The organism is Gracilibacillus saliphilus (assembly GCF_010994085.1).
Lineage (GTDB): Bacteria > Bacillota > Bacilli > Bacillales > Amphibacillaceae > Gracilibacillus > Gracilibacillus lacisalsi.
Map to the genome: position 1 here is coordinate 57,672 of NZ_WJEB01000004.1, position 57,671 is coordinate 115,342.

General features: G+C 36.6%; 45 protein-coding genes and 1 riboswitch (1 of these 46 only partly in view). Of the genes, 18 read left to right on the forward strand and 27 right to left on the reverse strand.

Features of this window, described 5'->3' with window-relative positions; all coding sequences use genetic code 11:
• Nucleotides 1–60: 60 nt before the first annotated feature.
• Genes GHT08_RS06685 through GHT08_RS06700 form a run of 4 tightly spaced genes read right to left on the reverse strand, consistent with a single transcriptional unit; the run spans nucleotide 61 to nucleotide 4,221 of the window.
• Nucleotides 61–837 (reverse strand): PHP-associated domain-containing protein, encoded by a 777-nt coding sequence (locus tag GHT08_RS06685; RefSeq protein WP_163580665.1) that lies wholly within the window; start codon nucleotides 835–837, stop codon nucleotides 61–63.
• Nucleotides 838–849: 12 nt separating this feature from the next.
• A complete protein-coding gene (locus GHT08_RS06690) occupies nucleotides 850–1,659 on the reverse strand; it encodes an energy-coupling factor transporter transmembrane component T family protein (RefSeq protein WP_163580666.1) in 810 nt (269 codons plus the stop codon).
• The gene (locus tag GHT08_RS06695) at nucleotides 1,643–3,340 is read right to left on the reverse strand and encodes an ABC transporter ATP-binding protein (RefSeq protein WP_163580667.1); all 1,698 of its coding nucleotides are present in this window, start codon (nucleotides 3,338–3,340) and stop codon (nucleotides 1,643–1,645) included. Before GHT08_RS06695 ends, GHT08_RS06690 begins: the two co-directional genes overlap by 17 nt.
• Nucleotides 3,337–4,221, reverse strand: coding sequence for a DUF8171 family membrane protein (locus GHT08_RS06700; protein WP_163580668.1), 885 nt, complete (start codon nucleotides 4,219–4,221; stop codon nucleotides 3,337–3,339). The genes GHT08_RS06695 and GHT08_RS06700 overlap by 4 nt, the downstream gene beginning before the upstream one ends.
• A 175-nt stretch (nucleotides 4,222–4,396) precedes the next feature.
• On the opposite strand from GHT08_RS06700, the gene GHT08_RS06705 reads away from it, so the two are divergent.
• Both GHT08_RS06705 and GHT08_RS06710 read left to right on the forward strand, forming a co-directional pair.
• On the forward strand, nucleotides 4,397–5,218 hold the full coding sequence (locus GHT08_RS06705) for a MurR/RpiR family transcriptional regulator (protein ID WP_163580669.1): 822 nt from the start codon (nucleotides 4,397–4,399) through the stop codon (nucleotides 5,216–5,218).
• A gap of 116 nt (nucleotides 5,219–5,334) precedes the next feature.
• Nucleotides 5,335–6,810 (forward strand): methyl-accepting chemotaxis protein, encoded by a 1,476-nt coding sequence (locus tag GHT08_RS06710; protein ID WP_163580670.1) that lies wholly within the window; start codon nucleotides 5,335–5,337, stop codon nucleotides 6,808–6,810.
• A 158-nt stretch (nucleotides 6,811–6,968) separates the two neighbouring features.
• Here GHT08_RS06710 and paiA read toward each other — a convergent pair whose 3' ends face one another.
• Together paiA and GHT08_RS06720 are read right to left on the reverse strand one after the other, a co-directional pair.
• Nucleotides 6,969–7,487: a spermidine/spermine N(1)-acetyltransferase gene (gene paiA / locus GHT08_RS06715; RefSeq protein ID WP_163580856.1), complete on the reverse strand. Its 519-nt coding sequence runs from the start codon at nucleotides 7,485–7,487 to the stop codon at nucleotides 6,969–6,971.
• Nucleotides 7,488–7,508: 21 nt separating this feature from the next.
• Nucleotides 7,509–7,961: a MarR family winged helix-turn-helix transcriptional regulator gene (locus GHT08_RS06720; protein ID WP_163580671.1), complete on the reverse strand. Its 453-nt coding sequence runs from the start codon at nucleotides 7,959–7,961 to the stop codon at nucleotides 7,509–7,511.
• 176 nt (nucleotides 7,962–8,137) lie between these two features.
• Between GHT08_RS06720 and GHT08_RS06725 the strand changes: the two genes are divergently transcribed.
• The 3 genes from GHT08_RS06725 to GHT08_RS06735 all read left to right on the forward strand — a co-directional run bounded on the left by GHT08_RS06725 (nucleotide 8,138) and on the right by GHT08_RS06735 (nucleotide 11,327).
• Nucleotides 8,138–8,821 carry a response regulator transcription factor gene (locus GHT08_RS06725; RefSeq protein WP_163580672.1) on the forward strand — a complete coding sequence of 228 codons (684 nt, stop codon included), beginning with the start codon at nucleotides 8,138–8,140 and terminating at the stop codon, nucleotides 8,819–8,821.
• A complete protein-coding gene (locus GHT08_RS06730; protein ID WP_163580673.1) occupies nucleotides 8,821–10,173 on the forward strand; it encodes a sensor histidine kinase in 1,353 nt (450 codons plus the stop codon). Before GHT08_RS06725 ends, GHT08_RS06730 begins: the two co-directional genes overlap by 1 nt.
• Before the next feature lie 527 nt (nucleotides 10,174–10,700).
• Entirely contained in the window at nucleotides 10,701–11,327 is a 627-nt protein-coding gene (locus GHT08_RS06735; RefSeq protein ID WP_163580674.1) for a PepSY domain-containing protein, read from the forward strand.
• A 415-nt stretch (nucleotides 11,328–11,742) separates the two neighbouring features.
• Here GHT08_RS06735 and cyoE read toward each other — a convergent pair whose 3' ends face one another.
• The 6 genes from cyoE to GHT08_RS06765 all read right to left on the reverse strand — a co-directional run bounded on the left by cyoE (nucleotide 11,743) and on the right by GHT08_RS06765 (nucleotide 18,767).
• Nucleotides 11,743–12,603 carry a heme o synthase gene (gene cyoE / locus GHT08_RS06740; protein ID WP_163580675.1) on the reverse strand — a complete coding sequence of 287 codons (861 nt, stop codon included), beginning with the start codon at nucleotides 12,601–12,603 and terminating at the stop codon, nucleotides 11,743–11,745.
• Nucleotides 12,604–12,615: 12 nt separating this feature from the next.
• Nucleotides 12,616–13,458, reverse strand: a complete 843-nt coding sequence (locus tag GHT08_RS06745) for an SAM hydrolase/SAM-dependent halogenase family protein (protein ID WP_163580676.1) — start codon at nucleotides 13,456–13,458, stop codon at nucleotides 12,616–12,618.
• A gap of 138 nt (nucleotides 13,459–13,596) precedes the next feature.
• Entirely contained in the window at nucleotides 13,597–13,851 is a 255-nt protein-coding gene (locus GHT08_RS06750) for a hypothetical protein (protein WP_193568280.1), read from the reverse strand.
• Between the two features lie 99 nt (nucleotides 13,852–13,950).
• Nucleotides 13,951–14,670 carry an SDR family oxidoreductase gene (locus GHT08_RS06755; RefSeq protein ID WP_163580677.1) on the reverse strand — a complete coding sequence of 240 codons (720 nt, stop codon included), beginning with the start codon at nucleotides 14,668–14,670 and terminating at the stop codon, nucleotides 13,951–13,953.
• Nucleotides 14,671–14,826: 156 nt separating this feature from the next.
• Nucleotides 14,827–17,454 (reverse strand): cation-translocating P-type ATPase, encoded by a 2,628-nt coding sequence (locus GHT08_RS06760; protein WP_163580678.1) that lies wholly within the window; start codon nucleotides 17,452–17,454, stop codon nucleotides 14,827–14,829.
• Complete coding sequence (locus GHT08_RS06765; RefSeq protein ID WP_163580679.1) at nucleotides 17,451–18,767, reverse strand: hemolysin family protein; 1,317 nt, start codon at nucleotides 18,765–18,767, stop codon at nucleotides 17,451–17,453. The genes GHT08_RS06760 and GHT08_RS06765 overlap by 4 nt, the downstream gene beginning before the upstream one ends.
• Before the next feature lie 210 nt (nucleotides 18,768–18,977).
• On the opposite strand from GHT08_RS06765, the gene GHT08_RS06770 reads away from it, so the two are divergent.
• Complete coding sequence (locus tag GHT08_RS06770) at nucleotides 18,978–19,880, forward strand: ArsR/SmtB family transcription factor (RefSeq protein ID WP_163580680.1); 903 nt, start codon at nucleotides 18,978–18,980, stop codon at nucleotides 19,878–19,880.
• Nucleotides 19,881–20,117: 237 nt separating this feature from the next.
• Nucleotides 20,118–20,477 (forward strand): response regulator, encoded by a 360-nt coding sequence (locus tag GHT08_RS06775; RefSeq protein WP_163580681.1) that lies wholly within the window; start codon nucleotides 20,118–20,120, stop codon nucleotides 20,475–20,477.
• Between the two features lie 229 nt (nucleotides 20,478–20,706).
• Here GHT08_RS06775 and GHT08_RS06780 read toward each other — a convergent pair whose 3' ends face one another.
• A complete protein-coding gene (locus GHT08_RS06780; protein WP_163580682.1) occupies nucleotides 20,707–21,261 on the reverse strand; it encodes a hypothetical protein in 555 nt (184 codons plus the stop codon).
• A 193-nt stretch (nucleotides 21,262–21,454) separates the two neighbouring features.
• On the opposite strand from GHT08_RS06780, the gene ric reads away from it, so the two are divergent.
• From ric to GHT08_RS06805, 5 genes are all read left to right on the forward strand, one after another.
• Nucleotides 21,455–22,156: an iron-sulfur cluster repair di-iron protein gene (ric, locus tag GHT08_RS06785; protein ID WP_163580683.1), complete on the forward strand. Its 702-nt coding sequence runs from the start codon at nucleotides 21,455–21,457 to the stop codon at nucleotides 22,154–22,156.
• Nucleotides 22,157–22,327: 171 nt separating this feature from the next.
• Nucleotides 22,328–22,627 carry a HesB/YadR/YfhF family protein gene (locus GHT08_RS06790; RefSeq protein ID WP_163580684.1) on the forward strand — a complete coding sequence of 100 codons (300 nt, stop codon included), beginning with the start codon at nucleotides 22,328–22,330 and terminating at the stop codon, nucleotides 22,625–22,627.
• A gap of 251 nt (nucleotides 22,628–22,878) precedes the next feature.
• Nucleotides 22,879–23,340, forward strand: a complete 462-nt coding sequence (locus tag GHT08_RS06795) for a flavin reductase family protein (protein WP_018930354.1) — start codon at nucleotides 22,879–22,881, stop codon at nucleotides 23,338–23,340.
• Between the two features lie 21 nt (nucleotides 23,341–23,361).
• The gene (locus GHT08_RS06800; protein WP_163580685.1) at nucleotides 23,362–23,844 is read left to right on the forward strand and encodes a DUF1189 family protein; all 483 of its coding nucleotides are present in this window, start codon (nucleotides 23,362–23,364) and stop codon (nucleotides 23,842–23,844) included.
• Nucleotides 23,845–23,854: 10 nt separating this feature from the next.
• On the forward strand, nucleotides 23,855–24,394 hold the full coding sequence (locus tag GHT08_RS06805; RefSeq protein ID WP_163580686.1) for an NUDIX hydrolase: 540 nt from the start codon (nucleotides 23,855–23,857) through the stop codon (nucleotides 24,392–24,394).
• An 808-nt stretch (nucleotides 24,395–25,202) separates the two neighbouring features.
• On the opposite strand, the gene GHT08_RS06810 is transcribed toward GHT08_RS06805, so the two are convergent.
• On the reverse strand, nucleotides 25,203–26,120 hold the full coding sequence (locus GHT08_RS06810) for an LCP family glycopolymer transferase (RefSeq protein WP_163580687.1): 918 nt from the start codon (nucleotides 26,118–26,120) through the stop codon (nucleotides 25,203–25,205).
• Nucleotides 26,121–26,556: 436 nt separating this feature from the next.
• On the opposite strand from GHT08_RS06810, the gene GHT08_RS06815 reads away from it, so the two are divergent.
• From GHT08_RS06815 to GHT08_RS06825, 3 genes are all read left to right on the forward strand, one after another.
• Entirely contained in the window at nucleotides 26,557–29,991 is a 3,435-nt protein-coding gene (locus GHT08_RS06815) for a glycosyl hydrolase (RefSeq protein WP_163580688.1), read from the forward strand.
• 211 nt (nucleotides 29,992–30,202) lie between these two features.
• Nucleotides 30,203–30,850 (forward strand): PAQR family membrane homeostasis protein TrhA, encoded by a 648-nt coding sequence (gene trhA / locus GHT08_RS06820; RefSeq protein ID WP_163580689.1) that lies wholly within the window; start codon nucleotides 30,203–30,205, stop codon nucleotides 30,848–30,850.
• 120 nt (nucleotides 30,851–30,970) lie between these two features.
• Nucleotides 30,971–32,122 (forward strand): TIGR04053 family radical SAM/SPASM domain-containing protein, encoded by a 1,152-nt coding sequence (locus tag GHT08_RS06825; RefSeq protein WP_163580690.1) that lies wholly within the window; start codon nucleotides 30,971–30,973, stop codon nucleotides 32,120–32,122.
• Between the two features lie 470 nt (nucleotides 32,123–32,592).
• On the opposite strand, the gene GHT08_RS06830 is transcribed toward GHT08_RS06825, so the two are convergent.
• The 7 genes from GHT08_RS06830 to GHT08_RS06860 form a co-directional block, all read right to left on the reverse strand.
• The gene (locus GHT08_RS06830) at nucleotides 32,593–32,907 is read right to left on the reverse strand and encodes a DMT family transporter (RefSeq protein ID WP_163580691.1); all 315 of its coding nucleotides are present in this window, start codon (nucleotides 32,905–32,907) and stop codon (nucleotides 32,593–32,595) included.
• Entirely contained in the window at nucleotides 32,907–33,239 is a 333-nt protein-coding gene (locus GHT08_RS06835) for a DMT family transporter (protein WP_163580692.1), read from the reverse strand. Before GHT08_RS06835 ends, GHT08_RS06830 begins: the two co-directional genes overlap by 1 nt.
• A 436-nt stretch (nucleotides 33,240–33,675) precedes the next feature.
• Nucleotides 33,676–33,773, reverse strand: a riboswitch (guanidine-I (ykkC/yxkD leader).
• Nucleotides 33,774–33,789: 16 nt separating this feature from the next.
• Entirely contained in the window at nucleotides 33,790–39,414 is a 5,625-nt protein-coding gene (pelA, locus tag GHT08_RS06840; RefSeq protein ID WP_163580693.1) for a pectate lyase, read from the reverse strand.
• 70 nt (nucleotides 39,415–39,484) lie between these two features.
• Nucleotides 39,485–40,348, reverse strand: a complete 864-nt coding sequence (locus GHT08_RS06845) for a helix-turn-helix transcriptional regulator (protein WP_163580694.1) — start codon at nucleotides 40,346–40,348, stop codon at nucleotides 39,485–39,487.
• Nucleotides 40,349–40,692: 344 nt separating this feature from the next.
• Nucleotides 40,693–42,213: a PH domain-containing protein gene (locus GHT08_RS06850; RefSeq protein ID WP_163580695.1), complete on the reverse strand. Its 1,521-nt coding sequence runs from the start codon at nucleotides 42,211–42,213 to the stop codon at nucleotides 40,693–40,695.
• Entirely contained in the window at nucleotides 42,210–42,692 is a 483-nt protein-coding gene (locus GHT08_RS06855) for a PH domain-containing protein (protein WP_163580696.1), read from the reverse strand. Before GHT08_RS06855 ends, GHT08_RS06850 begins: the two co-directional genes overlap by 4 nt.
• A complete protein-coding gene (locus tag GHT08_RS06860) occupies nucleotides 42,689–43,870 on the reverse strand; it encodes a DUF418 domain-containing protein (protein ID WP_163580697.1) in 1,182 nt (393 codons plus the stop codon). Before GHT08_RS06860 ends, GHT08_RS06855 begins: the two co-directional genes overlap by 4 nt.
• Before the next feature lie 229 nt (nucleotides 43,871–44,099).
• On the opposite strand from GHT08_RS06860, the gene GHT08_RS06865 reads away from it, so the two are divergent.
• Nucleotides 44,100–44,672, forward strand: coding sequence for a hypothetical protein (locus GHT08_RS06865; protein ID WP_163580698.1), 573 nt, complete (start codon nucleotides 44,100–44,102; stop codon nucleotides 44,670–44,672).
• Nucleotides 44,673–44,685: 13 nt separating this feature from the next.
• Entirely contained in the window at nucleotides 44,686–44,889 is a 204-nt protein-coding gene (locus GHT08_RS06870; RefSeq protein WP_163580699.1) for a helix-turn-helix domain-containing protein, read from the forward strand.
• Nucleotides 44,890–45,133: 244 nt separating this feature from the next.
• On the opposite strand, the gene GHT08_RS06875 is transcribed toward GHT08_RS06870, so the two are convergent.
• Nucleotides 45,134–47,869: a choice-of-anchor I family protein gene (locus GHT08_RS06875; RefSeq protein ID WP_238343515.1), complete on the reverse strand. Its 2,736-nt coding sequence runs from the start codon at nucleotides 47,867–47,869 to the stop codon at nucleotides 45,134–45,136.
• A gap of 220 nt (nucleotides 47,870–48,089) precedes the next feature.
• Between GHT08_RS06875 and GHT08_RS06880 the strand changes: the two genes are divergently transcribed.
• Nucleotides 48,090–50,108 (forward strand): cellulase family glycosylhydrolase, encoded by a 2,019-nt coding sequence (locus tag GHT08_RS06880; protein ID WP_163580701.1) that lies wholly within the window; start codon nucleotides 48,090–48,092, stop codon nucleotides 50,106–50,108.
• A gap of 278 nt (nucleotides 50,109–50,386) precedes the next feature.
• On the opposite strand, the gene GHT08_RS06885 is transcribed toward GHT08_RS06880, so the two are convergent.
• From GHT08_RS06885 to GHT08_RS06905, 5 genes are all read right to left on the reverse strand, one after another.
• Nucleotides 50,387–51,937 (reverse strand): Na+/H+ antiporter NhaC family protein, encoded by a 1,551-nt coding sequence (locus tag GHT08_RS06885; RefSeq protein ID WP_163580702.1) that lies wholly within the window; start codon nucleotides 51,935–51,937, stop codon nucleotides 50,387–50,389.
• A gap of 478 nt (nucleotides 51,938–52,415) precedes the next feature.
• A complete protein-coding gene (locus GHT08_RS06890; protein WP_193568281.1) occupies nucleotides 52,416–54,392 on the reverse strand; it encodes a glycoside hydrolase family 65 in 1,977 nt (658 codons plus the stop codon).
• Entirely contained in the window at nucleotides 54,385–55,278 is an 894-nt protein-coding gene (locus GHT08_RS06895) for a glycoside hydrolase family 43 protein (RefSeq protein WP_163580703.1), read from the reverse strand. The genes GHT08_RS06890 and GHT08_RS06895 overlap by 8 nt, the downstream gene beginning before the upstream one ends.
• A 91-nt stretch (nucleotides 55,279–55,369) precedes the next feature.
• Nucleotides 55,370–56,986: a response regulator gene (locus GHT08_RS06900; protein ID WP_163580704.1), complete on the reverse strand. Its 1,617-nt coding sequence runs from the start codon at nucleotides 56,984–56,986 to the stop codon at nucleotides 55,370–55,372.
• A 3-nt stretch (nucleotides 56,987–56,989) separates the two neighbouring features.
• Nucleotides 56,990–57,671, reverse strand: partial view of a sensor histidine kinase gene (locus GHT08_RS06905; protein WP_163580705.1) — the 3' portion only. 1,112 nt of this gene lie beyond the right edge of the window; only the last 682 of its 1,794 coding nucleotides appear in the window; the start codon falls outside the window, past its right edge; it ends in the stop codon at nucleotides 56,990–56,992.

Here is a 57,671-nt window from a genome sequence, read left to right on the forward strand (position 1 = left end):
GGTTGTTTTCATCTTTCTATATTAGAAAAAAGGATACCACCTTGGTGATATCCTTGAACTTTAAAGCGAAACTGTGTCTACTTCCTGCAAATACTTTTTCATATATTTTTTCACTAATGTAGCAGATTTCACTTTTAATTGTAATTGGTCGGAAATTCTTACTTGGTAATTTTGCTGGGCAATAGCTTGTTTTAATTCTTCGCTATTGCGGCAATCTTGCTCAAATACATTTACGATACTACCATATTGCAAAAATTGATGAGTATCACTTCCGCCAACAACAGGTAAATCAATTTCTTCCGCTAATTCAAGCAATTCTTGGCGGCAAGTCTCTACTCCTTTGGCATATAAATCCTTGCCATTTAAATCAAGTGCATCTAAGCTTTTCAACTGTTCCCTCGAAACGTTTTGCGCTAATGGCGTACTATCACGATAAGGATGTGCACCAATTTTTACCAGGGAATACTCGTCCGCAAGATCCATCAACAAATCAAACGGAATAAAATGATCCTCTTCGATATACTCTGATAATTGCTCACGTACAGCACAAACTTCCTTTCGATCACCAATTAACAAGATATGTCCCACTTCTTGAACATCCACTTCTATTCCTGGGAACAACTTCAATCCATCCAGATCATAATAACCATCTACATAGCTATAATGTTCATCTAAAAAGGAATAGATATCAAAGAATCGAATCGTATTAAAATGCTCCGTTAACACTAAAGCTGTTAATCCATTCTGTTTCGCCTCGACTATCATTTCGCGGAAATAATCCGGCATAAAATTAGATTTTTTTGAAATCTTTACATGGCTGTGAAAATCAATAATCATACAAACACCTTCCTATAACAATATAAATAAGGCTATCACGTAAATAGCAGAACCGAGCAAAAATAAATAATCTTGTCGTTTCATTTTTAATGAAGCTAATTTTAATTTCTTTACTTCAGGGTGATTAAACCCATACATACTTCCCTTTGTTTCTAACGCCTCCACGGTTGTTCGTGCCCTTTTCGCTGTCGATAACAACAATGGATAGAAAGAAAGCATCGCGATTTTAACAAAATATGCAATCGAGCGGATATATAAGAAACCATGTTTTTCAGGAGCTTTCCCTCGCAAACGGAATGACTGAAACACATGATGATATTCCTCTAATAAAGTAGGTAACATCCGGTAACCATAGGCAATACTGAAAGAAACCTGACCTGGCACCTTAATTTTGAGTAAGCCATCACTTAATTTATCTGGATTCATCGAACAAAAAACCGAGATACTTGCTAATGAAATCGTCGATAATTTAACGGTTAAGACAAGCAGTGGTAGCATCGTTGTCCAATTACCACCAAAAAATAATGATACGACTAATAAGTAGCCACCTTGCCCCAATAACCCTAAACAAAGAATAAAAATAATAAGTGGACTAATTTTCGCCATATATGTTGTCACCATCATAAACAGACACATACCAATCAATACACGGACATCATGAATAAACCACGGTACAATTCCAAAGAATAGGTACCAAATAAATAATGTTCTCGGGTCCAATTTTGCTAAGAAAGTATCGCCGTTTCCATATGCCGTATTAAGTAATTCAATTTTTACTTGTTCTACCGATAATTTATCGGCAAATTTACGCGTATACTCCATTATCGACTTCCTCTCTTTGATAACGCTCGATAAACTCCTGTACCGTATATGCAGGCTCTTCCCATCCTAATGATTTTGTAAGCGAAAAAACTTGTGGTGGCATAAGTCCTGCCTTTTCTAACAATCGATAATTTTGAAATACCGAAGCACGATCTCCGTCATGAAAGATTCTTCCTTCATGCATAACTATAATCCTATTAGCAAATTCACTGGCTAGCTGCATATCGTGTGTAGCGATAACGACTGCTTTTAATTGTCTTTTTAAGTCGTCCAGTAATTTGGTAATATGCTTTCTCGTTGCGATATCTAAATTAGCTGTTGGTTCATCTAACAACATAATCTCAGGATTCATTCCTACTCCAATCGCAAGTGATGCTCTTCGTTGCTGACCACCACTCAATAGGCGGCTGTCACGATCAGCAAGTTCAGTAAGCTCAAATTGTTTCAGTAATTTATCCACTTTTGTTTGATAATCTTTTACTTTACGAGATTTCATAAAAAATGCTACATCTTTCTCAACATAATCCTCGATAAACATTTGTTCAGGATTCTGATGAATATACGTTACTTTTTCCGCTAAATATTCAGGAGGTACATCTCTTGTATTCTCTCCATCGACGGTTACTTCTCCAGTCGCAGCCTTTACCAATCCTGTCATCAAACGCATAAACGATGATTTTCCTGCCCCATTATTTCCGACTAAAGCGATATAATCGCCTTCATGAATCGTACAATTAATTTCATGTAATACTTGTTTCTTTTCTCTTGTAATCGTTTTATAGGCAAAGTCAACATCTTCGTATGACACAATTGCTTGCTTCTGCTCCCTACTAAAAATATGTGTACTTTCTTTTGGTTCTGCAGTGGAAAAATGAGTCAAGCCTTCTTCTAACGTAACAGGTAACTTTCCGTCCATTCCTGTTTCCCGTGCTCCTTGTGTCACCTGTGGCGGATAAATCTGGTGTGCAAGTAGGGTATCAACTTGATTTAACGCCTCTGTAACTGGTAACGAAAAATGGATCGTTCCTTGATCCATCAGTACCACTTTCTTAGCATAGGAAGCAACAAATTCCGTATGATGTTCAATAACAATGATCGTCTTGTCGTGCACTTCGTTTAATTCGGTTAAAATATCATAAATATCTTTGGCATGATGTGGATCAAGTTGGGCAACCGGCTCATCAATGATAATGATGTCAGGATTCAATGACAATACACTTGCTAATGCTAATAGGTGCTTTTGTCCACCACTTAACTGCCAAATAAAAGCATCCTTCTGCTCCTCTAAGCCAACTAATTTTAAGGCTTGGAGTCCTCTTTCGCGGAAATCAGGCAGTCCATAGTGCAGAGGAGCAAAAGACGCATCCTCTAACACTCTTGGACTAACAATCTGATTTTCAAAATCCTGATAAACATAGCCAACATGCTTGGATAAATCTGCTACTTTATAATCCGTAGTTTTATAACCATTTACTGTCACTTCTCCAGATATATCACCAACATAATAATGTGGAATTAAACCATTCAACAGCTTACACATTGTTGACTTACCACTACCATTTCCACCTAATATTGCAATAAAATCCCCTTTTTCAATCGATAAATTGATATTATTTAATACTGGATGTTCGGCACCTGGATACTGAAAGGTGACATTTTTTACTTCAATTTGAGATGTCATGATGGAATCTTTTCCTCCTGTTGATCAGCAGTGTTTGTATTTGATTTTTTCTTGATCATAAACGTAATCGTAATAATTGCTACTATTAACGCAACTCCAAGACTTATCCAAATAAACCAATCTCCAAACATTTCTAGGAAATCTGCTTCCCATTCGACATTAAAGCCTGCTTCTGAAAGATATTCAAATAGAAAAGCTGCAGCCGCAAGAAAAATACCTGTAACGATTAATCGTGGACCAACAATTTCACCTAATGAATAGCGATCATGACGATCACGTGGTTTCATACCTAATAGCGGTTCGATTTTTCCATATAATCTCGGTACTAAATATAAAGTTGGTAACAAGGCAAATAGAATTCCTGAGAACAAGACATCATTAAGAAAAGCAAAGCCTTCCACAACTACAACACTTTCGGCTAACCCTGGTACAGCTTCTAACTCTTCGACACCGACCCAAACTTTTAAAATATCGACCATTGCACTAATCGCCTGATGAATAACCACACCTAAAATCGCAGCAATTCCGACTTGCACCTTGTTTTTGGGGTCACGTACAAATGTCCCTGCTACATACATCGCTAATGAAAAAGCGATAAACTTCTCCAATTCACCAAAGCCACCGAATTGGCCGAGCATCAACTCACCGAAAATCACTTCTCCTAAAGATGCACCAATCGCAGCATATAATGGATGGAATAAAATACATAATGTTAAAGGAATAAAAGCAAAATACTCAATCGAAAATTCGATTGGACCAAGGTATGCACTTGGCACCAATTCCGTAATCATATTTGACAGACCATACAACGACATAGATAAAATAAAGACCATCATCTTTTGTGACTGTGTTAGCGTATAACGTTGATTTAATGTTGCCATTTTTCTACCTCCTTTATTTGATTAATTTCATTGTAAAGTAGGTTTGTTAATCTATGTTTGGAATGAAGTTAAGAGAGTGTAAATTTGTTAACTTTTATTTTCATAATGTAAATTTTTTATCATAATCAGTTATGAGGAAGATTCATTTGCTAGAATACAAACGAGGAGGGATTATATGCTGCCATTTTCCATTGAAAAAGATCGATTAACACCTAGTCAAATGAAAATAGCAAACTACATTTCTAAGCATTTGCAACAAGTCTTACTATCAACAGAGAAGGAAATTGCACAAGAGGTGGGAGTAAGTATAGCCACCGTTTCTCGCTTCTGGTCGATGATTGGCTACCACAATTTAAAAGATTTTAAACAACAGATGAAAAAGAAGTTAGAAGTATCTCCTGCAGGTAAGATTAAACGAGTACCAACGCAACCATCACATTATCTAACATTAGAAAAAAGTCTATCATTACTGCAAGAAACGTTCGATAATATGGACCAAGCCCGCTTTCAACAAGCACTTGACCTACTTTATCGGGCCAATCATGTTTATATTTTTGCTAGCGGACCTTCCAAAGGATTAGGTGAATTACTTGTGTATCGAATGAAACGTTTTGGCATATCGATTCACTTAATAGAACACCAAGGAAATGAATTGTTAGAAGAGTTGATTCATTTTAAACAAGAGGATGTTGTGATCGTCTTTGCGTTTGGTAGGTTACTGCCTGAAGCGAGAGTGATCTTGGACTACCAGCGAGAAATTCATTTTCAAACCATTATGATTACCGATCAATTAATAGCAGATTTCACATCCTTGTCAACTATTACTTTATTTGCAAGTAGAGGGGACCCTAACGAATTCCATTCTATGATAGCACCTACTATATTAGTGGAAAACCTTATACTTGGATTAAGTTTAAGAGACCACACAAAGAATATTGAAAGATTGGAGCACTTATCCTGTTTAAGACAAAAGTATGATAAAGAGCTTCCACGATAAAAATAAATACGTCTATATCCCTATAATTGTAAAAATGTATTGTAACTATTTACTTATTTATTTATACTTAAAGTAATAGAACATCATTTCATACATAGGAAAGGAAGACTATAGACATGGACTTTATTCAAACGATGAAACACAACGATACCAAGCATAAGAATATTCTAATGATAAGCATTCTAGCGATTATGATGAGTGCAGGAATTATATTATCATTCGTTACGAATCAAACGACCTCAACTATACTCTATAGTAGTGAGCTCATTTTAGGTGTTATCTTTTTTATCATATTTCAAAAAGGAATAAATAAACCGCATGTTTTACCATATTTACTTGTTATCATGTACTTCAGTCTTATCTTTGTTTTTATAGCTATTCAAGGAGCAAGTGCATCGATTTTTATTATCGTTCTCTTCCTAAGCATATTTTCAGGCATTCAAATGAATCGTAAAGTGTTTTACACAGGATTTGTTATTGGTTTGTTGGTGATAGGATATAATTTCTATGTAATGGATAAATCGGATCAATTAATGGTAGATTTATTCCTATATTCTTTAATCACCTTTTTGTTAACGGCAGTGATTTTTCACTTCATTATTAAAATGGCAAATAACCAAATGACACAACTTGCCGACTTGTTACAATCATCTGAATTAGATAGTTATAACAAAGAACAACAAGGACAAGTGGTCGAAAAATCGATTACGAACATCTTGGAAAAAATTGCACAGGTTAATGACAAATTGCAAGACAATGTCAAAACACAAAATGATCTAAATGCTACCATTCAAGAAATCTCTCAAGCTAGTCAATCACAATCAGAGCAAATTTCTGATATTTCCAATGCCACCAATGATACACGGCAAAATATCGATATCGTCGAACAGACATCTCAGCACCTCTATGACGAAGCTTTACAAGCGAGTGAATTAACATTGTCTGGTAAAGAAAAAATGGACACATTAAACGAAAATAATCGTATCTTAGAACAGACGATCGGTGATTTAAGCAGAACCTTTGCTGAATTAACCGATAAAATCAAAGAAACAAATGGTTTTGCTGACAATATTAAAGAAATTACCGAACAAACTAATTTACTTGCCTTAAATGCATCTATTGAGGCAGCACGTGCTGGTGAAGCAGGGAAAGGATTTGCCGTTGTAGCGGATGAAATAAGAAAGCTCGCTGACTTAACAGGTGAGACAACTGAAAAAATCACAAGCAATTTATCCGCATTAAATGATACAAATGACTCCGCGGTTGCCCAGATGGATAAGAGTATGCAAAATTTTGTCGATGGTATGCAAACGTCTGAGCAAGTAACTGGCTATTTTGAAAGACTCACGACAACGATGGGAACATTAAATGACGCGTTACAGAACTTTTCCCAATTAGCTAAGCAAGTACAGCAACAATCAAATGGTGTAGATGGGTCTACTAATGATTTAGCCGCGATTATCGAAGAGACTTCTGCCAGCTTAGAAGAAATGAGTTCAACGATTACTACCTTAACCGAAAGCAACAAAGAGTTGGCTGAATTATTAGATGAAGCAGTTGAGGACTCAGAAACATTAAAGAAACAGTTCTAAATTTTATAAAAGGATAGAGGAGCAGGATAATTATGCTCTATCTATCCTTTTTTTGTATTTCACATGCCCTAGATATTTGTTTTTCAGTGGCATTTAAAATATTCGCGGTGAAGAATGATTGTAGCTTAACTTAGCTTTTAGTTCTTTCCTATTGAATTTTACATGAGTGTTTTGCTCATGATAAAGTCCGTTTGTTCCTCGTCACCCATATAAAAAGAGTGGATCCCGGTTTGCACAAACCCCATTTTCTGATAAAAGGCAATAGCCTTTTCATTTTTTTCCCATACGCCAAGCCAGACTATCTGTTTATTTTGCTCGATGGCAATTTCCATCGCTTTATCTAACAAATATTTGCCTAGCCCATGTTTTTGGAACGTACTCTTTATATAAATCCTTTCGATTTCAAGTGAATCATCATCCATTTCTTCAGACTGTGCATCATTGGTATTGACCTTTAAATAGCCAGCAATTTCATTATGAAAATAAACAAAATAGAATTGCGAAGAAACATTGGATAATTCTTTTTCTAATTGTTTCACGTTAAATGCCTTTTCCAAATAAGCATTCATATTTTCAGGTGAATTCTGATGTTTAAATGTCTCATTAAATGTTTCATAACTAATTTCTTGAAGTTTATATAAATCTTCAAAGGTACACTGTCTTATATTGATCATCATTTTCATATGGCGCTCCTTTAATCAATAATCTCTCTTGTTCCCTTTTTTAACAAATTCCCAATCTTTTTCTATATTTTCTCTTACTCTTTGAAGAAGGTTAGAAATGGTTTCTATTTCTTTTTCGGAAAATCCGTTCAATGCAACCGTATTGGAATAATCGTTTTCTCTTTTGATAAATGGGTAAACATTCTCTCCTTTCGCTGTTGGAAAGAGTTTTTTTATTTTTTTGTTATGATTATCTGCTTTCTTTTCAATAAAACCATTTAATTCAAGTTTTTTTATAGCCCGTGCTGCTGTTGTTCGATCTACTTTTATCATTTCAGCTAGCTTTTCTTGAATAATTCCTGGGTTTTCACATATGCGCACAAGATACAAATACTGCCCCTTTGTTAGGTCGAATTCTTTAAATTCTATATTACTTATAGAATCTAAAGCCCTTGCTATCATCCCGATTTCACGAAGTATTTCCTTCATCATTAACTCCTTAGCACTTATTTTTATGGTAAATGCAACAATAATGACACCAATTTAACTTATCTTATTTTTATTGTATTTGCAACAAAAACAGACAATTACTAATCACTTTTCACCTCTTACTAACTGCTACCTTTCCAATTTTGTGCTATATTTATTGCTAAGGAGAGGATTACATGACAAAGATTCTGATTGTGGAAGATGAAGAAAAGCTAGCTCGTGTATTAGAACTAGAATTAGGCTATGAAGACTACCAAACTACGATTGCTACTGATGGACAGACGGCTTTTCAACTTTTACAGGAAAATGATTATGATCTTGTTTTATTAGATATCATGCTACCAGGGATGAGCGGACTTGAAATACTCAGACGCTATCGCAAAACGAATACTGCTACACCAATCCTTCTATTAACTGCTCGTGACGAAGTACATGATAAAGTCTCTGGCTTGGACTTAGGAGCTAATGATTATATAACCAAGCCATTTCAAATAGAGGAATTGTTAGCAAGAGTCCGAGCACAACTACGGCAGGCCGGACCAGCTAACTCTCAGCAAGACCAACTAAACTATCAAGATTTAAAGATTGATTTGCAGTCACGAGATGTGACAAGAAATGGTGAAATAATTGATCTCACTCCGCGTGAATATGATCTACTTACCTTCTTATTACGAAACAAAAACCAAGTCTTCAGCCGTGATCAATTGTTGGATAAAGTCTGGGGATTTGATTATGTTGGAGATACTAATGTTGTCGATGTCTATATCCGTTATATCCGCAATAAAATCGATAAACCTTTCCAGAAAGTAACCATTCAAACCGTTCGGGGTGTTGGTTATACCATAAAGGATGTTAAATGATGAAACTACGAACGAAAGTACAACTTTTTCTTAGTGGATTTATGGTTCTCGTTATTTTTCTCATCAATAGTGCTGTTTATGTTTTATACGAAGATCGGGTTAGTGATAATGAACTGAATCGAGTCAAGGCAGATGCAGAAAGCATAATGGAGGCGATAGTGAAAAGCTCAACTGTTGCGATTGAACAGGATAATTTACTGACAGCATTTCTTCCTGCCAATGGTATTATCCGTATTATTGATGAAAATGGAGAGCTTATTGAAAATGCCAGTACAGAGGATCAATTTGATGATTGGCCCTTTTCCTATTCACAAACTGAAAAGAGTCTTATAGCAAAAGATGAAAATAAAACTCCCTATGCACAAGTTTTGATGCCGATCATTTGGGAGGATGGTTCAATCGTTACATTACAAGTTAATGAAGCATTGTACTCCATGGAAGATTCATTACGTACACTTCGACTTGTTTTATTTCTTACCGCGGGAGTCATGCTCTTCCCTGCATTATTTGCCGGATATTTTTTGTCGCGCTATATTACCAGTCAAATTCAGACACTAACATTAGAAATGAGGAAAAATCCGAAGAATGGAAAATGGGAGAAACTCGCCATTAAGAGGAAGAATAACGATGAGATTAGTGAAATGCAGCAAGCTTATAATGCCATGATAGATCGGATCGAGGAAAATAGACAGAAGCAAGAACGCTTCGTTTCTGATGCTTCTCATGAGCTTCGCACCCCTATTTCTGTCATTAAAAGCTATACTGAATTATTACAACGACGAGGAAAAGATAAACCGGAAATTTTTGAGGAAGCAACGAATGCCATTCTTTCAGAATCTGATCGGATGCAGCATTTGACAGAACAAATGCTTATTTTAGCCAAAAATGAGGATCAAGAAAATTTATTATTTGAGCAAGTGAATATCAGTCAGATTACACGGGACATTATTCGGTCATTATCCACTGCTTATCAACGTGAAATTAAATATTATCATGAAGTGGATCAAGACATCACCGTAAGTGCAGACCGTAGAAAAATTCATCAGGCGATTTATATTCTAGTTGATAATGCATGCAAATATAGTGAAGACATCGTTATCGTAAGGATGCGAGATAAACAGCAACTGTTATCGATTGATGTGGTGGATAAAGGAGAAGGTTTATCTGCTGAAGATCAAGAACATATTTTTGACCGCTTTTACCGTGTGGACAAAGCTCGCAGTCGAAAGGCTGGTGGGACAGGTCTTGGTCTAGCTATTTGCCACCAAATTATTCAGGCACATGGAGGAAGTATCCATATTACGAGTCAAGTGAATGAAGGGTCAACCTTTATACTTACATTACCAAAATGAGCTTATTTTTCTCATCAAATTCTCATTTTTTTCTCATGGTCTGCTCATAGTATTGGGATAAACTATACGTAACATCTACAACGAATAATAGAAATTATAAAGCTTAGTAGTAATTTCCTATATCATACCTTGCATTTTCACAGGGATGACAACTCAAATTGCCTGATCTGACACATGTTGTAGCACATGTATAAAGCGAAGGCCGCCCACTTCCACTCCTGTGGGAATCGTTTGACCTGAAGATCCACTTTTTTAAGCGGTTTTGGCTCGAAAAAGTTAGCTGAAGGACAAACCCCACGGAAAGGGAAGTGGGCAGCCGGAGCGGTGGTCAAGTTGTTCAAATATTTCATCATTACTACTAAAGTAAAAAGTATAGCGAAGGCGACCGTTTAGAAACGTAGTGGCTTCATAATTAACTGAGATAAAGGAATCACGGTGAGCATGGGACTGATGATACTAAGGCCGCTTTATTCAAAGAGGGAAATTTTATAATTTTTCAGAACACAAGGAATGAGGAGTGATCATGGATGAAAAAAAAGCTTTTATATCCCTTAATTGTAGTAATCATAATCGGTGGTGTATTTGCCATTTACAATTTCACTTCTTCTCCTGCTGATGCCTATTTATCAGAAGAAGAAGCGAAAGAAAAAATATCGAAACAATACTCCGGTGAAATCGCAGAAATAGAATTAGAAGAGGAAAATAACCAAAAAATATATAAAGTAAAAATCAAGGGAACAGATCGTGATTATGAGTTGAAAATAGATGCAGAAACGGGAGAAGTATTACTGTTAAATGAAAAAGCTGTAACCGAAAGTGACAACTCTACTAGAAATGAGGATACTGCAGTTGATGATAATACGGAACAAGAAGATAACAGTGGAACTGACAATAAAGAAGATCGTAATGATAGTAGCAATGAAGAAACTAAGCAGCAATCAAATAACACATTAATTTCTGCAGAAGAAGCAAGAGGTATTGCATTAGATCAATATCCAGGTGCGGAAATTACTGATTTTGAACAGGATGAAGATGATGGAAGATATCTATATGAAATCGAATTGATAACCGACAAAGAAGAAATTGATTTGGAGATTGATGCATATACCGGTTCCATTATTTCCATTTCTAAAGATGAACTTGATGAGGACTAAAAGAAGATAACATATGCTCAAGCAAGCGCAAAGTTCTGGAGGTAAACGACACTATTATTATGGAGGCGGACATTTAATCCTTTATTAAGTTACTTTTGTTAAAAAACTGCGTTATTTTGGATGAATAGCGTAATAGATGTCCGCTATCATCATAAAAACGGCACTTTTGTCACAAATAGCGGAACAAATGTCCGCCAACGCCTTATTACAAAGCGAAGTATCTTGCTGAAGCGTATCAAAGTACTTATTTGAATTCAAATCTACGCCAAGTTATTTCACAATATGTTTAGTTCATAGCTCAAAGCTGACAAGCACCAATTTTTATACTTTCCCGACACAAAAGATGCCCCTCACCAGTGGAAGGAAGGGCATCTTTTTAGATATTCGATAAAATTGTTTTTTAGCAAGAATGGCATCAAACAAAAACAACATACAATCCATACACTACTAACAAATAAACTAATGAACTCGCAAATAAGAAGTTTGCCCATTTTTTTACTGATTGTGTTTTAAACCCGCTAACTCCAATGATTAACCAACCAACATTTAGCAATGTGATGAGGATATAAAACAATGTGCTGTATCCACTCAAAAATAAAGGAATAAATAGCAGCAACACTATATAAATATTCGTCCTACGAATTGTACTCTGCAATCCACGTACGACGGGTAGCATTTTTAACCCTGATCTTGCATAGTCTTCATACTTCCGAATAGCGATTGCATAGGTATGTGGCATTTGCCAAAGAAACATAATCGCAAAAAGACTTAGTGGAATAGGGTGAAACGCTGAATCGATTACTCCCCACCCCATCAATGGTGTAACTGCACCTGATAAACTGCCTATGTGCGTATTCCAAGTTACTTTTCTTTTCGTCCAAATTGTATATACAACAACGTACGTATACCAACCAATAAAACCATAAATGGCAACCTCTAAATTAATTAGTAGCAATAGAAATTGCCCAATTAAACTCAAAACTATTCCCATTATCAGAATCGTACGTAAAGAGATAGATCCGGTGACAGTTGGCCTGTTTTTAGTCCGTTCCATTAATTTGTCAACATCTGCTTCTAACCAATTATTTAATGTCAAAGCACCTGCAACCAACATTACACTACCGATCAGCAGCAATAAGAAATCAACCGAGTAGTCACCGAAGCTAATATTATAATAACGTGCGGCGATAATAAATCCGAGCACTGTCGGTAACACATTCGCAATTAATACAAATCGTTTAAATAAATACTTTAATTCTGTCAACACACTTATCATTCATTGAACTCCTTAAACCTTCTTTATATAAACATGCCAGCTTGAACCAGTTCCAATATTGTGAGCTTTAGCAAATGAGCCTTGATTGATGGCCACTGCCATGTTATCCAAAGAATTGACATACAACACTGGCTCTCCAATCTGAATGGCTGCGAAAGAACGACCAAACGTCATCTTATTTCGATATACCCTTCTCGTGTCATGGAGAATTTCTATCTCTACTGCTTCCCCATAATCAATATTTAATTGGAGAAAAAGCTCTCTACTAATATTGGTCCACAAATTACCAAAACGGACATCCAATATATCAATCGTCCCACTTATCATTTGCTCCTCAAGTTTTGGTTCATAAAATGGCAGACGGACAATATCTTCTATTTCTAATTCCGGTCCAACGTTATCAAAGGAAATCACTCCTGCAGCTATTCGAGCACCTGTATAGGCATAAATATCTCGGCCATGAAAAGTATGAGAAGCTCCTGACTTTGGTAACCGATTGACCTCTTCATCAATTTCTCTAATTTGCTTGATGCCAATTTTATTATAAATATGTGTTAGCGTACCATTATCTGGTGTAACAATATATTGATTATTCTTTGTTTTGACAACCACACTTTTACGTTCTGAACCGACTCCTGGATCTACGACAGATACAAAAACAGTATTTTCTGGCCAATAGGACACTGTTTGTAATAATCGATAGGAACCCGACCAAATATCAAATGGTGGTATATCATGAGTATTATCAAATATGTTAACGATTTTACTTACACTATGCGCAACACCTTTCATTGCACTAACTGCTCCATCCTCTAATCCAAAATCTGATTGTAATACTAATGGATTCATCATCATGATTACCCCTTTCTATGCTTAGCACCATTATACTATTAACTAACAATGAAATGAAAGAATATCATTTGTATTCTAAATACTTAGTTCTTGCATGAAAAACAGGCACCCGCTATTGGATGCCTGCTTTTCTTCATATAGTTAAAATGTTGGCCAATCATTACGCCAGTCTGTAGATACTACGTAAAATTCATTATTCGCCTCGAATATCGATGGATCATGTACTGGATCATCAATTCCTAATGCAGAGTCATAGTCACCATATTCCCCAGCCATTTCCAACAAACCAGCCTCTTCACTATTTGATAAACCATTTGATTCATCACTATAAAGATTAACTACTATTAATATACCTAATTCTACTACAATAGCAATCCACACATTTAATTTATCCAAAATAAAATCCACATTCCCCTGTAATTCTCCGTACACATTATAGCATAACATTAACAATAATGTATACGATTACAGATAAAAGTGGATTAGATTAACAAATTAGATATCCATATGATTCCCATTATCATCAATAAATGCAAATGAACTCGATTTCCAGCCATTTTCTATAAGATGATATATATGATCGGCTGTATCATCAGGATCTTTTGGTGCTTTCTCTCCCCCCATGCCTGTTTTCATCCATCCTGGATGTACAGATACAACTTCCACTGGTTCATCCTTCAAATATACCTTTAATTTCTCAGTCAGCATATTCAAAGCCACTTTTGTCATACCATAAGGATAGTCACCACTATAAGCATTGGTAAGACTTCCAGCTTCAGAACTAATATTAATAATCGCTTGTATTTCTGCCACATGTTGTTTAAGGCCTATTCGTAAAACTGGAAGGAAATGTTTCACTACTCGCATTGGTCCTAAAGTGTTCACATCAAATGCTTGCAGTACGGCATTCATATCCAATTCTTCAATCGTCTTTTCTCGTTCATTTAAAATAGCTGCATTATTTATAATCACATCTAAATATTGATCGGTCAATTTCACAGCTTCCGCGGCTTGCTTGACTGATTTTTCATTCGTTACGTCCATATGTATAATCCGAAGTTGTCCTTCATAAGATTCTTTTAAATTTTGCAATTCTTTTATATGTTTATCCGCTACAGAACGAACAGCAGCAAAAATAATATTACCTTGTTTCAGACCACTACGCACTAAGGCTAAACCTAAGCCTCTATTAGCTCCTGTAACTAAAACTTTCATCATTTCACCCCATTCTCTAAAATTGTAAACCCTTACATATATCTTATCATAATTTCCCATCTAATTGGTGAAAAAGTAATAAAATAGCGCTACTGCTGACGCGATATTCTTATTAGATCGCCAACAGTAGCACTAGTCTTACGAACAAACCATTATTTACTTTTTATTTTTAATCACCTTCACACTTTCCATTAGTATTACACTTCCGAGTGCTAATGCAAAAGCAATGAATCCTTGGCTCCAGCCAAATTCAGCTGGAATATGGAATACTTCTCTTGCGAAAGGCATAATCGTAATCGAATATAGTACAAACCCAACTACAACAGCCCCTAGTACATATTTATTTTGGAAAAATCCTGCACCAAAAGCAGTCTGGACATTTGACCTTGCCGGGAAGGTTTGTAACGTCCGCGACAGAATAAGGGTGGTAAATGCCATTGCTACTCCCATTCCTTCTGAGTGCTGTAATCCAATATAATGAGAGATAATAACTGCCACCCCAATTAATAACCCTCGGACAATGACCGATCGTAATGTACCTTCAGCGAAAATCCCCTCATCGATTTTTCGTGGCTTACGCTTCATGACGTTTGGTTCTGATTTTTCCATCCCTAATGCGATAGCAGGTAAAGAATCATTAACAAGGTTGATAAATAATAATTGTAATGCTGTGAACGGATTGGCCCAATTCATGATTACAGCAAACAAAATCGCAATAATTGCACCTAAGTTACCAGCAAATAAATATGCAATCGACTTTTTGATATTATCGAAGACCGTACGTCCTACACTTACTGCTTTTACAATCGATACAAAATTATCATCGGTTAAAATCATTGCTGCCGAATCCTTGGCCACATCGGTTCCACTTCCCATGCCAATGCCAATATCAGCCTGTTTTAATGCTGGTGCATCATTGACCCCATCACCTGTCATTGCAGTAATTTGGTCTTTGCGCTGCCATGCTTTCACAATTCGGATTTTATTTTCAGGTGAAACTCGGGCATAAACAGCAATTTGTTCTAATTTCTCGTCTAACTCTGTATCAGTCATATTGTCCAATTCTTTACCAGTAACAGCTAAATCACCTTCAGCCATTAATCCGATATCCTTACCGATCGCTTCTGCGGTTGTTTTATGGTCACCGGTGATCATGACAGGTTTTATACCTGCTTTTTTTGCCTCCTCAATGGATCCATAAACTGCATCTCTTGGTGGATCCATCATTGCTGTAAAGCCGATTAAAGTGAAATCTTGTTCATCATCTAATGTGATCTGTTGATCTTCATCAATTTTTTTATATGCAAAAGCTAAAACACGTAAAGCTTGCTTGGAGTACCGCTCATTTTGCTTCTCTAAATGTTCCAGCCATTCTGAAGTTAGATCTTGTTGCTCTCCGTTAACTAAAATAGTACTTGCACGGTCTAACATTACATCTGGACCGCCTTTGATTAACATCAACCGTTCTCCATCAATTGTATAGACAGTCGACATCATTTTTCTTGCAGAGTCAAAAGGCAGTTCTGCTTCACGCTTATATTTATTTCGCAATTCCTTATATGGCTGGTTTTGCTTATCCGCTAATCGAATCAGCGCAATTTCTGTCGGATCACCAATTTCATTGTTATCTTCATTAATATAGGAATCATTACAAAGCGCTGCAGTTTGAATGAGTAATCGTTCACTTTTCACCCATTTTTTATTACTGAACGGATCCTCTATTTCCGGCAAATATACTTCTGTAACAGTCATTTTATTTTGGGTTAATGTCCCGGTTTTATCGGTACAAATGACACTCGTAGAACCAAGTGTTTCTACTGCCGGTAAGCGGCGAATGATCGCGTGCTGCTTCGCCATTTTATTAGTGCCCACTGATAAAACAATCGTTACAATCGACTGCAAAGCCTCAGGAATAGCTGCTACTGCAATTGCAACCGAGAACATTAAAGCATCTAAGATTGCTTTTGTCATATCAACATTAGCATCATTAAACCAAATCCGACCAACTTGTACGGCAAAGATAACGATACAAATAAGTAAAATCGCAATCCCTAACTTTTTGCTGAAAGAATCCAGTTTTCGTTGCAATGGTGTTTGTTTTGCTTCCGCTGTTTCAATCATTTCGGCAATTTTTCCAATCTCTGCATTCTCGCCAGTTGCTGTCACAACGAAAGTACCTCGTCCATTAACGACCAACGAACTGGAAAACACCATGTTTTTCTGATCACCGATTGATACTTCCTCTTGGATCGATTCAGTGACTTTTTCTACCGCATCAGACTCACCTGTCAGCATGCCTTCATTAATTTTTAATGATTCAGCTTCCATAAGACGACCATCTGCTGGAATGTAGTCCCCTGCCTCAAGCAAGACAATATCACCAGGCACTAATTCACGAGCCATTATGGTATGATTTGTGCCATCGCGAATTACTTTAGCCTCTGGCGCGGACATATCCCGAAGTGCATCTAGCGAACTTTCTGCCTTCTTCGTTTGCACCACACTAATAATGGAGTTTAACAAAATAACGACGAAAATAATGATCGATTCTATTAATTCACCCAATACTAATTGGACGGTTGCAGCCACGAGGAGAACAACGACCATTGCGTCTTTAAAACTTTCTAAAAACAGCTTCCATGTTGGTATTTTTTCTTTATCAGCGAATTCGTTATAGCCTTCCTGTTCAAGTCGGTTGTTGGCTTCGTTTACTGTCAATCCCTCGGATAGTGATACTTCCCACTTATCTAATACTTCCTGCTTTGTTTTTTGATAACTGCTCAAGATTTATTCCCTCCTGATTCGATCGTAATCAGTACCTTTTCTATACGATAATCGGATATTTCAACTGCTTCAAATATCAGATTTTTATAAGAAATGGCTGGACGTTCTGAATTTTTTGGAATGTATCCTAGCTGATGAACCATAAATCCATTTACCGTCTCGAAATCCTCGGAAGGTAACTCCATTTGAAAAGCTTCCTCCAATAAATAGAGATGAGTCGTTCCCTCTACCTCATATTGATTCGTATTAACCTTTTTCACACTGCTTGCCTCATCTTCACCTGGTAAATGATGTTCACTTAATATTTCTCCAACAATCTCCTCGATCATATCTTCCATTGTAATAAGACCATCAATTCCCCCATATTCATCGACAACCATCGCGATATGGATGTTATGTTTCTTCATATCGCGAAAGGCGACATCAATAGGTTGAGACTCCATTACATAATAAGGCTCACGTAAGAGGTGATTCCACGTTTGGTCATTTGTTTTTAAATAAGAAAACATGTCCTTCATATGTAAAACACCAATAATATGATCGATATCCTCCTCATAAACCGGAAAACGAGTAAAACGTTTATCATTAATGATATCTAATATTTCCTCGATACTTGACTCCACATTAATCGCCGTAATATCTGTTCTGTGTGTCATAATATCGGAGACGGTTTTATCATTAAACTCAAATATATTATGAATCATCCGTTTTTCATCATTTTCAATCGTTCCACGTTCACCACCAATATCCACCAGCATTCTAATTTCCTCTTCATTTGCCTCTTCCTGTTTGGCATGTGGGTCTACTCCAAACAATTTTACGATTAAGTTCGTCGACAGATTCAATATTTTAACAAACGGATAACTAATTTTAAATAGTATCGATAATGGACTAACTGTTTTATAAGCTATTGTCTCTGCCTTTTGCAAGGCTAATTGCTTCGGTACTAGTTCTCCAATTACCAATGTAAAGTATGAAAGTAGAATCGTAATCGTAACAACAGCGATTGTTTTCATTAATGGTATAGCGATCGGTACACCGATATCCACTAACCATTCTGCTAATGGCCCGGCAAAACGATCGGCAGCAAATGCACTAGCGAGGAAGCCTGCTAAGGTTATACCGATTTGAATCGTTGCCAAAAAGCGGCCAGGTTCTGATAATAAAGCCTGTAATTTAATTGATTTTTTGTCACCTTGTTCTGCTCTTTTCTTTATTTTATTATCATTCAATGCTACTAGCGAAATCTCAGAAGCTGCAAAAAACGCATTGATCAATATTAGTAATACAAGAATAAGAAAAGATAATACCAAAATATCACCTACTTTTCACCAGTCTTATCATTGTTATACCCAAAATAAACGATAACAAGACCATTTTTTTGATAATACATGATAAAAAATGTCAAATTCGGATGAAACCTGTTACAAAATATGTCATAATAGATTATAATAGAAAAAATATTCTTAATATGTGATAATAAAAATAATTTAATTAGTACTCAGAAAGTAGTTGGTGGAATTATGCAATTAGAAATAGATAAGTCGTCCTTACCAGTATATGAAGCATTAGCAAGCCAAGTCAGATTAGAAATTATCCAATTATTATCGAAAAATAAAATGAATATAAAGGAACTATCCAGTGTTTTAGGGATCAGTAGTCCGATTGTGACCAAACATATCGAAAAGTTAGAAAAGGCTGGTATCATTCGAACTGAAAAGATACCGGGGAAATCAGGGTTGCAACGAATCTCCATACTAAAAGTGGACCACATTGAAGTCAATTTTCCTAAAAAAATCTATCATTCATTTGCTACATATGAAACGTCAGTACCTATTGGTCATTACACAGACTACCATGTTGTACCTACTTGTGGCTTAGCGACTAGTAAAGACTTTGTTGGCCCGGTAGATCAAACCAAATATTTTATGGACCCTAAGAGGATGGATGCAAGAATATTATGGTTCACACAAGGATTTATTGAATATAAAACTCCGAATTTTTTGCAAGAAGAAGATCAATTACAACAAATGGATATCAGTTTTGAAATCTCATCGGAGTTTCCATTTTCAAACGAAGTATGGCCATCTGACATTACTTTCACTTTAAACAATATCGAGTTAGGAACATGGCAAAGTCCAGGGGATTTTGCGGATACTAGAGGTAAATATACTCCTGACTGGTGGCCACACAATATTAACCAATACGGGCTACTAAAAACGATTCGAATCACGTCACATGGCACCTATATGGATGGGGAACCTTTGTCAGATGTAACCATTCATGATTTAGACACTACTGTAGATGGATGGAAATTAAGAGTGGAAGTAAAAGAAGATGCCGAACATGTAGGTGGAGTTACATTGTTCGGAAAAGAGTTCGGGAACCATGATCAGGATATTAATTTTAAACTGTATTATATTTAATAGCTAGCTCTTTCATAATGAAGGTTGAAAAGCAAGAATCCGTCTCAATTTATTGGACGGATTTTTTCTATTAGAAAAATTATATATTTCATATCTTTACTACATCGCAAATTCTATCCTTCTAAAACTTTTTCCATTCTAAAGTGAAAAAACAGCTTCACAACGCTTTATACTTCCTTTAAAATAAAAGCAGAAGAATGTCGAATTATGAAATGAAAAGAAAATGAGGGAACAGCGATGAAAAAAACAGTCATCATTGCAGATGATTCACGGTTTATGAGACAGTGGCTTAAGCAGAAAGTCGAACAACATCCCTATCAAGTTGTTGCGGAAGCCTCAACTGGTCTAGAAGCAGTGAAAGCATATCAACAATATAAACCAGATATTATCATCTTAGATATCGTTATGCCAAAATCGAACGGATTAGATGCCTTACTAAAAATCAAAGACTTAGACCCAAACGCTAATGTCATCATGGCCTCTTCCCTCGCCACTCACGATAACGTAACAAGGGCATTGAAATATGGAGCCAAAGACTTTATCGTCAAACCACACTTTCATAATTTAATACAAATTATGGATAATATTTTCGATTAGCAGCTATCCAACCTTATCTAAATAGATAATCGTTTGTAGAGCGGACATTTATTCCGTTATTCGGTTCATTTAAGTTAACATCAGAGCTTTTTTCAATGAATAACGGAACAAATGTCCGCGCTCAGCCCTGAAATAATCTATTTAACTAAAAACACAGCAAGTTCTAGGTGAGTTTATCTCCACTAAGACCTTTAAAAAAGCTTGGCATTCGTCTAGCCAAGCTTCCTAATTAAAATAATTCGTAATAGCTTTCTTGTCCAAGGTGCTGTACATATTTGTCCGCCAACTCTTTTAAATTCGTAGATTCTTCTAAAAAGAGCCACTGATCATCTTTTTCACCTGTATAAGATTTACGTTCTACTTGAAATGCTCTCGTATCTTTATCCAATAATGTAAAACATAACTGCGCATCATATGTTTTATATTTCGGATCGGACAACGCCTCAACAATCAAAGGGTTCTCATCGAATGGGACGGGATTTTCGTACGTATATAAATAGATACTTTTTTGTCTGATATCTAATTTATAATCCTTAATTGGACTATTATTTTCCATACTCTCTTTAAGTAACTGCACTTCTTCATCAGTTATTTTCCGCCTTGACTTCTTTGTTAAAAAGACTCTTCCATTCGGATGTTCATATATTTCATAACCTTCTGGAATGCTATCAACTGAAGTATTAGAATCATCTTTTTTAAAATAATAGGAAGGATTACCTTTGTTCGTTTTCCTTACATGTAAATAGTACTCATCTCCACGAAAATTCGTATATTTCACTGCCATCTTTACACCACCTTTAGTTTCATAGCCGATACATAATCTCAAGATTTTGCTTTCATTAGTATAACAAAAATCAGAATAAAGTGAAACTTTGAAAAAAGCCATGTTTGCTATTAAATAATGTGATTTGTATCACAAATAACTCCTTATCCTTTTGTTACAGTAAAAGTAATACAAGTAAAGGAGGAACAATATCATGAGGGAATTTCAATTAACTGATACACCTGCAAATATTGTCAAAATATATCCGAAAGCTAGTGATTTTTTCAAGAAGGAAAAAATTGATTTTTGTTGTGGCGGCGATCAACCTCTTCAATCCATTCTTGATAAGAAAAAAAGACCAGTTGATGGGGAACAGCTTATTGGCTCGATCAATGAATCCTACCAAGCATGGATAGAAACCGGGAATAAAGAGATCAATTGGGAGAATGTCACTTCTTCAGAATTGGTTGATTATATTATGCAACATCATCATCACTATTTACATGAAGAGTTAACACCGCTCAGTCAGTTTGTTACAAAAATATACCGAGTACACGGTCCGCATCATCCGCACCTTGAAGATTTATATAAATTATTTCACCAATTCAAAATGGAAATGGAAGGTCATATGATTGAAGAAGAACGAGATTTATTCCCGCTTTTTGAAAAATATGAAGTGGAGCCAAGCGAAACATTAAAAAAGCACATTTTCCAATTAAACAAAACGATGATCGAGGATCACGAATTTGTAGGTGAAATCATGCAACAAATGAATGAAATAACCAATGACTATACATTGCCAGAAGACGCATGTAATTCATACAGGATCACCTATGCTAGACTAGCAGAGCTAGAACAAAACACGTACCAACATATACACTTAGAAAATAATATACTCTTTAAGTCCATTTCATAGGATAGTAAAGACGCTAATAGTAGGATTAGCGTCTTTTACATATTTTCGACAATTTCCCGGGGAATAATTCCAGATAATTGTATTGGTTTATAATTATATAGTGTAAGAATGATAATTATTGGGAATAGCTTAAAGAGAATTATTTTAGTGTCATTAAAGGAGTGCATACGCATGGAAATCAAAATATCAGATCAAGCATTACAATGGTTTAAAGATGACGTTGGGGTAAGCGATGGAGATACAATTAAATTTCAAGCTAAATATGGTGGTTATAGCCCGATACATGAAGGTTTTTCACTAGCCTTTGCACTAAATGAACCAATGGAAGATACGATTACAACTACGGAAAGAGATGGCATTACCTTTTTTATTGATGCGACAGATGCATGGTATTTTGAAGGGTATAATTTAATTGTCGAATATAATGAACAACTAGATGAAGTTGCATATGATTATGAAGAAATCCAGTAAAGAGTGAGGAAATCCCTCACTCTTTTTCTTTTGCTAAATCTCCCATACTCTCGAACCAAATACAACGAAACAGGAAGAAATTATGTTAAAATAAAGGAAGACTTATCAGGAAGTTAGCGACCGTCACCACCCGCTTTATAACTTTACACTTGAAGTTGGAGTCTTACGGACAGTTAGTAACGTGATAAAGCAAACTTAATAGAATGTTCCGTATAATTTCCCGATATATTCTATAAAGGAGGTTTTAATCGATGAGCAAGCAGGAGTTCCGCAAAGCGATGAGTAAATTTGCGACAGGAATTACTGTCGTAACATCGGAATTTGATAATGAGATACAAGGAATGACAGTCAATGCATTTATGTCTGTGTCTTTGGATCCACAGTTAATTACTATTTCACTAGATTCCAAAACGAATTTCTACCAAAATGCCGATAAAATTAAACGATTCGGCGTTAGTATTTTACGAGAAGAACAACAAGAAATATCCATGATCTTTGCTAAACAAATAGAAAAAGAATATAAAGACTTTACAACTTTAGACGGTATACCAGTCATAGATCATGCACTCACTACATTGGCATGTACCGTAGTCAATACGGTTGAAGCAGGTGATCACTTACTGATTATTGCAGAAGTAGACGAAATCAAATTAGACGAAGGTAATCCAATTCTTTATTACAACAGTACATATAAAAGAATAGTGGATGAATAGAGAAGAGTACGGAGGATAGTCATGGCCATTCTTGCAATCTTACGAAATAGTGCAATATTACCTAAAAAAGAAGCGATGTTTTGGTTAAATCGAGTAAGCATGAGGGACACACTCGTTTATCTTTTTCTTATATTCTTTATTAGCTTCTTACCTAATGTCATTTTAATGATAGCAAACTTTGAACAAGGTCAATCTCACATTTCTTTTAGTCAATTTCTACTGCAAATTATTGTCTTTTATCCCTTTTTTATCATGTTTATCGTTGTTACAGGGGTTTCCATATTAGCAATCGGTCCCTGGATACTAAAAATCTTTCTGCAGCGCAAATTAGCATATCAACAATTATGGAAGATGACATCCTTTGCGTTACTATGGCCATTAATCATTTATCACCTGTTATTTTTCACGCCACTACCAACTTCCTTTGCTTTTTTGGTTGGTTTAGTGTTGTTATATATAATCCTATATCAAATGATTTTGATTTACCCCAAAAAAAGAAAGTGAGGGAGTTTCATTGGCAGATAATGAATGGAAGATAAACCATAGTTCAACTACACAAATAGATCGGTTTAAAATAACGATCGATGAAGTGTTACTTGCAAATGAACAGACACAGAATTTTTCGTATATTGAATTTCGGGATGGTGTCTGTGTTTTGGCAATTACGAACGATAATAAAGTGGTCATGTTAAAACAATATCGTCATCCATTACAATCCACTGAACTTGAATTTCCCGCAGGTATGATTGAAGAAGATGAAGAACCTCTTTACGCAGCACAACGGGAGTTATTAGAAGAAACAGGGTATCAGGCAGAAGATTGGCAATCTCTCGATTATTTCTATCCATCTCCTGGTTCCACAACCGAAAAAATTCATTTGTATTTGGCAACAAAGGCAACAAAAGTAGATGATCAATTTTTAGATGAGCTAGAAAACATCGAGGTTGAAATTGTTAATATGAAAGATTTTTGCAAACTGGTAGAACAAGGCATTTTTCGGCATGGTGCCGGTCTCGCGTGTTGGGCTCGATATTTAAGTATGTCTTTCAATTAACTCCCAAAAGCTTGGTCCATTATAGTGACTGTAAGAATTGATTTAATCTTACAGTCATTTTTTTGCGTTTGTTCTATGTGCTAAACCCTCCAGCCCTTATCACTTCATGCTAAGTAGACCTGCGATTCCTCTAGTAGCCATTATGAAATATATGAAATTGATCACCACGTTGGCCGACCACCTTCCCCTACCTTACTTTGTTTATAAAAGTTGTGATAGCAATGTTATATAAGAAAAACCGTGAAAGCCCACCCGGTCTTTTTCATTGATCAAAATAATATATCGATGGTATAAAGTAGTTATTTTAAGTTGGATATTGGGCGTAACAACCGCTACGGCTTGCCCACTTCGCTAATTAATGCTCTACCATGAATGTACTCGCTGACATTCCAATTTTATTACGCAGGTTAAGAAAGCTCGAGACGTTAGCAGTCACAAACGTTGTAGAACAGTTTCATAGCGGAGGCCGTTCACTTCCACTCCTACGGGATGGCGGAAAGGGAAGTGGACAGCCGTAGCGATGGTTTCCACAAGCTATTTCAACATGGCTACTCTGCTTACAAATGTGTTGATAACACGGATTATATACTTTCCTATATTATAAGAAAACCGTAGAGCGCCCGCAGAAACGTAGCGGCTTCAGAATCAACTGGGATAAAGGAATCACTGAGAAAAGCGAACCGATGATGACTTATCATAGGGCGATTCGTGAAGTCGCCTAGTTTTTGGGCGCTCGGAGCTAGACATCTGCGCAAAATTTTATACTTTCTTGTCCTTACAAAAAAAAAGCTAAAACCCTTTTCAGGCTTTAGCTATTGATCATGTCTCTTACTTTCGCTACTTCTTCATCAGGAACAATGTAATAATAAATACCGTCTATCGTTGTTCCTGACCCTTGCACTTGATAGCTTGTTACATTTTTTCTTGTATCGGTATACCCATTCAGTAGTGATTTCATTGCATTAAAATCAAGACTGGTAGACATATTATTACCCATAATATCGATTAGCTCGTTCACTTTGGTAACATTTGCTACGTTGGCACCTTCATTAACAATTGCTTGTATTACTTTACGCTGACGTTCAGTTCTTCCAAAGTCACCAGTCGGATCTTGCTTTCTCATTCTTACATATGCAAGCGTCTTAGCTCCGTCCATTTCAACTGGACCTTCTGTAAATTGGTACTTGTTGTCACTCCACTCTATCTCATTGTCAACAGTAATCGTTCCTAGCTCGTCAACCAATTCTTGTAAGCCTTCCATATTGATACGAACAAAATAATCAATTTCAATGTCTAAGAAGTTTTGAACAGTTTGCACGGCCATATCAGCACCACCGAATGCATAGGCATGATTAATTTTATCTTCATTCCCTCTACCTACAATCAGTGTACGCGTATCTCGTGGAATACTAATTAACTGCATCTCATCATTTTCCGGCTTTAATGATAATACCATTAAAGCATCTGATCGACCTGAATCATTCCCGCGCTGATCCACACCTAATAACAATATATTTAAAGGTTCAGCATTTTCTGTTTTCTCTTTAACTTTTTCCATGTCGATCGATTCTAACGGATCATGCATTTTAGTATCGAATGTATCCTCCACATTATTCACAATCGACCAAACATAACCACCCACTGCTAAAATAATAACCAATAAAATAATAAGCGGTGTTAAAATCCACCATTTTTTTGATTTTCTTCGATTTGATCTTGTTTCCACTCTCAATCAACATCCTATCCGATTTTTCTAATTAATCTTCCATCATTATAGCACAATAAGACTACAAAAAGGAAATCCCTTTTGCATTTTTTAGCAATTTATCTCATTTTTTGTATAAGTATATCAAAAATATATCTACAGAATAAGTGTAAAACAGAAAATAACATTACTTTAACGTTGAGTTTTTTATGCAAAAAATATATATATTCTAGTCAAAAAAATAACGAAGAACCAATCAAAACAAAAGCCAAAGAAATCCTTATCATCCTCTAAAATAAACAACTAAATTTAACATAACGTTAACTTAATAATTTTATTATATTACTTTACAACTAAATAAAATTATATATAATACTAAATAGATAGCGTTTTCATTTTTGTTGGAGGTGAATTTAATTATCATGGAAACGTTAGACCATTACAAAGGAGGAAAAGCATGAATCTGATAAAGCAAACAGCCTATTTTTTAATAACGATTACACTTATTTTTTCATTTCTACCACACACTAATATGGATATAGAAGTCTCTGCAACTGAATCATCATTGAATCTAGTAGATCCTCAAGTAAATGATCAGACAAAGGCATTATTCTCATATTTTCAAAGCATTAGTGGTGAACAAGTTTTGTTTGGTCAACAGCATGCGATTGATGAAGGCTTAACATTAACGAATGATCCACCTCGTACTGCTTCTGAACAATCAGAGATTTTACATGCTGTTGGAGATTATCCTGCTATTTTTGGTTGGGATACGTTAAGTATTGATGGTGATGAAAAGCCTGGTGTAGAAGGTAATGTTGAGCAAAGTATTCAGAACCTGGCAGCATCCATGGAAAAAGCTCATGAACTTGGTGGTGTTGTTGCTCTAAGTATGCACCCAAAAAACTTTGCAACCGGTGGCCGTTATAATGATACATCCGGGCATACTGTTCCTAAAATTCTACCCGGAGGACCAAATCATGATGATTTCAATGCATGGTTAGATAACATTGCAGAACTTGCTCATTCGGTAAAAGACGAAAATGGTAACGCGATCCCAATTATCTTCCGACCATTCCATGAACAAACAGGTGGGTGGTTCTGGTGGGGAGCACATCAAACAACACCAGCAGAATATAAAGCTCTTTTCCGTTATACGGTTGAATATTTAAGAGATGAAAAAAGAGTTCATAACTTTTTGTATGCGTTTTCCCCAGGCGCTGGCCCTGCAGGCGACTTAGAACGTTATTTAGAAACTTATCCAGGTGACGAGTATGTTGACATTTTGGGTATCGATAACTATGACGATAAAAGCAATGCAGGTTCTGAAAGCTGGTTAAATGGACTCGTTGAAGATTTAGCGATGTTAGTTGATTTAGCAGAAGAACGTGGTAAAATCGCAGCTTTAACAGAGTATGGTTATAGTGCTTCTGGTATTAACGAAACAGGTAATACACTCGATTGGTATACACGTGTTTTACATGCAATCAAAGATGATCCTAAGGCAAGTAAAATCGCCTATATGCAAACGTGGGCTAACTTCGGCTGGCCAAACAATATGTTTGTACCATATAAAGATATTCATGATGATTTAGGTGGTGATCATGAATTATTACCTGACTTCCAATCATTTAAAGATGATGAATATTCTGCTTTTCGCGAAGATGTTCAAGGAACCATCTATACAGAAACACATATGAATAAATCCGTTGCACCTCAAGAACCAATAGCACATGTTGCATCCCCAGTTTCAGGCACAACCATTACAGATAGTTCGACAAAGCTTCGAGTACGGGTACTTCATGACAATCCACAGCAAGTTACTTATAAAGTAGAAGGTTCTGATCAAGAACATTCTCTCAGCTTTGATTCAGACAGTAATTATTATGTAGCAGATTGGATACCAACCGCAGATAAAAATGGCACAGCAACCAACCTTACCTTTAAAGTTGTCCATCAAGACGGGAGCATTTATGAAGAAACTGTTAAAGTGTTTGTAAAAGCAGATAGTTTACCAACAAAAGTATATACCTTTGATGATAATATTGATGGTATTAAAACAAACGGAACTTATCCAGAAACAAACACAGTCGCATTTGAGCATGCAACTTTAGCAGATGATGGTAAGTTGAAATTTCAAATTGAAGGGATGGACACTAGTGAAACATGGCAGGAGTTAAAATTTGAATTAACAGATCTAACAACAGATGATTTGCAAGTTGTCAACCAGATTGAATTAGAAGCTTTACTTCCTACTTCTGTCGGTGACGGATCAATCCAAGCAGTAGCCATGCTTCCTGATGATTGGGAAACCAAATATGGTATGAATGAAACTTCTGAAGACATTTCTGATCTAGAAGAAGTAACTATTAATGGGGAGACATTTAAAAAATATCACGCAACCATTAACTTAGCTGATACAGCAGAAGCAAGGACGATCGCGCTATCGTTAGTAGGGAATCAACTTAACCTGACAGACGCAATCTATATCGATACTATTAAACTAAACAACTCCTATATGGAAGCACCAGCTGATCCATTATTAGTAGACGATTTTGAGGGGTACTTAGGAGATGATAGTTTATTAGATAATGCATATTCCAGCAACGGAGATAAAGTAACACTCCATCATTCTTCTGAAAACAAAATGGCAGGGGAATATGGCCTGGAATATAATTTTACGATTGCCGGAATGGGGTATGCCGGTCGTCAGACTCCTTTAGCCAATGTAGATTGGTCAGAAACAAATGCTTTTCAATTCTGGTTACAGCATGATAGTTACCCGAATGATTTAACCATTCAAATCCAGATAGGAGGCGTAAGTTTTGAAGCATATCATGATTTAGATGAGCCTTCTGAAGGGATCATCACGATACCTTTTTCTGAATTCGTACCTGCTCCTTGGGAAAATAAACCGGAAGTTATAGTTGATCAAGAAAAATTGAAAAACGTTACACAATTTGCACTTTACACAGGCGGAGAACAAGGAGAAGGAACCCTTTACTTTGATGATATGCGTGCAGTATATGATGATGCACAACCTGAAGTACCTGATGCTGAGGATACACCTTCTCCAGAAGTACCAACGGAAGATAACGATACGATTGATAACAAGGAATCATTTACTAAAAAGGACAACAGCTATCAGTTTGACTTAACAACAGAAAAAATAGAAATCACAAAAGATGTAATTACACAATTAGAAAAGAATGCTACCATTCAATTAAACTATCAAAACACAAGTGTCACTATTCCTGTCCAACTTTTACAATCGTATGATGAAAACATTACATTTGCCTTTCATCCTGTATCAGATAAAATCAAGGAAAAACGTGATGACGTATTAAGCGATCTGTTTGACTTTCAATTATTTGCAGGGGAACAGGAAATCACCGAATTTGAACAACCGTTAACGATTACTTTTACGTTAGATAACGATCAGGAATATGCTGCAGACAACCTTCAAGTAATACTTGTCGATCAAGACGGTGAACTTGTGACAGATCAACGCTTTGATGTTGTCTGGAATGAAGAATCTAAAAGTGCTAGTACTGATTTGACACATTTTAGTATTTATGGCGTATTTGCGTATACAGAGGAGACAGCAGAAGAGTCAGAGGAAGATCCACCTTCTGATGATCCTGAACAAGGTAACAAAGATCCAGATGACGATTCTAATGAACCCTCTAGCAATGATAGAGACAGTACAGATCAGAAGCAAGAAACAGAAAATAACTCTGGATCTAATAACATAGACTCTAATTCTGGTCAAAGTGAATCCTTGCCAGATACCGCAACTAATACTGCCAATTGGCTAGTAGCTGGTTTACTACTTACACTATCGGGTATAGTAGCATTGGTGATGGCAAGGCGAAAAAAGCTCAATAAATAAATGAATGGATCTATAGGTTCGCCATAAGTTCTAGCTTATGGCGATCTTTTCATTTTGCCTTTAGTTAAGTGCTATCAGGGTTTCACTATTAATGTACTGCTCCTACCCAAAAAGGCAGATTTATTTAGATAATCCCGAATACTTGCATTTCCATAGCAAAAGGCAGATAATAATAACAGGAATTTTTCAAACATGGAAGGAACGTGTCAAAATGGGGTCTACTCATGAATTTTCAGTAAGAGAAGAAATTGCTAATTCTGTTACTCATGGAATTGGAATGGCATTAAGTATCGCAGGATTAGTTATTTTGATCGTCTATTCATCACTATACGGTACAGTATGGCATATCGTTAGTTTTACTTTATTTGGTGTTACAATGGTACTCCTCTACACATCCTCTACTCTGTTGCATAGTCTCCGAAAAGGGAAAGCAAAAAATGTTTTTGAAATATTGGATCATTCATCGATCTATTTCTTTATCGCCGGATCCTATACTCCCTTCTTATTAGTTGTTGTTCGAGGATGGGAAGGTTGGACATTATTTGGTGTTATTTGGGGACTTGCGATTGGCGGAACAATATTTAAAGCCTTTTTCGTTAAAAAGTTTTTATATTTTTCCACGATACTGTATGTATTGATGGGCTGGCTTATTATATTTGCTTGGCAGCCACTGGTAGAAAATATGCATCCTAACGGCCTTAAACTTTTAGTTATCGGTGGTGTTTTATATACAGTCGGTGCTATTTTTTATGTATGGCGTGGGTTTAATTATCATCATGCATTATGGCATCTGTTTGTTTTAGCAGGATCAATTGCTCACTTTTTCGCTGTTTTGTTATATGTATTGCCTATTCAATAATATGAAAGAAGCTCCAGTAAATGGTGCTTCTTTTTTTCATTATATGTGTGCATTTCATCACATCATATCGATAACAAGAGCGATACAATATAGTTAACACCTTGTTAAGGAGGTACTATATTGACTCAGCAACCACCGTTTTTTAAACCGAGAGACTATCATAAAGATCCGTTTATTGTTATATGGGAAGTTACACGTGCTTGTGCATTGAAATGTCTTCACTGCAGAGCTGATGCACAATATCATCGTGATCCCCGTGAATTAAATTTTGATGAAGCAAAACAATTAATTAATCAAATCAAGTCCATGAATAATCCACTTCTCGTATTTACTGGTGGTGACCCACTGGAACGTGAGGATTTACTGGATATTGTCCAATACGCAGTCAATAAAGGGGTTCGAGTCTCCATGACACCATCCGCTACCCCTAATGTAACCAAAGATGTGATGCAAAAAGCGAAAGAAGTTGGATTATCTCGCTGGGCATTCAGTATTGATGGTCCAAACAAAGAGGTTCATGATTTCTTCCGGGGCACAACTGGCTCCTTTGACCGTACGATTGAAGCCATTAATTATTTACACGAACTTGGAATGCCACTGCAAATTAATACCGTCATTTCTCAATATAACATCGAATACTTAGAAGAAATGAGAGCATTAATGGAACAATTAAATGTTGTGCTCTGGAGCGTATTCTTTCTTGTACCTGTTGGACGTGGACAGGATAAAGATATGATTTCACCAGCTGAACATGAGAAAGTATTCCGCTGGTTATACCAAGTATCAAAGACAGCTAGTTTTGATATTAAAACAACTGCTGCACAACATTATCGCCGTGTTGTGCTTCAGCAAAAAGCAAGAGAACAAAAAATCGAAAAAGATGAAATCGCATTTCAGAATGTCTTATCAGAAGGGGCAACAGGTACAGTGGATGGATTAGGACGAGCGCCAAAAGGTGTCAATGATGGGAATGGTTTTATTTTCATTTCACATATTGGAGATGTTTACCCGAGTGGTCTACTCCCTGTCAAAGTAGGAAATGTCCGTTCGCAATCATTACCTGAAATCTATCGGGAATCACCTGTTTTAAAACAGTTGCGCGATCCAAATCAGTATAAAGGAAAATGTGGCATTTGCGAGTTCCGGCATGTATGTGGAGGATCTCGTTCTCGAGCTTATGCAGCAACAGGAGATTATTTGGAAAGTGAGCCGTATTGTATCTATATACCTCGGGCGATGCGGAAGAAAAAAAAACAAGGCAATTTCTTATAGATTATTCATGATTTCAGTAATGTCATGATCCAATCACTATCATACTTGTTTTTAATTGCATTTTCATCTTCCCATTTATCGATTTCTTTAATCTTGTAATAAAGTAGAAAAGTCGTGAACACGATCACGGCTTTTTCCTTTTACTATTGAGTATTACATCAGTTAAAACCTAATGATAAGAAAAAACCGAACGATATATTCGTTCAGTCTCATCAGGCATCTTTCTTCAAGACACCTATTCCAGCTAATATTACTTTTGCGTCATTAGTCAAAAAATTCAATGCCTTTTTTCCATAAAAAGGTTAGGTTTTTCCTTTAAGATTAACTTAATACCTCTTCATGATTGATACTTTTTATAAGTTCACTGAATCTCATATCCATCCTCCTGATTTCAATTCAAGATAACTATATCGCATATAGGAATTAACTGTATTTTTTGTTGAAGTTAATCTTTTTTGTCGAACACGCACTCAACCTAGTAATTTCAACCCAACTACTGCCAATATAATTAAAGCTAGAAAGAATATTCTTTTGGCACTTTTAGATTCATTGTAAAATAAAATCCCAACAATGGCTCCGCCTGCTGCACCTATGCCAGTCCATATCGCATAACCCATACTCATGGGAATGGTCTCTAATGCCATTGATAAAAACAAAAAACTTAAAGCAAAACTTGCAATCATAAAACTAAATGCTGTATTAGATTTTTGACGATGCCATTGATTCATCATAATTACTGCCAACATTTCAAATAACCCTGCTACAATTAATTGTATCCATGCCATCAGTTACTTTCCTCCTTTGGTTCTGAAGTTGCTTTCAATCCAATAATACCAATCAAAAGTAAAAGAATTAGTGCCGTTTTGGCAAGGCTAATTTCTTCATTAAAAAAGAAAGCTCCAGTTATCACAGTCCCAGCTGTTCCTAACCCTACAAATACGGCATAAACCGTTCCGACTGCAATCTTTTCTCCGGCCATAATTAAAAAATAAAAACTAATCATAATAGCGATAACTGTGCCAATCCACTCTAAAATTTGATCGGAGTGTGTTAAACCAATTACCCATAAAACTTCAAATACTGCAGCGATTATCACTTTTAACCATTCTTTTAACATAACAACTTCCTCCTTACTTTTTTCACGAAAAAACATTTAGATGTGCAGTAAAACTGCCTTTCATAAAAGAGAAAACTGAAACTCCTTACAGATACACATGTACTCGAGATAAAATATATTTTGATTTAGTACCAATTTAGTATTCAAGAAGGTTGATTTTGGTACTAAAACCTGTTTTAAGTACCAATTTAATAATTTGTTTTCTATTTTTGGTACTTAATTGACTGTTTAGTACCATTTTGGCTTTTTGCAAGTTATTTTTGGTACTTAAATTAAAGGCATATTGATTCCCAAAAGTGTCATGTCAGAAAGCGAAACGGTCAGCGCAGGTGTTGACTTGCACTAGCTATCTTTCAAAGGGCAACTCCATTTGAATGACTTTGACTCTAAAGTTTGTGCACATGCCCGCCACACTGAAAAAAGCCTGGGAGAATGAATCTCCCAGGCTTTTATCCTTCCGTGTCACAGTAGTTTACTGTGTGTTTTCTCTCGGACCAGTCCAACATTTGTTGCGGAACCCTAGAAAACAATTACGATATGCTATTGTTAATTATTGTACCATCTTTTGATTTCTTTTTCTAACAATTACTAATAACCCAATTCCCAATCCTAACAATACTCCACTAGCTAACAACCAATTAAAAATGTTAGTTGCAGTATCAGGCAAACCAACACCGTCACTTGATTTTTCATCAGAAGTTGCATTTTGATCTTGTTCATCATTGGCAGTAGCTAAAACACCATAAGTTGAGAAGTGGTCAACTGTTGTAATTACGACACCATCGCTTACCTCACCACCAATAAGCTCCCAACTATTAGTTTCTTCATTGTAATAATAAATTGCTACATTATCCGCACTATCATCATGACCCATGATTAATTGGAATTCACCAGTATAATCTTCAAAACCTTCAGGGAAAGTAAATTCGAAGGTATATACATCACCTGCAACTTGAAGATCCCCTAAGTTTTGAGGTTCTGCTTGTTTAACAACTAAAGTCGTTCCTTCCGGTAAGTCGCTCGGTAAAATCACTTTAGTTGCTGAATCAGCAATAGCAATTATCATATCCGCAGCTACTTCTATTTCTTCACCTAATTCAACTTTCATTTCTTTCGTGTCATTAATTGATTCATTGTTATCTTCATTCTCATCTTCTGGGGTTTCCGTTCCTTCGCCATCACCATCTTGTTCAGATCCATTCCCAGGTGATTTATCATCATCTTCTGGTTTTTCTGGTTTTTCTGGTTTTTCTGGTTTTTCTGGTTTTTCACCAGGCTTTTCGTCAGACCCATCACCTGGCTCTTTATCTGAATCCTCATCTGGATCTTTACCTGGTTCTTCTATTGGATCTAATGCATATGGATCCCAACCTTTTAATACGTTTTGTACGGTCCAGTCAGCTGCCTCTTCATCGGTTAATTGACGACGTGAATCATTGATTACTGCACCTGGACCTTCATTTTTATACTCATATAAACGTGCATCTTCAGGTTGTAAGCCGCTCATTGATGTCCAGCCTTCTGGTTTGATATGCTCACCAAGTTTGCTTTCCATGATGACAACACTTCCAATTGCATCTGGATTGCCCCCAGCAGGCCATGGTCGGCCTAAATATACAGTTTCTGCAGGTGCATCACTCGTAAATTTACTGTCTTTAATTAACATGCCATACTCATCTGACTTTAACGTACTGGCTGCCGTCACATAACCATTATTTGAGTCTGAGCCACGATCCAATGAATGAATTACAGAATCTTCAATAACGATACTTGCTGCACCAAAAATGAAGTCAACATCCCCTTCGATGTAAACATCCCCATAATACTGCGTACCGGAATGAGTATATAACGTATCTTGATTTCCGATAAAACGGACATCATTGAAATATTGACGATCCCCACTGGCATAAACTGCTACAGCTTGTTTTCCTTCAACATCGGCACTTTCATCAAAGGAATTTTCCAATGTTAGATTTTCGATACGGAGATCATCTGCCCGTAAATAGACACTGGCACTACCACTTGTCCCGAGCGTTCCACCTACACCATTGTCACGACCGGCATAATTATCATACGTAATGACTGTATCATGTTTGCTTTCCCCTAACAAATTAATAAAAGGTTTATTCGTTGGAATAGTGACTACTTCTTTGTACGTACCATCTTTAATAAAAATGGTTACAGGATTACGATTGTTTTCAGGAACAGCATCAATGGCAGCTTGAACAGTCTCGTAATCTCCTGATCCATCTTGTGCGACAACTAAATGACTTTCGATCTCATTCATTTGCTTTGTTTGTCCTTCCAATACTTTAGTATCACCTTGCATTAATGTCCTGCCATTTACATCAACAGAGTCGGTACCTGTTACTTGAACAAATACTTTATCCGTATAATCTCCTGTCGTTTGCATGATTTCCAACAGTTGAGTCGCCCAATGACCTCCCCAGGCATAACCGTCTCTTCTTTCTGCTTCTATTTCCATAATATCATGTTTAATCACACCGTCACGGCCAGAGAATATCGGTTTATTTGTGCCTATTTCATAGAAACGGTACCACGCAGTTGAATTCGGATCTTCTACAAAATATTCATTGTTAGGATCACCACTAACATATCTGGTATTTTCCAATTTCACTTCATCAAACCATTCTAACGCTGCTAAAACTGCTTTATTGATTTCTTCAGTTTGTGGTCGAGTCGTTAAATATCGAACAACTCCGACTGATTCTTCTCCTGAGATAGAAGGGTGCTCATAAGAACGACCTTCTTTTGGTTCATACGTATATGGATCATGCTGTGCACACCAAGCAGTTAGTTTACCATCTACTTCAATTTGCGCATTTAATATATAGTCAACAGCTAATTCAATCGACTCTTGTGATTTAATGAGATACTCTTCACTAATCAGATCAGAATCAAATGGATAACGTTGTTCTGCAACTAAATCCAATAATTCCAATACATTAATCATCGCTTCATCATTGAAGGTTACATAGTCAGAATAGTTGCCTCTTGCAGGGTAAACCTGTGCAAACCCGCCTGTTTCATACTGGAGCTTGAATAAGAAATCTAAACCTTTTTCAATGCTCTCTTTATATTTAGGATCTTTCGTTTCTTGATACACCTCTGCCAAATATTGCAACTCTGAAATAGTCGCATCATTATCAATCGTACCTAAATCAACGCCATCATTGACCCACTCTGAACGTGATTCTTCACCATCCCAAGGGCGAGTATAAATATGTGGCCAGTTTTTCGTCCATCCACCGTGATCCATCTGCCATGTTAACAGATTGTCTGCTTCCTCTACAGCAGTATCTAAATCCCCGGAGAATCTTGTTTCCTCAAATTCGACTGGATATTCGGCATAATCGTTCCATTCATCTAAACTGTGCATCACGATAACTGTTTGACCAAATCGGTTCGTTGCCGTTGCAGCCTTGTCTATATTTAATGTTGTAAATCCTGGTGTTAAAAGCTCCCATCTTCTCGTCGGAACAACTACTTCCAGATCAGTTGGTGTAAATTCTTCAAAGTAGCCGTTTAATGTAACAACAAGTAAATGGTTCGATACAGCATGTACACCTGCAATATCGACCGTTTCACTTTCATTTTCTGTTTCTAGTAAAGCAACTAAATCCCTTGCTTCACCCCATGTTACTTGTTCACTTTCAGACTCTGCAGTTTGATCAGAAACTGCCTGTATAATTTGGACTGCTTCTTCACCAGTAATTGTCTCGTCTAGGTTGACATGATTATCACGAACTAAATGATTGGCATAACCTAATCCTTGTGCAGTCTCTAGAACATAAGAGTACCATTCTTCCGTAGATGTTTCCCAAACCGTTTCTGGCTCAGTCAAGCCTTTAAACTTTTCTTCATGAATATGACCTAAAGCCTGATTCACTAATGCAAAAAACTCAATTCTAGTAATTGCTTCATCATTCGCTGGAAGTTCATCCACTACGATACCTAATTCTTTTAGCTTTTCCAACTCAACTCCACTAACCACTTCTTCGATATCAGCTGTTTCAACGTCAATTGGATTTTCATTGTCAACATCTGATTTATTATGCACACGTAAATGATCAATGTTTGCTCCACCGCTTGGTCCGACTCCAGTAGCACGAATCGTGTTATCACCAGACTCTAGTACTACTTTCGTAGATGTATACTCCCAATTTGCCCAGTTCCCGGTCGGATCAAATGCAAGTGCTTCTTCAACTACTTCACCATTGACTTTAATTTCTGCTGGGCGCTGATCTGTACCACCATGTGCATAACGGAAATCTAAGAAATACTCTCCTTCCACAGGAACGTTGACTGTCCACTCCACCCAACTTCCAGGCGCATTTGGACTATAATCGATAAAGCCATCCCCAGTAAAGCCAGCATGTTTATTATCAATTATCACCGTGCCTTCTTCTAACTCAGCCTCTTCTGCTTCATATATTTCATCGTATTCCATCATAACTCTTAAGTGATCAATGTTCGCTCCACCACTCGAACCAACACCTGTTGCACGAATAACATTCTCACCTTCAGTTAATGTAGCTTTTGTGGACGTATATTCCCATGCTGTCCAATCACCTGTTGGGTCAAAAGCTAACTTTTCTTCTACTACTTCACCATTCACCTGAATTTCAGCAGGACGAAGATCTGTACCACCATGTGCATAACGGAAATCTAATGTATACTCACCATCTGCAGGCACATCCACTACCCATTCGATCCAGCCACCTGGAGCATTCGGAACATAGTCAACAAAGCCTGTACCAGTAAAACCAGTGTGCTTGTTATCAATAATCGCATTATAAAAACTGGCATCTTCCGCTTCATAAATACCTCCACTAACAGGTTCTGCTGGATCTTCCGGCTCATCAGGTTGTTCCGGTTCCACTGGTTCCTCTTCCTCCGGCACTTGATACAGATTACCTAAGATTTTTAAGTCGTCAACATAGTGTCCATCTGTTCCACTGTTAGGAGTGAAACTTTCCACAAAATTAACTTTTTCTGCCGGTTGATTAAGTTCCGCTTCTTCATGCACTAGCTCATCATCAATATAGACATTAGCACGCTGAGCGTCTAAATCAATTTCAACTTTCACTTTATACCATGTTTCTTCTTCTACTTCTACTAACGGATGATATTGATCACCTGTGCGATACGTAATAGACCCATCTTTTGTTTCAATTATTACCGGTGTACTATCACCTTTAATTCTCATCACTTTGGTTGAACTGGTATAGTTTGGTTGCATAAATAACATTTCAAATATCGCTACACCGCCAAGATCCTCCACCGATTTACTTACACTAACATTTGTATCATCACTAGTATCATCAAGGAATACACTCTTATTCTCTTCAGACGGCACATCGACTACCGTTACGGTTCCCCCACCTTCTGATACATCAACATTTGCCGGAACCTCACCTGTTACATCCTCATTGAAATCTGTCTCAAAAACAAAGTCAGCTTCCGGTGTTTCCGGCGGCAGTTCTACTTCTTTTAATTGTGAAATACGAAGATCATCAATATAATGGCCCAATGCTTTACTTCCAGGAGTAAAGGATTCTATATAATTGATTTTCGATGCATCCTCGTAAAAGGCAGCCCCTTCTACTTTTAACTCATCATTGATAGAAACATCAACTGTTTTTTCTATTAAATCTACTTCAACTTTTAGGTCGTACCATTCATTTTCTTGCACCTCTACTAAATTCTGATAGGAATCATCACTGTTTCGGTAACCAATATGACCATCATTCGTTTCAATAATGACGGAGGTACCGTCACCTTTAAGACGCATGACTTTTGATGAACTTGTATAAGTTGGTTGCATAAATTTCATCTCAATCGTTACCTGATTATCCAAGTCATCCAATGATTTAGAGATTAATACATCATCACTCTCACTTGTGTCATTCAGGTATACACTTTTATTTTCTGCATCAGGTAACGCTTCAATTGTGACTTCTCCCCCAGCTGCAGATACATCTAAATTCGCTGGTTCTGTACCTGGTTCCTCACCATTGAAATCATCCTCAAAAATAACAACGTTGTTAAATTCAGACTCAGCTTTTACAAGTGTGACTGGCATTGTAGAAAATACGGTCGTAAACATTAACATAGAAATAAGGAATAAGTTAATTGCTTTTTTACCATTCATCCATGAATCTCCCTTCTCTTAATTAGTAGCATGACATTAGCGCAGGAAATTACGTTTCCCCCCTTCCCTGTTATACTTGATTACGGAATTGCTTAGGAGTGACTTGCTGATATTTCTTAAAGCATCTAATAAAGTTAGATGCTGTTGAAAAACCGATTTGGGAAGCTATTTCTGCAATAGGTATGTTTGTTTCTCTCAGTAATTTCTTCGCTTCATACATTCTTCTTTGTAATATATATTGATGAATTGTCATACCAAACTCTTTTTTAAAAAAGTGACACAAATAATATTTATTAAAGTGTAACTTGTCGGCAAGATCCTCTAATTGCCAATTGGTATTCCATAGACTGTTGATTTCTTTTAAAATCCTTTCTTGAGTACGAACTGGATTTGACGCTGATAGTTGAAAAATTCGATCCTTTGAAGTCTGTATTGATCGACTGAAAAAGAGCAATAATTCTGATACATAAAGAATTAATGCATGTTGATGTTGCCAATTATTCGGGGACATATCTTCTTGTAATAGTTGACGAATAATATGCTGAAAATTTTCATAGCCTCGTTCCTCTATTTGCAAAAAGAAATGTGGTGTAGGTTGTTGATTTAATAGGCGTTTAAATGCTTGAAAGATTGGCTGCTCATAGCAAAACAAATCATCCTGAAACATGATCATGACGCGATCATATGCCTGATTATTTGGCAAGTTCACTTTATGCAGATTCTCACTGTTAAACAAAAGAACATGACCTCTCTTTAAATGAAAGACGCTTTCTTCAAAAATAAACTGCGCTTCTCCATTTCTCACCCATACAAATTCATAACCGCAATGGGAGTGGAAGTCTTGTGGTGTCTGGTTATCCACCTTATGTTGGATGGTGAATGTTGTTGGTACGTCCTCTTGTTTTTGTACGGTTTCTAGTTTCTCTATTAACACCCTTTCACCTCCGTAATATTAGAAAACGTTTTCATTTTGTATTATAGCATAAATATTACCTATTCCAATAACGAAATATTGTTGAAAAAATATTCCTAGATTGCTATTGGTAAAAGAGACTTAAACTAAAGAGTAATTAAATAGTAAAAATCCGAACATAAATGTCTGAGAACACATAACGCTTCGGTAAAACACTTCGCTTTCCGTGGTACAGCGGTCTGCTAACTGTGTGAAGAAGAACACTTCACACAGTGGATCTTCAGCTCGCGCTCGTCATGCGGAGTCTACGTATTTTGCCTATGCTAGGTTAAGATTTGTTCGGATTCTCGTTCTTCCTGTTTTAGTTATCTTCCAACTTCTTGTTGATAGATTGTATCTTTCTGTCTTTGCAAATACCAATGTTGAAAGGTTTTGGCAAAATCTAGCGGTACATCATTGATCGTTTCAATTCTCGTCGGTGTAGAACGATTCATCGTTGAAATAGAAGCGAGCTGGAAAATTCTCTGTAGCATCGATTGCGAATAACTCATTTCGATGACCCGTCTCCTTTTCGTAATAAACATTCTACTAGTTAAGCCGCCATGCCACCATTGCAATTGATCATCTGAGATCGAATACTTCGTATGGAGATAATCTAGTATTCTATTCACGATAACGATCAGTAATAACAACAGTGACAGTAACCACCACGCTGCATCCATTTGAAAAATAGTTGGCTTGAAATAAATGAGACCAGCAGTTACCACTATCCAGAACCAACTCGGTTTTAATAATTTCATATATAAAGAAGACTTTGTTAATCGATTCATAGATTCCTCTACATAGTAATCCGGTAATAGAGCTTCCATTAATTGATAGGCTCGATTAATCGGCAGAAACGGATATAACGAATTTACACTAACGGCATGATCTTCTGATTGAGGGCTGGCAGAACTGATTAACTTCACTTCCGCTAATCCGAAAATACGTTTAAGTAAAGTTTGTTCGATTTCTAAACCTTGTATTTTCTGTTTTTCTATTGCAAATTGTGTCTCGTCTAATAGACCTCTCTCAATATAAATATGAGTAGCACTAGATGAAATGCGGTATTTCCCATAACGAGAAAATGTTCTGACAATACCGATAATTATTGCAATCACAACGGCAACGACGCTTAACATGATAATTAACCATCTGCTATCAATAATTTGATAGAATATACCTTGATAATGATCTGAATCAGGTAATAGTGGCCCAATAATGTCATACAATCCCATCACGATCGGTATGATCGCTAAAAAACTGAGAGAAGTAAAGCTAGCTTTTAGTAAATCCTGATGGGTAGGCTCAAAATGTATTACATGATCTGTTTCCACTTTCTTTTCAGCTTCATTCACTTCTTCTTGCTGAGCTTGTTCTTGTGCTTTGTTTTCCAACTTAGGCACTTGACTTTCCTCTACATTGGCTAATTCTAACAAAAAGGTAGCATGTTGTTTCGACAACACTTCAAAGGCAATTGTATCATCTTCACCATCCATCGCGGTTTCAAATGTAAGGGAAGTCAGACCAAATAGTTTGTGAAAAAGCGTAGTATGTCTTGTTACATTTTGAATTTTTGAAAAAGGAATCGTGCTTGTATGTTTGATAAAAAGACCTTTTTTGAGCTGAAAGGTATGATTATCCCACTCATACGTTTCTATAAACCAACTTACCACAATATAGATCAACCGTAATAAAACACCGGCAATAAACAGATAACGACCATATTCGAACAACCAAAAGTCAGAATTCCTTTTCACAACAAACAAGAGAATCCCTAGTATTAAACTATTTTTTATTAATTGATAAATTCGATATAAAATAGTTAAAGGATGATATCTCATCATTCATCCACTTCCTTTAGTTTGGCAAATTCAGCTATCTTCGCACGTAATCCCAGTGCCACATGTTCTTCTAAGGCAGGAATAACGTGTGAAGACCCCATTGTCTCGACTTTTATCGAACGCAGTTGATACCCCCGCATAATGGGCCCTTGACTGGTAGATACTGATTGAATTTTAGACATCGGAACGGTAACCAATTCTTTTTTGAACACACCATAGCTTAATTGAAGATAGTCATTACTGATCTGATAACGCCAACTTCGATATAGATAATGAGGCTCAATGAACGACCAAAGCGTACCAACAACCACAAATAGCAGAACAGCTATCAAGATCCAATTAGCCCATATAGGCCAGTCAAAGTAATTATCTAACCAAAATAATACTGCCAGCACGATAAGACCAATGATATTACCAATCGTTTCAGATATGATTCTAGCTTTAGGAAACTTCGATGATAATTGATGTTCTAATTCATTCATACCGCAACATCCTTTGTTTTTGTTTTCGGGTTCGGTTTCGACTTGAACGAAAGATAAACTACTAGTTTCATCAACCTTTCTAGTGGACCTTGTGTAAAGCGGTCCATATACCATTTACTACAAAACACTTGTAGTATGTAGATAGCAACCCCTAGAAAAATAGCAAACCATACTCCTAAACGAGCAAATAATCCTATCCCATACCCATAAAAAATAAAAGTACAGATCACCGTCTGTAAGATATAATTAGTAAGTGATAGTTTCCCGACTTGCTCAAACGCATATACGATCACACTCTTTTGACAAACGGTATACAAATAGGCAAACAGGAAAATGTACCCGATAGCCAAAATATTGCCTCCGACATCACTCAAAGCAATCGTTTCTGAGAAATATGGGATAAGCTTCAGCAGTAACCCAATCGGTATTAGCCAGAAAAATACCTGTTTATATTTATTTTTATTTTTTTCGGTTTGATGGAGCCATTCTTTTTTGCCAGCATAAATACCAAGTAAAAAGATTGGTAAAAAAACTACCGGTGTTAGTAATAAAATGAGCAATGCCTCGATTTCTCCAATTTCTAACGGATCTTCATTATTGCGATGATGTTGTATTTCCTGGTAAGTACCAGTTTGATAAATGGTTAATGTTTCTTCTAAGTAATGGTTAATAGTTGTGTCACTATAAAGTGCATATTCTTCTTCTGACCCCCAAGGAATATTCATTAATAACAGAAGTCCAAAAAGAATCACAAACCAAATGAAAATGGTCTTAGCCTTTCGTTTTACAAAAAATAATAGGAAGAGTCCTATTAAACCGTAAGATAATAAAATATCGCCTTCCCATAAATAATAACTGTGCAGATAGCCAAATGCTATCAACATCAAAAATCTTCTGAATAAATACCTTTTTACCGGTAATCCCCTGTCTTCTAATTTATTCGTCATCAAAACCAGTGAATAGCCAAAAACAAAAGCAAAAATAGGCATAAATGACCCTTCAATTAAAAGATGAGTAGCGTGATAACCTAGCATATCCATTGATGACAAATTAAAAAAGGCAATTTCATCTTTTCCAAAAATTCCGTATTGGAAGATTAATAGATTGGCTAGTAAAATTCCAAACAAACTAAAACCTCTTATTGCATCAATGAGTGAAATTCTCTGTGTTCGAACCATTCTTGTAGCTCCTTTGCATCTAAATCCATAATTTTCTATTTCACTATAACGGATAAATTATGTAATTTCAATATTTTTTTATTGTTTTTCGATAAATTTTTGTTGTATAATAAAGTGAGATGATGATCAGCAAGAGGTTAAAAAACCGTGCTGAAGTTTGAAGCGGTGGACTTACCAACGGTTAGCACCGTGATAAATGAGACATCCTGTTAGTTGAGGAGAGTATATAATGAATACAAAAATTTTATTTAAAGTAACCTATTTGATATGCCGAACTTTATTCATTCTAATTATTCCTATTGGATTATACAGTTTTCTATATCATATGGCATTTTTATTTTTTCCAAATTCCAGTTTTGCTGAATCCTTTGGCGAGTTCGAACCGACTATTAGCTTATTAACGATCGAATTTGAAACGCAGCCTGATATTTTTATCAACACCGACTTAAAAATTTTATCTTTTATTTGTGAGATAAGTTTATTTATACTTGTATTAGGTATTTTACGAATCGTTGATAAACTTTTTAAAAATATTTATAAAGAGAGTTTGTTTATTATGGAGAATGTTAAACTCTTTTATATGATAGGCATTTTCATTCTCAGCTTTGGGACTATATTCTTTTATACAGAAGGTCTTATCTTTGACAAAACAATTGAGGCGTTGCATATTACCAATGCTTCCATTGGATTTTCCAATCTGTCTTATATCGATACTATTTTCACTGGTATTGCTTGTCTGTTAATAGGGGTTGCATTGAAGGTTGCTGTAAAAGCAGTAGAAGAGAATAAATATACAATTTAAAGTGGGCGATTCAATGATTAGAATAAAATTAGATGTGATGATGGCAGAACGAAAAATGTCTTTAAATGAATTATCCGAAAAAGTCGGGATCACTCCAGCAAACCTATCAATTCTAAAAAATGAGAAAGGAAAAGCAATTCGTTTCAGCACATTGGCTGCTTTATGCAAAGCACTAGATTGTCAGCCGGGTGATTTAATGGAATATATGGAAGAGTAGTGATATTGGAAGATTTATTGTTTTCTTGATTTTTATGACAACATTAAGCGTTAATAGTGTAATTTTTAAAAATCATATACTGAGGAGAATGTGTGTTGAATATTTTTATTTGGATTGCAATGTTCATAGTAATATTTGGTAGTTCTTTTGCACAATACAAAAGTCGAAAAAAAAAGTAACATGACTGTTATGATGACTCAAAAAATCGCCATGAGCTTTTCAATCATGACGATTTTTTGTTTATTTAATCATTGGAGGTTTTTCTTTTTTGTTGTCTGATAACAACAATGGCCATTCCTATTAATAACAAACAACCACCTATAAGCAAGAATGTATACATATTCGTTGCTGTATCAGGTAATTTATTGTTGCTCTTTTCTTCCTTAGAAGATGAAGTGGATTGTTCTTGGTCTTCTTGATCCTCTTCGTCAGAAGTTGAAGGATTATTATCTTCCTTTTGTCCATTTGAAACATTTTCACTTCCATTCGGATCTTGTTCTCCCTCAGCTAAAGTAGTTGAATCTATTACAGTAAATATACTGAAATGATCTGTCTCAACGGAGATCCAATTATCATGCAGTGTTCCACCGACTTGATCCCACTCTCTGTCTTCCTCATTCCAATGATAAACAGAAGCAGCTTCATTTGTTTCAGCTAATTGAAAGGATAGTGTCACTGGTACATCAAAGTTAGAAACTACTTGGTCACCTTGTGTAAATTCAAGCTGATAAATGTCGGTTAGGGCGTGTTCACCATCTTCGAATTTAGCCTGATCTAATGTTTCAATCAACAAAGAAAGAGGTGCTTCATCAGTAAATGATCCAGCATTAAACGTTACAATAATATCTTCTCGCTCTATTGTAACAGTAATATCCTTATCCTTTATTTGCTGTAGTTGCTCCTTTGTAAAGCTAATGTCACTCACTTCTCCATGATCCGTAGGAAAAACAAGATTCAATGTAGCCTGTTCATCTAAATTAGCAATATCTGTTTCAACAATAAAGCTGTTATCAGATGGTTGCAATTGTTCACTCACATTAGCAAATAGTCTCTTCACAAACAGTGTATAAGTTGAAACAGATCCATCTTCTGCAATAACTTCTACATTTATTTCATTGTTTCCTTCCGCTAGTGCAATTGATTCCGCTGGATCTTCTCCATTGACAAGCACATATGCATCATCAGATTGTGTCATAGCTGATAATTGGATTTCTTCTACTTCGTTTGGAACTTCCAATTGATATTCCAATTGTTCTGGTAAAAACGAAGGATTTAACCCACCTACATCTACCTTTAATTCACTTAATAAAGAGTTAGCAGACTCTCCTAATTCATAAGCTGCAATCGTACCACTCACTTCATGAGCAGCTAATAAAATTGGCTTGTCCGTTGGGCTATCGTCTGCCTTAATAAATGTTAAACCTTCTGGTGCAACATCACCGCTTGCTGGTGTGACATCTAAATCAAGTCCTTGAAATACACGAGAAGTGAAATAACTATCAAAACTTGGCGAAGTTGGATTGCTCATATCATATACCATGATACCGCCTTGTCGCTCTAACCCTGTAAAAGCGTAAGTCTTTCCATTTACTTCTCCAGATATCACGCTTTCTGGCTCTATTCCTTTATCATCACTTCTTGTTTCAAATGTGTCTTCATCATTATTACTATTAAAATACTCTGGTTCGATTTCTGCAATTAATTCTTCAAACTCTGAACCACTGTCATAAACTAATTCTAATGTTTCTGCATCCCATACAGAAAAAGAACGTCCGCCATAACCATAGATAGCTTCATATTTTCCGTTTGCATTTGTTGGATGAGAAGTCGAAGTCTTCAATCTACCTAGTTGCTCATCATCAAATAGACCTTCCTCGACCATTTTGTCCAACTCTTCTTGATTATACCCTTGAAAAAGATCTGCATTTAATTGATAATCATCCACCAATTTCTTTACACGCTTTTCCTCTGAGAACCCATCCCAATCTTGGGCGTCTCCTTCATTTGCTGTTAATAAATAATCTTTACCATTGATTTCTACTATATCCATTCCATCCGGTTGATAAAGCGATAATACCGGCCAATTACGGATATTGATCTCGTCATCTTTATCTGATGCATCTAATTTATTTTCAGGTAAAGAATAGTCCTTATAACCTAAACTTTTCACTGTAAGAAATTCACCTGTTTGAATATCCAATTTTGCAATCGCATTTGCTTCCTGCAAGACAACATAACCAAATTGGCTTGTTCCATCTACTACAATGTACTCAGGCTCCAAATCTTCTGTATAAGTACTGTCAGGATGTACTTTTCTGACATCTCCCTCTATTATCTCTTCTGAAAAAGTTGCCGTCTTCACTGCTAAATGGTTACCTTCATTTACACCACTAGAAACATCAATAATCGATACTGAACCTTCCGGATTTACAGAGTAATCTTCACTTGGCTCACCTTCATTTGCTACTAATACATTATTGCCATCAGGTGTAATCGTAACCATATCTGGTAAAGCCCCGACTTCAACTGCTGTTAATACATCACCCTCTGTTGACATAAAAACAATATGTCCATTTTCCACTTTATTAGCAGCTGGGACAGACACAGCGATAAAACTGCTATCTGGTGCAATGGTTACACTTGTTAAGTCGCCAGCGTCAACCCCAAAATCACTGAGCTTAATTCGTTTCTCTAACTCCATTTCTGTTTGACCATCTGCAAGTCGTGATAAATCAATAATATCAAGCGTTTTTTCATATCCATTGACAGAGTAAGCTAAATATGTATTCGGATCATATGCAACGATTTCTGTCCCACCTTCATCAAGTGGAGCTCCACTGGTATAACGACCTAGCAGTTTCACAGCCAATGAGTCTTCACTTTCTGAATGATAGGTAACTTCTGAAGAAGCAGTTGTCATGATGGGATTTACTGATAGAAGAAAAGAAATAAATAGAATAGCAATTGCAAATTTCTTCATCATTCCACTCCTTTTTCCATATTCTTCTGCCATTCTACTTCTCTATCATTAATATAATATATTAATAATGTTAATAGTTTGTAAAAATTATCTTTATCTCCATGGATGTCTCATTTTCACATGAAAATAGCACTTATTTTTGATGTATTCGCAAAAAAACTGATGTGATAGATTTATATAATAGAAAGCGCTTTCTATTATATTTTGGGAGGGATTGATATTGAAGAAAAAGTTCACCTTAACTATGCTTACCTTTGTTATGCTGCTTAGTATTACTTCCATTACTACATTCGCAGAAGAACCCCCCACCGAAGAAATCAATATCCAGACATATGCCGAAAACATGCAGCCGGGTTGGAATCTTGGTAATACGTATGACGCTGTTGGTGAAGATGAAACAGCCTGGGGAAACCCTTATGTTACGAAAGATTTAATTAAAAAAATTGCAGATGAAGGATTTAAAAGCATTCGCATTCCGATCACATTTGATCAACGAATGGCTGATAATGGCGACTATCAAATTGATGAAGATTTTTTAGAACGAGTTGATCAAACCGTACAATGGGCGTTGGAAGAAGATTTATATGTGATGATTAATATTCATCATGATTCATGGATTTGGATAGAATCTGGAATGCAAGAAAACCATGATCAAACGGTAGAACGTTTTAATGCCATTTGGACACAGCTGGCAGACCGTTTTAAAGATGACTCACTGAAATTAATGTTTGAAAGCATCAACGAACCTAGATTTTTGGGAAGCGAAGAAGAGAGCCAGCAATACTTAGACGAATTGAATACTCACTTTTATCAAATTGTTAGAGAATCTGGCGGAAATAATGATATTCGTCCATTAGTGTTACCTACTCTTGATACCGGATCAGAGCCAGAAAAAATTACTGCTTTATATGATTTTATCGACAACTTAGAAGATCCCAATATTATTGCAACTGTTCATTATTATGGTTTTTGGCCATTTAGTGTCAATATTGCTGGGTATACACGTTTTGAACAAGATACAAAAGAGGATATCCACGCTACATTTGATCGTGTGCATGATACCTTTACGGCGAACGGGATTCCAACAGTAATTGGTGAATATGGACTGCTTGGCTTTGACGTAGATACAGGTGTTATCCAACAAGGTGAAAAACTGAAATTCTTTGAATATATGCTTCACTATGCTCAGGAAAAAGACCTTGTTCATATGCTTTGGGATAATGGCCAACACTTAAAACGCGATACATTGGAATGGTCAGATCAACATTTTTTTAATATAGTACAAACAAGCTGGCATACTAGATCTGCAGTTCCCAACGATAACTTCATTTACTTAAAAGAGTCTGAGGAAATCACAGATAGACCAATTACGTTTGAACTGCATGACAATGATTTTGAAGAAGTCTATCTGAATGATCAACAATTGGAAGAAGGGGCCGATTATCAAATCGTGGGAAATACGATCACTTTTTCTAAAGAATTATTGAGCTCCCTTGTAACGAAAAATGAATTTGGTACGGTCGCTACTTTAACTGTAACATTTAGTGGTGGTGTTGATTGGGATATCGATGTACGGGTCTATCAAACACCTGAATTGGAAGGAACAGAAGGTACAACATCCGAATTCCTGATTCCTACAAACTTTAATGGGGATCAATTAGCGACAATGGAAGCATATTATCAAGATGGATCATTTGCAGGCCCACAGAATTGGACGGCATTTAAGGAATATGGTTATACTTTTGCCCCGGATTATCAAGAAGGGTTTATCGAGTTAAAGGATACATTTTTTAATGAAGTTGAGGATGGAGAAGTTGATCTCACCTTCCACTTCTGGAGTGGTGAAACAATGGACTATACGATTGTCAAAGATGGGGAAAGTGTTACTTCTTTAGCAGAGGAAGAACCGGATAAGGAGGATCCAGTTAAAGAAGAGACAGAGGATGATCGTCCACAAGAAGAATCAAGCGAAGAAGTGGAAAAACCTGTTGACGAAGAAAACGAATCAACTAATCCAACAGACGATTCCAATAAAGAAGAAACGTCGACAGATTCTCATGAGGATGATAACAAATCAGAAGATACAACTGATCCATATCTAGCATCTAACCATGAGAAGGAAAACAATCGATTACCTGATACAGCTACTGCTCAATTTAATTATATGGGGATTGGTTTAGTCCTAGTATTAATCGGGATTGGCAGTTTAACTTGGTATCGTAAGATAAAAGGAGAATAAATAGGAAAAGGCCTTAGCTATTTAGCAAAGGCCTTTTTTTATAAGATAAGAAAGTATAAATTTTGCGCAGATGTCTAGCTCCGAACGCCCAGAAACTAAGCTACTTCACGAATTGCCCTACGATAAAGAAGACTTGCCGATTGGTGAAACCAGAGGCTTAGTCGCACTTATGCCTTTAGGTGAAAGTCATCATCGGTTCGTAAACTCACCGTGATTCCTTTATCTTAGTTAATTCTGGAGTCGCTACGTTTCTAATCGGGCGCTCTGCGCTTTTCTTACTATTTTGCATTCCGTTTTATAACAATAAATAAAACAGCAATCATCACAATAAATAATAATGTAACTGTTAACGAGATCATTACTTCACCAGTGAAACCGAAGATTAAATAACCAAGTCCTGCTGCCAAAGCACTGACAAACGCATATGGTAACTGAGTAATGACATGATCCATGTGATTTGCCCCAGCACCGGTAGAGGATAGGATTGACGTATCAGATATAGGAGAACAGTGATCCCCAAAAACAGATCCTGCCAGCACCGCAGCCATTGCTGGAAGTACTAAGTCAACATCATACTCGATAGCAATTTGTGCGGCAATCGGAAGCATAATACCAAACGTTCCCCATGATGTTCCAGTTGCCAACGCCATAAAACCAGCAATCACAAATAATAACAGTGCTAAAAAGTTCACGTTAAACGAATATTGCTGTACTAATTCAGCCAGATAACCACCAGTATCAATAGTCTCAATGATAGCTCCAATCATCCAGGCAAGAATTAAAATATAAATCGCTGGCATCATTGACATGGAACCATCTTTTATCACTTTCGCCACTGATAACTTAGTCCCACTTAAGAAAATATACATCATTAGTCCAACGGCAACAGCACATAAACCTCCGACAAAAAGGGACAGATTTACATTCGTGTTTTCAAACATGGTTAAGATCGTTGCTTTTCCTTCTGTTTCCAGATACCCTGTATAAAGCATCGTCCCAACGGTAGCAACTACCAATACAATAATTGGAATTAATAAATGCATGATTTTTCCGTTTTCATTTACAACCGCGTTCTCTTTCATATCGGCTGACATCGTTTGCTTTGCAGGGTCTACTACTTGACCTGTTTCCACTGCTCTTTTCTCATGAGTTCTCATTGCTCCAATATCAATACGAAAAATTGCCACTAAAAATACTAACAACATTGCCGCAAAAGCATACATATTTAATGGGATCATTTTAACAAATGCTTCTAACGGCTGAAATTCCGTCACTTCAGCTGCAACAAAAATGGAGCCTAGCGTCCCAATAATATAAGCGCCCCAACTTGAAATTGGTGTAATTACCGTGATGGGAGCAGAAGTAGAATCAATAAAATAGGCTAATTTTGCTCGGGATACCTTATATCGATCTGTTAATGGTCTCGAGACTTGTCCCACAGCTAAACTGTTAAAATAATCATCAATAAATATGAGAACACCCAGAAAGGATGGGACGAGTTGAGCACCACGTCTTGTTTTTACTTTTTGAATAGCCCATTCTCCGAAAGCTTTACTGCCACCGGAAGCTGTCATCACAACTGTCATAATTCCTAATAACACCAAAAAGACAAGTAAATAAATACTTCCTAGATTCCAACCATCTTCTGTGTAGAAGATATCTCGAAAGACGAGCCAGATTTGCTGAAGACTATCTACGATATTAAATTCGTGAATAAGCAAAGCTCCAACAACAATTCCGGTTCCTAAAGACAACAATACTCGTCTTGTCGTTAATACTAGTATCAGCATCAAAACCGCCGGAATTAAAGAATATATTGTACCTTCCATAAACATAACCTCCACTATTACTATCCTGTCCATAAAGTAAAACTTCTATCAGTAGGAGTTTGGCCCCACACTGACTATTAACGAACTTATCAAGGTGTTAGCGTCCATATCCCTACCTAGCTTCATGGATCATCTTGGAATGGATTGGACAGCGCCGTGATAAACACAGAAAAAACAGTAATAGAACAACGTCCATTACTGTTCCACTTCGAAATATATACTAAAATAGTGTACCAATTTTCAAAGCATCTGTCACTTATTTTTTTAAGGATAAAAGAAACGGAAATGTTGAATATATTTGGATGAATGAAGGTTTGTTTTTATTACGCACAGCTTTGCTTGCTTTTTCTTGAATTTGTCTATTAGATGCTTTCTTATGGACACTTTTTTCATTTTTGATCTAGCTTTGTCCGCAAGATCTATTCTTACGGACACGCCTGACGTTTTTCTTGTTTTGTCTGTAAGTTGATCATCTAATTTAACTATATATATCTTTTAATCCCTCTTGTTCGAGCGTCCATCCTTCTGGGAAACCTGTTTTCGCTGCGAGCATTGCTACTGCAATCAACAAAGCTCCATTTCCAGGAAGATAGACCGTTAATGCATCATGTTGGTAGTTATGTCCATTGATAGAGTAGGTATTTTTAACTTGATCCATTAACAAAAAGTCGACAGCTAAATCTAGCTCCCCAAGCCTTGCAGCTGTCATGGCACACATTGGAAAATCCCATCCCCATGCTGTTTCCCATTGCCATTCTTCTTTAACTTTATGCAATGTATCAAGCATTACCTTCTTATCTATTAATTCTCCTGGCAATACACCAAAAGCCGCTACTATTGATGGATGATCATGATTTTTTTCAGTAAAAGTATTTTCACAATCACGATGGGCTAAATAGACCCCATCTTTTACACGTGGCTTTGCTATTTTTTTTCTGACTGCTTTCCATTTTTCCGGTATTTCTTTACCTAATCGCTCACACCATTTGATCGCGATACCTAAGCCAAAATGCCAATATTCTAGTTCATATGGTGGATTAATGCTATCTTCCATCCGGTGATTCTCTTGCGCTGGTATGAGTCCAGGACCTAGTTGATAGACATCACGCTCTTCATCATAGGTAGCGAATGATACCATAAAATCAGCCGAAGCAAAAACTACTTCACTAAATGTCTCTAACATCTTTTCATCATTATTTGCTTGATAGCATAATTCAGCTAAATATATTGGATGTGGTTGCTGCCAAATTAAACCCGGAGCTATCGGTGATGGCGTCTGCTCTCCTTCTACACCAACCATTTTCGGCCAACGAGCACCTTGAAACCCTTGAGATTCTGCTAGCTGGTAAGCTTTTGGCAAAATATTGAGATACCAGTTCATACTTTTTTTCAAAATGGCTGGCCTTCCCCATAACGGAAAATGTGCAGCATGCCAATAATGCATCTCTAAATGAAACTTCCCAAACCAACTGTTATACATGTATCCTGTTTCTTGTGGTGGAACCGAACCACCGCTATGAGTAGCTAAAAGATATTGTGATAAAATCACCCGCCGTTCCAGTTCATCTGCACGAGGATCCTTACTTCCTTCAAAAGACAGGAAACCTCCGTTAGACCAGAATTCCTTCCAATGCTCACGCGATTCTGTAAACACCTGATCTGTTGTCTTTTCTATCAGCTTATTTTCAGAAAAAGACAGTGTAAATGTCAGTGTTTCAGCATCTGATGTTAATACCCATTTATGTGCTTCTGTTTGCCGAACTTCTCCAGAGTTCCACTTCCATCCTACTGTATAAGACGTATCATCCATTATGCGTTTCAACTTAATCGAGTTATCAGATTGGTTAAATACCTCTGTTTGATGTCCACTTTCTTCCCAATTCAATGCTAACGCATCTTCCCATTTTCGATCGGTGATATTGGGACTGGGAAAAGCTAATTGTATTGCGATTTGACCTTTTTTTAACAAGGATGAGGCTACGGTTACTCCGATGATGTCCTCTTCCGGAGCACAAGCTGTCTTTACCTTAACCTTCTCGCCATTTAAGATAAAATCACTCTCAATCACACCAGACCATAAATCATGCCTTTGCCTAACAGGTTTGACTTCCTCAGCATCACACAGAAACCCAATCTGTCCAAGTTGTAAACGATGAGGATTTTGTCTCAACCAATGATAGGCTTCTTCTTTATTTTCTGGAAAAAGCGGATATGGCGCCCCTTGGTAATATTGCATAGTCACATCATCTAATGTGGAACGATTTTTTCCACCAGTAGCATGCCAACCCCAATTTGATTGTGTACTTAATGGTGTCACATATTGCTCAGGGAAGGTTTGCAACCCCGTAAAGTCAACAGACATTCCGAATTCACCATTTCCAATGGATAACGGTGCCCTAGGTTCTATCTTGGTCACGACAGGAGCATGTTTATCGACAATCTTTTTTCTATTCATCCTCAGCCCTCCTAAGCACACCATTATGCTCTTCCATTCGAATAAAAATCGGTCGTTCGTTCGGCGTTTTATTTGGTGAATGCAATGTCAGGTGTAATTGTCCTTGTAAATCATGAAATAACATGCCATGACCACCATCACTTTCAAATAATGGCTTTTCATCATGCACCCATGGACCTGTTACGTCCCCAGTTGTGGAACGGGAAATCCCTTGGGCATAGACATTATCAACAAAACTAGCCCACAACATTAATAATTCTCCATTCTCCGCTTTATATATGTAGGGACCGTCTGTCACATAATTTTCTTTTGTATTTCGTGTTTTATGTTGAAATGATGTTGGCCAAGGGGCTTCTGATGCCGCAAAAAGGGTTACCGGATCTCCGATAGCTTTCTTTAAATCATCACTTAGGCGAACAGCACAAATCTCTCCATCACCAATCTGAACCCATTCATGACAAAATACCATCCACGGCTTACCTTCCTCATCAATGTGTAATGTTCCGTCTAGTGAAAACCAGTCTTTCGGTGTGACAATCCCTTCACTGTGCGGATGGAACGGACCTGTTAATGAATCAGATTTTAAAATAGCTGTACCACGTTTACCACTATCCTTTAATAGAAAGGTCGCAAACATATAATAAGAACCATTATACGCATGTACTTCTGGTGCCCAGAAATTCTCGTCTGAGTAAAACTCTATATCAGGGCGAAATACTGGATAGGGGCCTTCCCATTGCTTTAAATCGTCCCCAATCCAAACATCAAAGCCAGTACCCTTTCCCCAGATATTTTGATCGGTACTACCGAATAAATAATATTTTCCTTGTTTACGATCTACAAAAACAAATGGATCTCTAATCTGAACTTCCTGATTTACCTTCATTAAATCCCCTCCCTTATCAAATTAAGCTCCTCTTTTCGAAGACACTTTTTCCACTTTTTCCTTTCTTTTGTCCTCGAGAGCACTTCACATCCTAAAAATATTCAGATGGGCTTACACCTGTAATGGCTTTAAATACTTGACTGAAATAAGTAGAGTTTTGATATCCTACCATTTCACTCACTTCATAGACCATATACCTTTTTTCGCGTAATAATTCTTTCGCTTTGGTGATTCGATACTGGTTCAAGTAATTAACAAACGTTTCACCGGTTACTTTTTTAAATAACTGAGATAAATAATTGCGGTTCACATAGAGCATATCGGCAATTTCAGCTAACGTGATTTCTTCATCATAATAATGATGAACATGCTCCTTCACCTGCTCTACTAATTTACTCGTCTTCTTGCCAGCTAGTGCCTCCTTAGAATGCTCCACCCACTTTCTTAATTGCTCTGTCATCCATGCTAGTAAATCTTTCGTTGTATGATAATTATAGACTTCAATCAATAAAGATGACTGCTCTTCAGGTTGGGATTCACCATGATCGATTGACTGATTTTCCATCATTAATGCACTTAAAATATTGATCGAAACGGTTTGGATCATATAAAAAGGAGAATAATCCCCTTCTGATAAACCGTTTACAAATTGATCCCAGATTGCTAATAACTCATCGTAATCCTTATCGCTAATTTTTGTATGAATGTCTTTAATCGTTTCAAAAGGATATACATATGCATCACCAGAGCCTTTCTGCTTTGTCTCCTGGTAATGAAATACTTTGTTCCATTCTTCATACTCCGCAACTTCTAAAGCTTGCATACTTTCCGAATACGCGTCTGTTAACTGATGCAAGCTTTTTCTGACATTGCTGACCCCAATCATAACGGATACTTTTAAGTAATAGAGGACATTCTCCAACATTTTATGGACGAGCTTATCATTTAATTGCTCTAAATAAATTTCATTTCCGGGCAAAAAGACTACCATTACATAGGTAGAATCAGAATAATCAAGAAGATGGGTAACAAAACGATATTGCTCAGAAAACTGCTGTATGGTTTCCACCAAAATATTGCCTACACTAAACTTCATTAATTGCCATTCACGCTCATGTGCTTTTGTTATATATGGTGGTCGATTAATCATAATCGATGTCACCACTTGGGATGCATTTACATCTACTTCTAAAAGCTCCTTGCTTTCAACAGACAAATCCTTTGATTTGTACCGATTAAACAGAAGATTACGGATAAATGTATCTTTTCGGTAGGCTAAATAGGCAGGGCCTTGTTCTCGATAAGTTTCAAGGATTGCCTGTTGCTTATCCTCTGACTCGATTTCTTGCAATACTTCCTGAATCACAGTTTCGATTTCCGTCACTGGTGAAGGTTTCAAAAAGAAATGTTTGACACCATATTGAATCGCCTTTCTAGCATTATCAAAGTGATTATAACCACTATGAATAATGATCCGGATAGAAGAATAGTTTTCGCTTACCATTTTAATCAAAGAAAGACCATCCATCCCAGGCATATAAATATCTGTAATCAGCAGGTCTGGTGTTTCTTCTTCGATCATCCTTATAGCTTGTTCTCCATCATTGGCACTACCTAAAACTCGTATCTGTAATTTCTCCCAATTGACGTGCTTGATTAAGCCATCTCTTACCGATAATTCATCATCAACAATTATAATGGACTTCACTCTCTATTCCCCCGATTCATTTGCCTGAGGTTGTGTAGCAGGTTGTTCTTCATAAATCGGTACGCGAATTTCTACGACCACTCCACCTTTTTCATGATTATAAATGTCAACATCAAACTGCTCACCACAATACATGGCAATCCGCTCTCTTACATTTTGAATACCAATCCCTTTCACATTAGAAAAACTCCAATTATCCGGTAATCCTGTCCCATTATCCTTGACAGTTAGCTTGATACAATCGTTTTTTTCGCACATTTCTCCAAGAACCATAATCTCCATTCTTTTAGACCCGGCATTATGATAGCCATGTTTTATACTATTTTCGATAAAAGGCTGGAGAATAATTTTTGGAACATAGTAATCCTTCATATAAGCTGGTACGCGAACTTTGTAATCAATAGCTTGTGGCTGACGTTGCTTTTGGATATCAATATAACATTTGGCATGATCTAACTCATCACGCAACCGAATAAACTTCAAACCACCACTCAAGCCGATTCGTAGCATTTTGCTTAACTTATTAACCATTTCTCCAACATCTTCTGCATCATGGTCAAGTGACTTCCACTTAATCATATCTAATGTGTTGTACAGAAAGTGGGGCATTATTTGACTTTGTAATGCACGCATTTCTGCTTCACGACGATTGGAATTTTCCTCTTCCAGCTTTTCCAATAACTCT

Bases quoted from the DNA above. Each gene is read 5' to 3' on its own strand.
- GHT08_RS06685 (WP_163580665.1), bottom strand. From the start codon at position 837: ATGATTATTGATTTTCACAGCCATGTAAAGATTTCAAAAAAATCTAAT.
- GHT08_RS06690 (WP_163580666.1), bottom strand. From the start codon at position 1,659: ATGGAGTATACGCGTAAATTTGCCGATAAATTATCGGTAGAACAAGTA.
- GHT08_RS06695 (WP_163580667.1), bottom strand. From the start codon at position 3,340: ATGACATCTCAAATTGAAGTAAAAAATGTCACCTTTCAGTATCCAGGT.
- GHT08_RS06700 (WP_163580668.1), bottom strand. From the start codon at position 4,221: ATGGCAACATTAAATCAACGTTATACGCTAACACAGTCACAAAAGATG.
- GHT08_RS06705 (WP_163580669.1), top strand. From the start codon at position 4,397: ATGCTGCCATTTTCCATTGAAAAAGATCGATTAACACCTAGTCAAATG.
- GHT08_RS06710 (WP_163580670.1), top strand. From the start codon at position 5,335: ATGGACTTTATTCAAACGATGAAACACAACGATACCAAGCATAAGAAT.
- paiA (WP_163580856.1), bottom strand. From the start codon at position 7,487: ATGATGATCAATATAAGACAGTGTACCTTTGAAGATTTATATAAACTT.
- GHT08_RS06720 (WP_163580671.1), bottom strand. From the start codon at position 7,961: ATGAAGGAAATACTTCGTGAAATCGGGATGATAGCAAGGGCTTTAGAT.
- GHT08_RS06725 (WP_163580672.1), top strand. From the start codon at position 8,138: ATGACAAAGATTCTGATTGTGGAAGATGAAGAAAAGCTAGCTCGTGTA.
- GHT08_RS06730 (WP_163580673.1), top strand. From the start codon at position 8,821: ATGAAACTACGAACGAAAGTACAACTTTTTCTTAGTGGATTTATGGTT.
- GHT08_RS06735 (WP_163580674.1), top strand. From the start codon at position 10,701: ATGAAAAAAAAGCTTTTATATCCCTTAATTGTAGTAATCATAATCGGT.
- cyoE (WP_163580675.1), bottom strand. From the start codon at position 12,603: ATGATAAGTGTGTTGACAGAATTAAAGTATTTATTTAAACGATTTGTA.
- GHT08_RS06745 (WP_163580676.1), bottom strand. From the start codon at position 13,458: ATGATGATGAATCCATTAGTATTACAATCAGATTTTGGATTAGAGGAT.
- GHT08_RS06755 (WP_163580677.1), bottom strand. From the start codon at position 14,670: ATGAAAGTTTTAGTTACAGGAGCTAATAGAGGCTTAGGTTTAGCCTTA.
- GHT08_RS06770 (WP_163580680.1), top strand. From the start codon at position 18,978: ATGCAATTAGAAATAGATAAGTCGTCCTTACCAGTATATGAAGCATTA.
- GHT08_RS06775 (WP_163580681.1), top strand. From the start codon at position 20,118: ATGAAAAAAACAGTCATCATTGCAGATGATTCACGGTTTATGAGACAG.
- GHT08_RS06780 (WP_163580682.1), bottom strand. From the start codon at position 21,261: ATGGCAGTGAAATATACGAATTTTCGTGGAGATGAGTACTATTTACAT.
- ric (WP_163580683.1), top strand. From the start codon at position 21,455: ATGAGGGAATTTCAATTAACTGATACACCTGCAAATATTGTCAAAATA.
- GHT08_RS06790 (WP_163580684.1), top strand. From the start codon at position 22,328: ATGGAAATCAAAATATCAGATCAAGCATTACAATGGTTTAAAGATGAC.
- GHT08_RS06795 (WP_018930354.1), top strand. From the start codon at position 22,879: ATGAGCAAGCAGGAGTTCCGCAAAGCGATGAGTAAATTTGCGACAGGA.
- GHT08_RS06800 (WP_163580685.1), top strand. From the start codon at position 23,362: ATGGCCATTCTTGCAATCTTACGAAATAGTGCAATATTACCTAAAAAA.
- GHT08_RS06815 (WP_163580688.1), top strand. From the start codon at position 26,557: ATGAATCTGATAAAGCAAACAGCCTATTTTTTAATAACGATTACACTT.
- trhA (WP_163580689.1), top strand. From the start codon at position 30,203: ATGGGGTCTACTCATGAATTTTCAGTAAGAGAAGAAATTGCTAATTCT.
- GHT08_RS06830 (WP_163580691.1), bottom strand. From the start codon at position 32,907: ATGGCATGGATACAATTAATTGTAGCAGGGTTATTTGAAATGTTGGCA.
- GHT08_RS06835 (WP_163580692.1), bottom strand. From the start codon at position 33,239: ATGTTAAAAGAATGGTTAAAAGTGATAATCGCTGCAGTATTTGAAGTT.
- pelA (WP_163580693.1), bottom strand. From the start codon at position 39,414: ATGAATGGTAAAAAAGCAATTAACTTATTCCTTATTTCTATGTTAATG.
- GHT08_RS06850 (WP_163580695.1), bottom strand. From the start codon at position 42,213: ATGATGAGATATCATCCTTTAACTATTTTATATCGAATTTATCAATTA.
- GHT08_RS06855 (WP_163580696.1), bottom strand. From the start codon at position 42,692: ATGAATGAATTAGAACATCAATTATCATCGAAGTTTCCTAAAGCTAGA.
- GHT08_RS06860 (WP_163580697.1), bottom strand. From the start codon at position 43,870: ATGGTTCGAACACAGAGAATTTCACTCATTGATGCAATAAGAGGTTTT.
- GHT08_RS06865 (WP_163580698.1), top strand. From the start codon at position 44,100: ATGAATACAAAAATTTTATTTAAAGTAACCTATTTGATATGCCGAACT.
- GHT08_RS06870 (WP_163580699.1), top strand. From the start codon at position 44,686: ATGATTAGAATAAAATTAGATGTGATGATGGCAGAACGAAAAATGTCT.
- GHT08_RS06875 (WP_238343515.1), bottom strand. From the start codon at position 47,869: ATGAAGAAATTTGCAATTGCTATTCTATTTATTTCTTTTCTTCTATCA.
- GHT08_RS06885 (WP_163580702.1), bottom strand. From the start codon at position 51,937: ATGGAAGGTACAATATATTCTTTAATTCCGGCGGTTTTGATGCTGATA.
- GHT08_RS06890 (WP_193568281.1), bottom strand. From the start codon at position 54,392: ATGAATAGAAAAAAGATTGTCGATAAACATGCTCCTGTCGTGACCAAG.
- GHT08_RS06895 (WP_163580703.1), bottom strand. From the start codon at position 55,278: ATGAAGGTAAATCAGGAAGTTCAGATTAGAGATCCATTTGTTTTTGTA.